Below are 47,487 nucleotides of genomic sequence, written 5' to 3' on the forward strand. Positions count from 1 at the left end.
ACATCGCCCGGCGCCTGCTGATGGTCATCCCGGTGATGCTCGGGGTGTCCATCGTCGTCTTCATCGTGCTGACCATGACCGGCGACCCCACTCTCGTCATCCTTGGCCAGCACGCCACGCCCGAGCAGCAGGCCGCCCTGCGGCAGTCGCTCGGGCTGAACGACCCCATCTACGTCCAGTACGGCCGTTTCCTTTGGCAAGCCGTCCACGGTGATCTGGGGCGCTCTTGGCTGACCGAGACCCCGGTCGTCGAAGAGGTCCTGGCCCGCTTCCCCCACACCGTCGAGCTGACCCTCCTGGCCATGGTCATCTCCACCATCGTCGGGGTCGTGGTCGGAATCATCTCCGCCGTCCGGCAGTACTCCTGGTTCGACCACCTGTCCATGATCGGGGCCCTGATCGGCGTCTCGACCCCCATCTTCTGGCTCGGCCTCATCTTCATCTCCATCTTCTCGATGAAGCTCGGCTGGCTCCCGGTGGCCGGCCGGATCGACCTGACCCTCGGGTTCGAACCGAAGTCAGGCTTCTATGTCTTCGAGGCGATCCGGTCGGGCCAATGGGCGATCCTCAAGGACCTCCTCAAGCACATCATCCTCCCGGCCGTGGCCCTGGCGGCCTACTCGATGGGTCTGGTCGCCCGGATGACCCGCTCGAGCCTGCTGGAGACGATCCGGCAGGATTACGTGCGAACGGCCCGGGCCAAGGGTCTGGCCGAACGGGTCGTGGTCCTGAAGCACGCCCTCAAGAATGCCCTCATCCCGGTGATCACCGTGGTCGGCCTGCAGTTCGGGTACCTTCTCAGCGGGGCCGTCCTGACCGAGACCATCTTCTCCTGGCCCGGCGTCGGCAGCCTGGCCGTCAACGCGGTCCAGAACGCCGATATGCCGCTGGTCGAGGGCTGTGTCCTCCTGGTCTCGCTGGTCTTCGTCCTGGTCAACCTGGTGGTCGACGTGACCTATGCCTTCGCCGACCCGCGGATCCGGTACAGTTGAGGGGAGCGGGTACCGATGACGAGACTTGGACGACTGCGGCAGAAGGTGGCCGAGAACTGGCGGCCCTTCTGGCGGCGGATCCGTAAGCATAAGCTGGCCGTAGCCGGCGGCGCCTTCTTCCTCTTCCTCATCTTCCTGGCTGTCTTCGCCCCCCTGGTCGCCCCGCACAGCCCCTACTCCGCCGACTTCGAGCACGCCTTCGAGGGGCCGACCCTGGCCCACCCGCTGGGGACCGACGAGATCGGTCGCGACGTCCTCTCCCGGATCATCTTCGGCACCCGGCTGTCCCTGGCTGTCGGGGTCATCTCGGTGGCCCTGGCCCTGGTCATCGGGGTCTTCTTGGGGGCCGTCGCCGGCTTCTTCGGGGGCTGGGTCGACAACGTGATCATGCGAGCGATGGACGTCCTCCTTGCCTTCCCGGCCATCCTGTTGGCCATCGCCATCATGGTCCTGCTCGGCCCGGGCCTGGAGAAAGCGATGGTCGCCATCGGCATCGTCAGCATCCCGGGGTACGCCCGGATCGTCCGCGGCTCGGTCATGTCGATCAAGGAGAACGAGTACATCGAGGCCTCCCGGGCCATCGGCCTGGCCAACTGGGGGATCATCTGGAAACACGTCCTGCCGAACATCCTCGCCCCGATCATCGTCCGATCGACCCTCGGGGTCTCCGAGGCCATCCTCGATGCCGCCGCCCTCGGCTTTCTGGGGCTGGGGGCGCAGGCCCCCAAGGCCGAGTGGGGGGCGATGCTCAGCCGCGGCAAGAACTACCTCTACACCTCACCCCACCTGGTCTACTTCCCGGGCGTGATGATCACCATCACCGTCCTGTCGCTCAACCTCTTCGGCGACGGCCTGCGCGACGCCCTCGACCCGCGGCTGAAGGTCTGAACTGAAGGAGGGACGACCGTGGGAAGCGGAGTCTACGAGGCCCTGGCCCAGGCCCTTGACCGGCTCCCGAACGGGTTTCCGAGGACCGGCAGCGGGGTCGAGATCGAGATCCTGAAGGAGATCTTCACGCCCGAGGAGGCGGACCTCGCCGCCCGCCTCTCGGAGCTGGCCGAAACGCCCCAGGAAGTGGCGGCAAGGCTGACCCTCGACCCCGAGGAGGTCGGGGGTAGGCTCAGGTCGATGGCCGAGCGCGGCCTGATCTGGGCCGGGCGGTTCGGCGGCCGGCGCGGGTTCCGCCTGGCCCCCTTCATCGTCGGCTTCTACGAGGCTCAGCGGGAGACGATGAGCCACCGCCTGGCCCACCTGGTCGAGGAATACGCCGACTCGCCGGAAGGGATGCGGACCCTGATGACGGTGACTCCGGCCCTCCACCGGGTGATGCCGGCCCACGGGGCGGTCAAGTCAGAGTGGGTCCTCCCCTACGATGACGTCAAGGGTCTGCTCCTGGAGGCGAAGAGCTTTCGCCTGATCGACTGCATCTGCCGGCACCAGCAGGACCTGCTCGGCCGGCGGAAGTGCGCTTTCCCGGTCAGGGCCTGCATGGTCTTTTACTTTACAGAGCGCCCGCCTGGCCCGGACAGTGTCTCCCGCGAGGAGGCCCTGGCAACGCTGGACATGACCGAGAAGGTCGGTCTGGTCCACACGGTCAGTAACGTCGTCAAAGGTCTGTATTACATCTGCAACTGCTGTGGGTGTTGCTGCGCCATCCTCCGCGGGGTGACCCAGCACGGGATCAAGCAATCCGTGGCCTGCGCGAACTACTTCGCCACCGTCGACCCCGGGCTCTGCTCCGGATGTGCCGATTGCCAGGGGCGCTGCCAGGTCGGGGCGATCGCCGTGGCCGGCGACTCGGCCGTGGTCGACCGCTCAAAATGCATCGGCTGCGGGCTCTGCGTCACCGGCTGCCCGACCGGAGCCGCCGAGCTGAAGCTGAAACCGGAAGACGAGATCATCACTCCTCCGGAAGACTTTGCGGCCTGGGAGATTCTGCGCCGGGCCAATCGCGGGCGCCAGAAGACCGGCCAGGTTTGAGGATGACGCGAGAAAGAAGACCGGCGGCCCTTGGGCCGGCGGTCTTTTCTTTCCCTTCGCGGCGCTAACAAAACCCCAGGTTACCTGGGCATACTAGCAACGGTGGCCGCTTTACGTCGGACGCGCCATCAAAGGGGTGAGTTGAATGGCTCAGGGACAGAGTGACAAGCAGGTCATGTCGGACCGTTTGAAGATGGAGTTGGCTAGAGAGCTGGGTGTGGCCGCCATCGTCGAGCGCGAAGGCTGGGGTGCCGTCCCGGCCAAGGACTGCGGTCGTCTGGTCAAGCTGGCCGTGGAACGGGCGGAACGGCTGCTGCAAGGGTCTGGCCGTTGACCATCCGCGGGCGCGGACGGGTGCCGGACACGGTCACCGGCCGCCGGCGGGCCCAGTGCCCGCCGGCGGTGGCTAATACCGGTCACGAAACACCCAACCCCCGGTCGTGACCGGGGGTTGTCGTCGCCGACGATGGAGCGTCTTACCCTGTCAACCAAGGTCTCGATGAGTCTCTTCATGGCGCCCTGAGGGGGCTTTCTCCGCATAGACATGACCCTCCATCGGGAGGTTAGTTCTGGAGGCGAGGTTCTTGTGAAAATGCTCGCAGAGATAGGCATGCACATCCTCAAGTCGGTCATCCTCTATGCGATCGTGCTGGCCGTCTTCCGCCTGATGGGGAAACGGTCGATGGGCCACATGGCCCCCTTCGACTGGGCCGTCCTGATCATGATCGGCGAGGCCGCCGCCCTGCCCATGGATCAGGAGGGATTCAAGATCGAACAGGGCGTCGTCCCGATACTGACCCTGACCGCCCTGCAATTGATCGTGGCCGAAGTCAACATGCACTGGCGGGGGTTCGAGCGGATCACCCAGGGCGTCGCCAAGCCCCTCATCAAGCAGGGCCGGCTGGTCAAGGACAACCTGTCCTTCGAGCGGATCACCGAGGCCGACCTGCAGATCGCGCTGAGGGAGAAAGGGATCACCAACCTCAACGAGGTCGAGGAGGCCAACCTCGAGCCGACCGGGAAGGTCAGCGTGATCAAGGTCAAGGACAAACGGGCCCTGACCCAGTCCGACATGGCTCAGGTGACCGCCGCCCGCCTCGACGCCATCCTCGAGGAGAACCTGCGGCGGCTGCAGGGCCGGGCCGAGCAGACGCTGGCTGAGATCAGCCGGCGCAAGAGCGGCGGCGGGTAGTCAAAGCGGCGCCCCCCTCGGGGGCGCCGCTTGGCATGACGCATTGCTCTTGGTTGGCCGGACGGAGCAGGTGGCTACTGCCGGAGTTCCTCAGGGACTCCGAAGATGGTGTAGTGGATGAACCGCCTCAGGCTTCCCTGAGCCGCTTCGTAGACCTCACGGGTCGACGTACCCAACCTCATCGCCATCAGGGCCAGCAGGGCCCAAGAGAGGGTGACCAGCTCCGGCGACTTCGACAAGTAGATGTTGAGGAACGGCAGGGCGACAAAGGCTAGCCCGAGCCCGAAGGAGACGTTGCGGGTGAGGGCATAGCAGGCGATGACCACGGCCAGGACGATGGTCAACTCCGGCGGCTGAGTGGCGGCGACCACGCCGAGGCTGGTGGCCGCGCCCTTCCCGCCCTTGAACCCTAGGAAGAACGGCCAGTTGTGGCCAACCACGGCCATGATCCCGGCCAGCATGATGGCGGCCTCTGACCAATTGCTCCAGCGGGCGAAGGCCACGGCCAAAACACCCTTGCCGGCGTCGACCAGGAAGGTGACGGCTCCCCAGAACGGTCCCAGGACTCTGAAGGCGTTCAGCGAGCCCATGTTCCTGGCGCCGACCCTGCGGATGTCGATCCCCTTAAGCCAGCGGCCGAGGAAGTACGCGGTCGGCATGGATCCGAAGAGGTAGCCGGAAAATGCGGCGCCAACCACACTTCTCCCCCCCTTGGGGCTCACGGCCCATCATCGCAGAGGACGACGGTCGTAATCGGCCACCCCAGACTGCTCGACCAGGGCAGGCTGGCGGTCACCCGATAGCGGCCGTCCTCGTCGGTGACGGTGCCTGGATTCGCCGGATGCATCGGTGGACCCAAGACTCTTTGATTCACCATCGGCGGCGGGTTCTCCTGCACGCCCTCGGCCGTCCCGGCCCCGTCGGGTCCCAGCCGGAAGACGCGGCAGAGGCCATTCCTCCCCCAGGCGGCGATGATCTGTTCGCCCGCCTGATCACCACCGGCGGCGACGGCGCCGATGAATCCGTCGTCGGGTTCCCATGTCCAGGTCAACCGCCCGGACCGATCGATGAGGTAGAGACCGCAGTTCTCCAGGTCATAGTCTCTCACCAAAACGAATCCGGTTCTCATCGCCAGGACCTGAGCGTGGCCGCCGAAAGTGGCCGACCAGAGCTTCTTCGGATATCGGGCGGACTCGGGCGCGGCCACCCGGATCAGGTTGGGCCCGGCGGCCCGCCAGACCGCCCGGAGGGTGATGTACTGGTAACGGAACAACTCGAAGCTGTAGCCCAGGTCGGCCAGGACGAGGACGGCCAGGAGGAGCCCGACCCGCTGGTGGCGGCGAAGGATGGCCGTCTGCGGACCGACGGCCGACGGTGATTCGACCCACCGGCCGCCGCCCGGGTGAACCTGTCCGGTCTCCCCGTAGAAGAGTCGCCTGACCCGGTTCTGCCAGGCGAAGTCGTAAACCACCCAGAAGGCCACGAGTCCGATGAGCACAAAAGCCGCCAAGGCCGCTTGAAACACGTGACCCACCCCCGCCAACGGGGACCCCGCCCCCCTCTCAAGATATGCCGCCGGAGATGGCTTGAAACCAAAGGCACGAGGCCCGGCAGCGCCGGCCTCGTGCCTCCCCATGATCCCACGCTTGCTAGCCGATGCTCCTGATGACCTTGCGAATGGCGTCAGATGAGCGCTGTAGACCAGTCTTCTCGTCTGGCTCGAGGCCGACATCGAGGATCCTTTCAACCCCGCCCCCGCCGATGACGCACGGGACGCTCATGAAGATGTCCCGCTGGCCGAATTCCCCGTCCAGGTAGGTCGATACGGAGAAGATCCGGTGCTGGTCGAGGATGACCGACTCGACCATCCTGGCGATCGAGGCGCCAGGGGCGTAGTAGGCGCTCCCCGACTTGAGCCGGCTGACGATCTCCTCGCCGCCCTTCCGCGTCCGTTCAGCTAGGCGGAGCAGGGTTTCGCGACCGAGGAGCCGCTCCGCCGGAACGCCTCCGACCGAGCACGAGTCGAGGAGGGGTACCATGTCGTCACCGTGGCCTCCGATGACCAGGGCGCTGACATCCTGGACGGCCACCTTCAACTCCATGGCGATGAAGGTCTGGAAGCGGCATGAATCAAGCAATCCCCCGAGGCCCATGATCCGGCTCTTCGGCAGTCCGGTGTGCTTGTATGTCAGGTAGCTCATGGTGTCGACGGGGTTGGTGACGATCAGGAGGAAGGCCTCAGGAGAAAGGGGAAGGGCGGCGTCGAGGACGTGCAGGAGGACTCTCGCGTTGTTCTGAGCCAACTGCTCCCGGGTCATCCCGGGCTTGCGGGCGCTCCCGGCGGTGATCACGATCATGTCGGAATTGGCGGTGTCGCCGTAATCATTGGTCCCGCTGATGGCGACGTCGAACCCGACGACGGGAGCCGCTTCCTGCATGTCCAGGGCCTTGCCCTGGGGGATTCCCTCGACCACGTCAAGGAGGACCGTATCGGCGACGTTCTTGGCCGCGCACAGCTGAGCGACGGTCGCACCGACGTTCCCGGCTCCGATGATGGTGACCTTCTTCCGGTTCATGACCCAATTCCCCTCCAGTGTCGTGGGTCGGCCGTCGCGAGACGGCCGCCCGCCAACAATAGCCGATGCTCCGATGGCGGGAACCTCTTCAGTGTTAGTCCTACGGACGGAATCAGGTCTAAGTTTGCCACGCCGACTCAAAAAACCTTCCTGCCAGCCACCAATGGAGTCGGGGGGCGACGGATCTCTGGGAATACACGAAGGAGGACCACCGGCCAGGATGACCGGCGGCCCCCTCCCCTGTTTCCCGCTGGCGCCTGAGACACCGCTGGGTCAGGCCGGCGCTAGGCCATTCCGATGAGCCACCAAACCAGGAAGAAGTTGACCAGGGTGACGGCGGCCTCGACGCCGCAGCCGACGATGAATGGTTTGATGCCGGCCTTCATGTCGGCGAACCGCATCGACAACCCGACCCCGGCAAAGGTCATCGAGAACAGCCACTTGGACAGACCGGTCAGGGCCTTGACCTGAGCTGGGGCGAAGAAGCCGAAGGTGGCCAGGGCGGACACGGCCAGGAAGCCGAGGACGAACTTGGGGAAGCGGTCCCACAGGAACTTGCCCTTGTTTTTGACCTGGGCGGTCATGCCGCGCTGCGCGTACCAGACGGCCATGGCCAGGATGACCAGGCCCATCAGGGTGTTCCGGGCAAGCTTGACGACGGTGGCCACCTTGCCGGCCGCTTCGGAGAAGGCCATCCCGGTGGCGACGGTCTCGGCCGTGTTGTCGACGCTGACGCCGGCCCAGAAACCGAAGAACTTATCGCTCAGCCCGAGGGTCTGGCCGAGGAGCGGCAGCAAGAAGACCATGACGGCGCCAAAGAGGAGGATGGTGGCGACGGCATAGCCCTGGTCGTCCTCATCGGCGTCGATGGCCCCGGAGGCGCCGATGATCGCCGACACGCCGCAGATGCCCACGCCGACCCCGATCAGGCTGCCCAGCTTCTCCTTGAGCTTGAACGCCTTGGCCAGGTAGTGGGCGACGACGATGGAGACGAGGATCTCGACGACGACCAGGATGACCCCCGGGCCGCCGATTTTGGCCACATTCTGCAGGGCCAGCCCGACGCCCATGAAGACGATGCCCGTCTTCAGCCAGAGCTCGTAGGTCTTGACCCCGGGGACGAAGATCTTGGGCAGGCCGGTCGTGTTGGAGATGAGCATCCCCAGGGCGATGGCGAAGAGAACGTATTCAGTATGCGGGACGTACCTGGCGATGACCTTCCCGGCATAACCGAGGGCGAGGAGCAGCGCCAAACCGGGCACATAGGCGAGCCCGCGGGTGACGATGCCGGACCCCCTGGCGGGGACCGCCGCATTCGGCGAGCTTGGAGTCACTGACACTTAGTTCCCCTCCATAGACTTGATGGTTTTGAGGTGGTCCGCGTCACCACGGGATCTTAGTAATGGCCCCGGCCTTCACCAGGCAGATGACGATCCCGGCGAGGATGACCGCCACCCAGTCGATGTGGATGTAGACGCCGAAGATCTTCATCCTCTCCCCTCCTTCCTGGGAAGACATGTCTTGAAGGTGTCCCCGCGCAGCCCCACCCGCAGGGACTCGAGGGCAATGACCTCATTGGTCTGGATGTTGCCCAGGTTGACGTCTGGGCCAAAGCGCAGGAGCAAGGCCTCTTGCTGGTTCTTCAGAGGGGCTTCCCAGAGGATGTCCCGGGGGTCGGGCAGGCCGGCCACGATCAGCTCCAGCTCGTCCTGCTTGACCGAGCCGTCGGCGGCGTAGATACCGATACCCTTGCCTGACTCGCGGGCCTCGATGATTACCTTGAACGAGCCGTCGGCCAGGTCTTGCCGGGCCATCCGGTGAGTCTCTTCCGGGACCAGCTTGTGGTGGGCATCCTTCTTCCCCACCTCACTGACGACGCGGAAGCCGGCCGCGACGGCCTTACGGATGCACTCCGACCGCAACGACCCGTCCAGCTCGATGGTCCCGTCGGAGACCTCCAGCCAATTGAAGCCGGCGTCGGCAGCCCACCTCAGGAAGCGGTCGACGATCCCCTGGAAGATGGCGACCTCCAGGAGGGTGCCGCCGGGACAGGCGTTGACGCCGCGGTCGCGGATCAGGGCCAGCTTCTTCTGGAGGACCTTCGGTGGATATAGGGCCGAACTTCCGAAGCTGATCTTCATCAGGTCGATGTACTCGCCCGCCAGGTCCAGGAGGTCCCCCGTCTCCCCGAGGCCAAGCCCCTTGTCGATGACCATGGTCAGGCCGTTGGCCCTTGGTTTGGGACTCCGTCCCTTGATCGGGTAGGCGGAAAACTCCGTCCACGCTTTCAACTCCTCGCTCGGGCTTTCCGCTCGAGCCATGGGTCATCCGCTCCTTTTGCCGGCTTGAATTGCGGGCTTTCGCCCCCTCCACACTATTCCGAGGGCCGGGCCGGTGTCACTTGGGACGTTCGCCCTAGAAGGGACGACGTCCCGGCCGGGGAGATGACAAAGAACCCGCCCCCGGCAAGGGGGGCGGGTTCTTTGGATGGCGTCCGGGGACCGGTCAGCCGACTTCTGTCGGCCGGCCCTGGGCCAGGTACTCGACGATCCGGGCGCCCAGGGTCTGGAGGGCGGCCTCGTTGACCCGGTAGTACCGGAGACGTTCGGTGTCATGAACGGTCACCAGCCCGGCCCGGACCATCAGGTCCAGGTGGTGAAGGATGGTCGGGTGGGTCAGCCCCAGGGCCTCGGCCAGTTCCTGCGTGTAGCGCTCGCGCTCGGCCAGGAGCCGCATCATCTTCAGCCGGGTCTCGTCGCCGAGGGCCTTGTAGACGGCAACCAGCGAGGCGGCCTCCCTAGCCCCGGCCCGCGGCCGACCGCGCTTGCGATCGGTCTTCGGGGGACGGCCTGGCCGCCCGCGACCAACCCTACTGGGCGACGCCGGCGGAATCGACGGAGCGGGCGGAATCGACGGAGCGGAAGCGATCGCGGCGGCCCCTTCCTCCGGCGGGAGTCGGGACCCCTGGGGCAACCGCAACTCGGGGCTGGAGGCGTGGCCCTCGTCCGTCGCCGGCGAAACCGGCGGGACTTCTTCCGCCCGGGTCTCAAGAGGATAGATGATGATCCGGTCTCCACCATAGTTGACCCCGAGGGTGAAGGGCCGAATGTAGAAGGACGGGGCCAGGACGACTCGCTGTAGCCGGTTGTCCTCGAGGATGGTCTCCCCGGTCAACTGCTCGATCAACTCAGCCGGCCCGGCGGTGGTCGCCGCCCGCCGCTTCCGCACCACGTCGGCCGAGAAGAGCGCGGCCAGCTTGTCCTCTTCCCCGCGGTACAGACGCTCGTAGAGATCGGTCAGGAGCTGCAGCACGCGGCGTTTGCTCTCGGCCGGGAAACGCAGGAAGACCTTGGCCTTCTCGCGTTCCTCGACCCTCAGGAACCACCGTAGGACGTACTGGAGCTTGGGGTCGTCATCCCGAACCCCCTCGTATCGCTCCAGGATGTCGTCGAGGAGCGGGTGAAAGCTTTCCGGCATCCGGGCGGCCAGGATGACCTTGGTCACCTCGGTCGGGGGCGTGCTCTCGAGATATTGGAGGAAGTCCCCGACCCGACCGTCCCGACCGGACCGGGGCACCAGGGCCAATAGGTCGATGGCCGTCGGGTTCTGCAAGAAGTAGTATCTGAGCTCGCGCAGGGCTTCCGGCCCGACGACCCGTCTGGTGGCCATCAGCCAGCCCTCAGGAAAGTCGAAGCTGTAGCCTTCACCGCTCCGCAGCACGGCGTAGACGGAGGCGAAGAAGTCGAAGGTCGGGGATGGACTGAACTCCAATTCCGGAAGCGACCTAAATGGCTGGCGCCCAGAGAAAACGCTCATGGAACAGGACCTCCGGTGGTTAACTACTGTAGACCTTTGTCTACGTAGTTATGAGCAATACGACGCCCCCAGGGAAAATCCTCCTTTGTGAGCGAAGATTGCCAAGAAGATTGCCCAAAAAGCGCGGGGGCCCGGCTCACCCGCCGGCCCCCCGCGTTCCGATGTCCGCCCCCAGCGACCGGAGCTTCTCGTCAATTCGTTCATAGCCGCGGTCGGTTCCAATCAGCAGGTAGCTGAAGCACCGTCGGCCGTGTACGCGGCGGCGGCAGCCCCGGCGGCGCCGCCTACAACGATGGCGTTCACGACAACGGCCGTTGGGCCGGGCAACCGTCCGCCTCCGGCCGGCCGCTCGAGCCGGGCGTGGTCGCCGACACCGGGTCGACCATCCAAGGCATCTACATCCTGCAGTGAACAGGAGAGGGCGCCTCGCGTGAGGCGCCCTCGTCTTCTGTCTTCTTGGTTTGTCTTCTCGATCCTTTCGTCGTTCGGCGGGCCCGACCGGTGGCTCACTGCCCGTGCAGGGCGACGATATGGACGTCGGACGACCTGGCCAGGTCGATTTTTCGTCCACCCTCGACCGGCAGGCCGTCGGCACCGGCCACGACGCGCACGACCGGGCTGGCCGGCCGGCGCTTCTGCACCTCGATTACCCTGGCCTTCTCGCCGGTGTTCAGAACGAGGACGGTGCCGATCGGATAGATCGCGACGTTGGAGATGAAAGCAGGGACGATATTCGGGTCAAAATGCGTTCGAATCCCGTCCCGAATGATCAGGATGGCTTGATGCGGCAGTTTTCGCGGCCGATACGGCCGGTCGGTGGTGATGGCGTCGTAGACGTCGGCCAGGGCGACGACCCGGGCGAACTCGTGGATCTCGGAACCCTTGATCCCCCGGGGATAACCCGTGCCATCGAGTTTCTCATGATGCTGGAAGGCGATGTGGGCCGAGACGATATTGAAGTCCCCCCGCTCGCGGAGTAGCTCGAAGCCGATGGCTGAGTGCCGCTTCATCTCTTCCCATTCCAAGGGCGACAGCGGGCCGGGCTTATAAAGGATCGAGTCGGGGATCTTGATCTTCCCGAGGTCGTGGAAGAGGGCGCCCATGCCGATCTTCTTCAGGTCGAACTGGTTGTAGCCGAGGCTGATGGCGGTCATCAAGGAGAGGACGGCGACCCCGACGCAGTGTCCAAAGGTGTAGTCGTTAATCGCCCGAATGTCGACCAGGTTCAGCATCAGGCTGGGGTCGGCCATCAGCTCGTCCATGAGGTCGTCCATGACCTTGCTGATATCCTGGACGCTGGCCTTGGCCCCGGCCCCGATGCGGGTCATGGCGTCGCGGGTCGTCTTCAAGGCCTCGACCCTCGTCCGTTCGCTGACCACGTCCTCCATGTTGACATCGTCCTGAAATCCATCATCGATGTAGACCGAGTAGACGCCGAGCTCCGACAGGCGGTTCAGGTAGACCTCCTTGACTTCCTTGCCGGCCGCCAGGAGCAGGGTCCCGTCTGAAGTGTAGATACTCCTCGCCGCCTTGAGGCCCAGGATCGATTCATTTACGGCCATCAATTTCATTCCGCAAGCTCCCCCAAGAGTGACTATGGAAGTCGGCGTGGCCATTGATTACGGTCGGTAGGGTCGGGGCAAGCTAGCTTCACCCACGACGGCCGAGCCAAGACGAGCGTCCGTCCGGCCAACGGTTCCTCGTCGCGCGACCGGCCGGGGTACCCCGGCCTGAGCTAAGGTCGACGGTGGCGCTGAATCCGGGCCCGGCCCCTCTGACCGCGATGAACTCTCACAGGGGCTCCCTCGCCCGCGGGGCTCGGCCGGCCCGAACGGTCGTCCCGGTCCCGTCAGGTGTCGCCGGCGGCCGAGCGCAGACCTCACACGGCGTCGCGGCTGTCCGATCCGGCCGAAAGGTCGTCCCGGGCGGTGATGATAACCGTGTGACGTCGAGCAACGACGGTCCTCTGGTCCTCCGGGTCGGATTCGCGGCCGCCAGGTCGCGCTTTCGGCCCCCGGGCCGGAGTCCTGTCAGCGCGGAAGGTCGTCGTGGGCGGCCACGAAAAACGTAAAAGCCCGGCATCCAGTCAATCGGACGCCGGGCCGTTTTTTGTGAGTCCCTTGGGCGCCGGGAGGCCCGAGTCTGTCCCCCTTTTCCCTCCCTCCTGAGCCCTGAGCCCCGCTAAGACCCGGTTTGAATGGCTTCGGCCGGGCTCGGCCCGGCCGCCTGAGCCGCCCGTCGGGACCCGCCGAAGCTCAGGAGGCGCAGGCCGTTCAAGGTCACCACGAGGGAGGCCCCGACGTCACTCATCACGGCCAGCCAGAGGGTCAGCCAGCCGGGGAAGATCAAGGCCAGGGCGGCGACCTTGACGAGGAGCGAGAAGATGATGTTCTCCCGGACCGTGGCCACAGTCCGGCGGCCGAGGCGGACGGCGTAGGCCACTCTGGTCAGGTCGTCGGCCATCAGGGCGATGTCCGCCGTCTCCAACGCCGCGTCGCTACCGACCACGCCCATCGCCACGCCGACGCTGGCCGCGGCCAGGGCCGGGGCGTCGTTGATCCCGTCACCGACCATGGCCACCTGCCCGTAGTCGGCCATGAGCCGACGGACGGCCGCCACCTTGTCCTCCGGCAGCAGGCCCGCCCGCACCTCATCGAGGCCGAGGCGGCGACCGATGAGCGCGGCGGCCCCCTCGGCATCGCCGGTGAGCATGACCACCGGGCGGACCCCGGCCCGCTTGAGATCGGCCACGGCGGCCGCGGCCTCCGGGCGCGGGGTGTCGGTGAAGGTGATCAGGCCGAGCAGGAAGCCCTTGGTCCCGACGACGACCGCCGTCCGGCCCTTCCCCCGGGCGGCTTCGAGAGCCTCCCGAAAACCCGAGAGGTCGAGGCCCAGTTGGTCGCGGGCGAACTCCGGCCGGCCGACGTAGACGTTGACCCCGTCGACCTTGGCCTTGGCCCCTCGACCCGGGAGGGCGACGAAGTTCTCGCCGGCCGGCGGGGCGATCCCCTGTCTCCCGGCCGCTTCCACGATCGCCCTGGCCAGGGCGTGCTCGGAACGGGCCTCGACGCCGGCCGCGGCCCTGAGGACTTCCTCCTCGCCGCGCCCGGAAGCCGGGACGACCCCGGCCACCTGGGGCCGGCCGAGGGTCAGGGTGCCCGTCTTGTCCAGAGCGATGCTCCGGATCTTCCCTATCGCCTCGAGATGGACGCCGCCCTTGATCATGATCCCGGACCTGGCCGCGTTGCCGATGGCCGAAACGATCGACACCGGGGTCGAGACGACCAGGGCGCACGGGCACGAGACGACCAGGAGCGCCAGCGAGCGGTAGAACCAGGGGGTGAAGGGCTGCCGCAAGACCAGGGACGGCAGGACGGCGACGGCCACGGCTAGGCCGATGACGATGGGCGTGTAGTAGCGGGCGAAAGTGTCGACGAACTGCTGGGTCGGAGCCCGCTGCCCCTGGGCTTCCTCGACCAGGTGGACGATACGGGCCAGGGTGCTGTCGGCGGCCTTGGCCGTCACCTGGACTTCGAGGTAGCCGTCTTCGTTGATGGTCCCGGCGTAGACGGCGGCCCCTTTCTCCTTGACCACGGACAGCGATTCGCCGGTGATCATGGCCTGATTGACCGGTGAGGCGCCGGCGACGACCACCCCGTCGGCGGCCAGGCGGTCGCCGGGTCTGACGATGAGGGTCTCCCCTTCCCCGACCTCCTCTACCGGCACGGTGACCTCACGGCCTTCGCGCCGGACGACGGCCGCCTGGGGGGCCGATTGCATCAGGTTGCGGATGGAACGGCGGGTCCGGTCCAGGCTGTAGGCCTCCAGGAGGTTTCCGAAGGAGAACAGGAAGACTACGGTGGCGGCCTCCTCCCAGCGATCGATGGCCGCCGCCCCGAGGGCGGCGATGGTCACCAGGACGTTCATGTCGAGGACCAGGTGGCGGAGGGAGAAGAGACCGGCCCGGGCCACCGTGTAGCCGCCCGTCGCCAGGGCCACGGCGAAGATGGCGGCCTGCCCCGATCGTCCCAGACCGGTTCGTCCGGCGATGATTCCGGCCAGGAGGGCCACTCCCGATAGGGCGGTCAGGACAAACTTGGGGTCGGCCGCCGAGAAGGGTGACCAGGCGACCGGGGTCGGGCCCGGGGCGGCCAGCTCGGCCCCATAGCCGGCGGCGCGGACGGCGGCGATGACCTCCTCGACCGGTCCGCTGTGCTCGATGACGAGCTTGGAGGCGGCGAAATTGAGGTCGGCCCGCTTGACCCCCGGCCTTGACCGGAGGCTCTTCTCGAGCTTGGCCGCGCAGTCGGGGCAGTCGAGGCCGGTCAGGCGGAGGACCGAGCCGCGGGCGGCCCGGGGCCCGGCCGGCTGGGCCACGCCGTAACCGAGCTGGCCCACCGCCCGCCCGATCTCGCCCCGCTTGAGAACGGCCGGATCATACTCGATGGACAGGGCGCTGGTGGCAAAGTTGACCGCCGCCAAGGTCACCCCGGGCAGGCGGGTCAAAGTCTTCTCGACCTTGGCCGCGCAATCCGCGCAGTGGAGGCCCTGGATGACCAAGCGCTCCTGGCGCAGGCCCCGGCCCCGGGTGGGTCGGCCCCCGCCGGGCGGGTCAGCGTGAGGGTTATCGTGGATGCGGTGTTGGGTGTGGTCGTGGCCGCAGCCGCAGGTCGCCTCGGCCTGTTCTGAACGGTCGTCTTGGTGGTGCATGGTGTCCTCCGATGTTTATCGCCTCGTGTGCTCGAGGTGGTCGAGGCTTTGATGGAGCAGGCCGACCACGTGAAGGTCATCGAGGGTGTAGAAAATCCGCTTCCCTTGGCGGTGGTGCCTCACCAGGTGCATCTGGCGGAGCAGTCTCAGGTGGTGGGAGACGGCCGAAACCGATGAGCCGAGCAGGGCGGCCAGGTCGTGGACGCAGAGTTCCTCCCGGGAGAGGGCGTAGACGATCCTCACCCGAGTATCGTCGGCCAGGGCCTTGAAGATATCGGCCAGCCCTTCTACGGACTGGAGTTCGGGCCGGAGCATCTCGACCTTCTTCCCGTCGAAGCACTCGTCGAAGCACTCTTCAAGGCGGTCATCATCATCGCTGGCCATCACTCGGCCTCCCCCCAGGACCCGACGGGCCCACTCTCTCCGAACAAACGCTTGAACATTTGTTCAAGCGTTTGTTCGACCTCATTATATCATTGGCGAGTCCTCCTGAGAACCCCTAAAGCTGGGGAAACCAGCCGTCTCAGGGTCAATGAGGCTTCGAAGTCAAGGACGGCGAAAGGGGAACGAATAGTGTGGACCATTCCGATACCCTCGATTCGGCCGACAGCTTCGACGGAGCCTACTAAGTGGGTTGATCATCAGCCGCGACTAACCGGCATGGCGGCGTCCTGAGGGCGACTGAGAGCATGCGCGGGAAGCCTTGCCATCGGCGGCCCGGCCTAAACCGGGTCGAATTCCGGTGCCGCACGGCAGAGGAAATACGTGGGAGCCCCTCCGGGCCTGAACCGGCGGGGCTCCCACGGCATCTTTGGGCTTCACCACCGCTGGCCCTGGCCCGGCGGGCCCGGTCCGACCGCGCCCTGCGCCTGACGGTCTGGACCGGAGCCTCCCCCGGTGGAGAGATCGACCAGGAGATGGCCGCCGCTGGGGCCCTCGCCCGGCGGTTGCCCTATCAGTCGCTGCCGGAGCTGCGCTCGAACATCAACGCCGGCCGCGTCGCCTATGACGACCCCCACCTCGGGGTCTTCCCGGAGCTGGTCCGGGCGGGACACCTCGGACCGCTGGACGTGGCGATCATCGAGGCCTGCGCGATCACTGACGACGGCGGGCTGGTCCTGACCTCATCGGTGGGCAACAGTCCCCTTTACGCGAAGGTGGCCCGGCGGGTCATTGTCGAATTGAACCGGTGGCACCCCCCGGAGATGCTCGGGATGCACGACGTCTGGAGCTACCAAGGGCCGCCCGGCCGGCAACCCCTGCCCTTGACCGACCCGCTCCAGCGCATCGGAAGCCCGGTGGTCCGCCTTGACCCCGAGCGCCTGGCGGCGGTGGTCCTGACCGACCGACCGGACCATCCCTACACCTTCAAGCCACCGGATGAGGTGTCCGTGCGGATCGGCGGGCATCTGACGGCCTTCCTCGAGGGCGAGGTGAAAGCCGGTCGCCTGCCGGCCGGCCTCCTCCCGCTGCAGGTGGGCATCGGCAGCGTCGGTGACGCCGTCCTCGGCTCCCTGGCCGACTGGGGCCGCACCGGTCTGACCTTCTTTTCCGAGGTCATCCAGGACGCGATGCTCGACCTGATCGAGGCCGGGGTGATCCGCGGGACCTCGGGGACCTCCCTGGCCCTGTCGGCGGCCGGGCAGCAGCGGCTCCACCGCGACCTGCCGCGATTCCGCCGCTACCTGGTCCTCCGCCCCCAGGAGGTGTCCAACGGCGGCGAGGCCATCCGGCGCCTGGGCGTGATCGCCATCAATACGGCCGTCGGGGTCGACCTCAACGGGCAGGTCAACTCGACCCACCTGGCCGGGACCTCGATGATCAACAGCATCGGCGGCTCCGGGGACTACTCCCGCAACGCCCATCTGCCCATCTTCGTCACCCCTTCGGTGGCCCGCGACGGCCGGGTGTCCTGCGTCGTCCCGATGGTCTCCCACGTCGACCACACCGAGCACGACGTGGCGGTGATCGGCACCGAGCAAGGGGTGGCCGACCTGCGCGGGCTGTCCCCGCGGGAACGGGCCGGGCGGATCGCCGCGGTCGCCCATCCCACCTACCGCCCGCTGCTCGAGGACTACTTCCGGCGGGCGTCGGCCCACGGCGGACACACCCCCCACTTACTGGCGAGGCCTTCTCCTGGCACCTGCGGGCCGCCGAGACCGGGTCGATGCTCCCCGACCACTGACGCTCGATCGGCCCTAGCGGCCGGACCCGGACACCAACCGACGTGGAAGGAAGTGCTCCATCATGAAGCTGCCGGACTATTATCGGGTCGACGATCTGCTCTCCCAGGACGAGCGGGCCGTCCGCGACCTGGTCCGCAAGTTCGTCGAGCGCGAGGTCAAGCCGATCATCGGCGAGTACTGGCTGAAGGGCGAATTCCCCCAGGAACTCATCCCGAAGATGGCCGAGTTGGGGCTGTTCGGCCCGACCCTGCCCGAGAAGTACGGCGGGGCGGCCCTATCCTACATCGCTTACGGCCTGATGATGCAGGAACTGGAGCGGGGCGATTCCGGACTGCGCAGCTTCGCCTCGGTCCAGTCGAGCCTGGCCATGTTCGCCATCCACAAATACGGCTCCGAGGAGCAGCGGATGCACTGGCTCCCGCCGATGTGCCGGGGCGAGGCCATCGGCTGCTTCGGCCTGACCGAGCCGGACGCCGGGTCCGACCCGGACATGATGCTGACCAAGGCCCGCCGGACCGACCACGGTTGGGTCATCTCCGGCTCCAAGCGGTGGATCACCAACGGCTCGGTGTCCAAGGTGGCCGTCGTCTGGGCCAAGGATGAGAGCGGGAAGGTCCAGGGCTTCCTGGTCGAGAAGGGCCAGCCCGGCTACACCACCCGGGACATGCATACGAAGGTCTCCATGCGGGCCTCGGTCACCTCGGAGCTGTATTTCGACGAGGTCGAGGTGGAGGAGTCGGCCCGCCTGCCGGGGGTCAGGGGGCTCGGCAGCGCCCTCAGCTGCCTGACCGAGGCGCGTTTCGGGATCGCCTTCGGGGCGGTCGGGGCGGCCATGGATTGCTTCGCCGAGGCCCTCGACTACTCGCTCACCCGTAGACTCTTCGGGGCTCCTCTGGCGGCCAAGCAGCTGACCCAGGAGCACCTGGCCGACATGCTCACCCGGGTCACCAGCGGACAGCTCCTGGCCCTCCGGCTCGGGCAGATCAAGGACGCCGGCCAGATCACCTACAGTCAGGTCTCCCTGGCCAAGCGGGAGAACGTCCGGCGGTCCATCGAGGTCGCCCGGATGGCCCGCGAGCTCTTGGGGGCCAACGGGATCACCACCGAATACTGCTCCATCCGGCACTCGGTCAACCTCGAGTCGGTCGACACCTACGAGGGCGCCTACGAAGTCCACTCGCTCATCGTCGGCCGCGACCTGACCGGGATGGCCGCCTTCTGAGGCCCGGTTTGAGGGCCTGATTTCAGCTGACAGAGCCAAGGGAGCCCTTCCGGACCTGGTCCGGAGGGGCTCCCTTGGTCTTGTTCTGAGGATTGGCCTGGGGGCCCGGGGGGCCTAGGCGCTCTTGGCCGCGTCGGCCGCCGCGCGCGAGGCCGCCCCCGCGGCGTAAGCCCTCGCCAACAGGTCGACAGGGTGATGCACCGGCAGCTCGTGGCCGGCCCGCCCGGTCGCGTCGATGAGCTGCATGCGGCAGCTCGGGCAGCCGGTGACGAGGGCCTCGGCCCCCGTCGCCAAGGCGTTCCTGGCCTTCCTGTCCCCCACCTTCATCGACAGGTCGTGGCGGGTCAGGGTGTACGAACCCGCGGCGCCACAGCATTTGTCGGGTGACAATCCAGTCGGCGCCCGCCTTGGCGAAGCTCTCCGTGTTGGCCCGGGCCATCTTCCTGGCCGGCTCGAGGTCGCCGTTGGCCGAGGCCGGAACGCCGCAGCAGTTCTGCCTGGGTAGGACGACCTCGTGCCCGTTGCGTCTGAGAACCTCGATGGTCGCCCGGCCCGTCGCCGGGAAGACCTCATTCGTGACGCAGCCGTAGAAGTAGGCCACCCGGGCCTTCGGCCGCCCCCCGCCGAGCGGGGGCAGGACCGCGCCGGTCGGATAAGTCGCCGTCAGCGGACGGATGGACAACCGCGGGGCATAGTCGACCAGCTTCTTACCTTCCTTGGAGAACAGCCCGGTCACCGCGGCGGCCAGGCGGTCCAGCCTGAAAGCCTGAGCCAGGGAGGCCATCCGGACGCCCAGGCCGATCAGCCCCGGCCGCGGGACAACGACGTTGAAGACGCCGCTCTTGATGGCCGACTCGCCGCGCCGGTCGACCAGGTTCTCCCGCAGGAGGAGGGTGAACTCCGGCCCGTCGACCTTGTTCGGACAGGCCTCCCGGCACGACCGGCAAAGGAGGCAGTTCTCGGCGATGCCCCGCAGGCCTTCGGATAGCTCAAGGGTCCGATCTTGGAGGATGGCCTGGGCCAACTGGATCTTGGCCCGCGGTGTGAATTGCTCATCCAGCGTCTCTTGATAGATGGGGCAGTCCTTGAGGCACGTCCCGCAACGGATGCACTTGATCAGCTTCTGTTCCAGGTCCTGGGGGGTCAAAGGCCGCTCCACCTCCTACTATGCCTGGCCCGGGCCGGCCCCGCCACCCGCCTGCCCCTTCCCCGCCTCAGACACCATCGGGTTGCGCGGGTCGGGGAACATCTTCAGTGGGTTGAGGAGGCCCTGCGGGTCGACCGCCTGCTTGGGGTCCTTCATCAGGCGGATGGCCCGTTCGCCGTATTCCAGGGGCAGGAAGGGGGCCTTCATATAGCCCACCCCGTGCTCGCCGGAGAGGGTGCCCCCCAGGGCCACCGTGTGCTTGAAGATCAGCTCGATCCCGCGGTGGGCGCGGGCCCACTTGTCCGGGTCACGCCGATCGGTGAGGACGGCCGGATGCAGGTTGCCGTCGCCGGCGTGGCCGAAGACGACAATCGGCAGGCCGATCTCCTTCTCCACTTCCTTGAGCCTGACGACGAGTTCGGGGACCTTCGAGCGGGGGACGGTGACGTCCTCGGAGATCCGGGTCGGGGCGATCTCGCGGTAGCCGTCCACCTCGATGACCAGGAGCGCGCCGGCCCCGGTCGGCAGCCCGAAATGGCCATACTCCTCGGCCGCCCTGATCGAGGTGTCGTCCATGATCTCGCAGGTCGTCGGGAGGATGCCGTGGTCGAAGATGTCGGCCACGGTCTGGCCGCCCTGGGCCCATTCCTTGAAGATGGCCAGGAGGACGACCTTCGCCTCGGGTTTGGGGATGAGCTTGAGGGTGGCCTGGGTGATCACCCCGAGCATCCCCGTGCGGGCCGGAGGCGTTCTCGGCGATGTTCCCGCCGATCGTGCAGAAGTCCGCGCTCTGCGGGTCGGGCGGGTAGTAGAGCCCCTCGGCCTCGACCGCCCGCTGCAGGTCCCCGGTGACCGCGCCCGGCTCCACCACCACCAGACAGTCGCCTTTCGAGAACTCCAAGGTGCGGTTCATCCCCTGAAGGGCCAGGGTGACACCGCCGGTCAGGGGGATGGCCCCGCCCGAGAAGCCGGCGCCGGCCCCCCGGCGGGGTGACCGGGATCCCCTGCCGGCCGCAGAGCTTCAGGACCCGGGAGACTTCCTCGGTCGTCTTCACCCTGACCACCGCATCCGGCGAAGCCTGGAAGAAGGCGGCGTCGAGGCCGTAGACGAATCGGGCTTCCGGCGTGGTCAGGACCCGGTCGCGGCCGACGATCCTGGCCAGGTCCTTGATGATCGCCTCGTTCATCGGATCGAACCTCCTCGAGACCGCCTCGAATCTGGGCGGAGGCGCGGGGGCCGGGCCCCTTTATTTCAAGAGGAGATCCAGGTCCAACAAGCGTCTGATGAGGACCCCAAGGTCATTGTCCTTGTGACGTTTCAGTCGCCCATCCGGCTCGTGGCTCAGTTCCTCGCTGTCAATGTCGAGTAGGGTGAGCTCATGCTCCCGGGCCCAGTCGGCGATGCGGTCACGGGCGGCACCCGACGCGTCTTCCCCGGCGCCGTGGTACTCGACGACCAGGTTTCGTCGGGGGAAGAAGCCGTCCACAGGCAACATGCGCCTGACCCCGAACATCCCCGGTTCGCCGCGCAGAGTCCCGAAAGTCTGCTGCCAAGAGCATTCTTCGCCGAGCAACTCCACGATGAGTTTGAGGACATAGACCTCGTCTGATACGGCTTTCTGCGGCCTCAAGATGGGCACCTCCTGGGTTACGTCGGTTAGCGAGAGACCGCCCCCACCGCCCTGACCCCGCCGGCCATCGCCACCAGCAGGTCGAGGATCTCCCGCAGGTAGGCCGGGTCGGTCACCAGTCCTGGCTCGCAAAACATCAGCCCCTGGGGACTCACGGTCACCCCGGTGACTCCCACCCGGTCGAGGGCAACCAGGCGCCGGCGAACGTCCTCAACCAGGACGGCCCTCATCTCGGCCTCGTCCCGGCAATGGACGGCGAACCTCCGGTCGAACTCGGGGTCGCCGGTCGGGGTCATCCGCAGCCACCGCAGGTGGCGCTTGGCCGGCGGAAGGTCGTCTCGCCGAAGGCCCGCATCAGGCCGCGCATCGCCGGCGGGAAGATCAGGCCGGCCACGACCAGCAGGGCGATCTGGTAGACGAACTGGTAGGTCCATGAGGTGGGGACGGTCGAGACCGCGGCGATCGAGAGGACCCGCATGTTCCAGAGGGGGTGGGTGACGGCCACGGCCAGCAGGGAGCCGGTCGACCGGATGATCGTCCCCATGATGAAGCCGAAGGTCCCCGAGAAGACCACGTACCAGAGGAGAGCCGTCGAGTTGAACGGGAAAAGGTCGTAGTTGACGTGAAAGAGCCCGAAGAGCAGGCTCTGCGCGGCGATGGCCGCCCCCCACAGCCACGGACCGCGACCGTCGGCCGCCCGGTCCAGCTTGTTCTGGACATAGCCGCGGAAGAAAAGCTCCTCGGCGAAGTTGCCGTACAGGAAAGCGATGATCGGCCAGAAGGGGGTCGGATTCCAGAGGACCGGCCGCAGGCCGGTCACGCGACCGCCGAGGAAGGCGTTGCCAGGACCGCGGCCACCACCTCGGCCACTCGGAAGAGGAGCAGGGCCAGCAGACCGAGGTTGACCTGGAGCCAGAGGCGGCGCCGACTCAGCCCGAGGGTCCCGAGGCCGGTCCCCTCATAGTGGAGGACCCATAGGACTACCAGCAGGACCATCGCGGCCTTGCCGAAGATGGCGTGGTCCTCGCGGTAGACGGCCAGCCGGACGGCCATGACCGCCAGGAACAGGCCGACGGTGATGAGCAGCGAACGGGCCAGGTTGCCGTGGCGCGGTGGCGGCAGGGTTGCGCCTGGTGAGCCTTGGCCGTGGTCTTGGCCTTGGCCTTGGGGCCTCGGCCCGTTCCGCGAGGCCCGCCAGGCCGACAGCCCGGCCAGGGCGATGATGAGGAGCTCGAAGAGACTCCTGTCTTCCAGTGACACGGGGAGGATCCCGACCCAGTACTCAGCGGCCACGGCCAAGGCATACAGGCCAAATACCCGCCGGAGGACCTGGGTGCGGGCCGGAAGCGAAGTCGCCGCCCCGGCGCCCGGTCCCTGCCCTTCCCGCATCGCCGGCAGGATCAGCCCGGCGCTCATGACCACCCCGGCGAGGACCCACCCCCAGGCGACGAATTGGGCCCGCCGTGTGGCGGTGACGACCCTGGGGCCGAGCCACCCGGGCTCCCCGCCGTCGACCCAACGGAGGAAGGACGGGCCCATCTCGTCCAGGTCCAAGCCAGCCTTCTTGGCCAGGGACGAAGCCTCGTTGAGGTCGACGGAGGGGGTTCGCCATTGCGATGGTACGTTGGCCAGGCTGATCAGCGTCGTCGCCCCATGGTCGAGGAGGGCCTGGGCGGCCAGAGCCCCGGCCTGTCCTCGATAGAAGCGCACGTCGGGAGTGATGGTGAAGAAGTCGGCCCAGCCGAGCAGCTTCAGCTCGCCCAGGCGCCGGAGCTCCGCGGCCAGGCTGCGCAGGTCCTCGCGGAAAGCGGCCTCATCCGGCGGACGGCCGTAGCCCGGCAGGCCGATATCGGCCCGCGGGTCGATCAGGACGGCCAGGCTCTGGTGGGAGAAGGTCCAGCCGCCGGGGTCGCCAAGTCCTCCGGAGGAACGACGCACCCTGAGGGTCGACCATGAGCCGCCGCCGGACCACAGTCCAGCCGCCCTCCCGGGGGGCTCGGGGGTGGCGGCCAGCCGCAGTGTCTCGGCGGTCGGCTTGGCCCCCCCTCCGGCAAACAACCGGTCGAGGTTCGCGACCATCGCCGACCCCTCGTCGAGGATGGCCCGGGCCGTTGCCTCGTCAATCCCTCGGTAGTCGACAGTCAGTCGCAGACCGAAGACCGTCCCGCGGGCGGGCTCCGGCGCGGCGGCCAAGCCGACGGCCGGAGGCAGGAGCAACAGGGCGGCCACGGCCACGATCAGTCCGAAGGCAGCCACGCGTCCGCGCATCGGTGACACCCCCGATTGAAGAAGCGCCCCTCCGGCGAGGCCGGCGGGGCCGCATCACCTCAAGCCAAGCAGTTCGGAGACCGTGACCAACTGGAACCCTCGTTCCCTAAGACCCTCGATGACCGCCGGCAATGCTTCCGCCGTGTGGACCCCCCGCCCGTTGATGTGGAAGATGATAATCGAGCCCGGGCGGGCCTGGGCCAGGACCTCGCGGATCATGGCTTTGGCCGAGACATTGGGGTCGGGGTCGCCGGAGACGACCTCCCACTGGATCGGGGTCAACCCGAGGGAGGCGACCAGCTCCACGTCCTTCTGGTGGTGGTCCCCGAAGGGGAAGCGGAAGACGTGACCGCGCTTCCCGGTCAGGCGGTACTGGATGTCCTGAGTCTTGCGGACTTCCTCGATGACCCGCTCGTCGCTGATCTTCGTGAAGTGCGGGTGGATGTAGGAGTGGTTGCCGAGTTCGATCAGGGGGTTCGCGGCCATCAGCTTGGTCGACTCGGGGTGCTCCTCCATCCACTTCCCGCCCATGAAGACGGTGGCCGGCGTCCGCGTCTCCTCGAGGATATCGTAGGTCTTAAGGTCGAAAGTCCGCGGGTACTCGTCCTGGCAGGCGTCAAAGGTGATGGCCACGGCCCGGCGCTCGCGCGGGCCGTGGAAAACGAGTCTGGCCGGGACCGGCGGAAGCGGCGGGGCGGGCGAACCAGGGGCCGGGAGTGAGGGCCGGGCCGCGGGAAACCCGGAGGGCGACCCGGACGCCGGCCCTTGTCCGGACCCGATGGCCGACCGCGAGGCATCGCGAAAGGCCACCAGTCTCCCGGCCGCCCACAGTGAGGCGAACAATACCGCGGCGATGGCCAGGACCACGGCGGTGAACGCCCGCCAGCGCCAAGAGAAGAGGCCCGCGCGCCGCGATCGTCGGGGAAGGCCCGGCCGGCCCACGGGGCTGCCGTGGCCGCCCTGGCCGCCGTCCAAAGGTGGCCTGGCTGCGGCTGCCCCGATGGTCTTTTCCCCGTATCCGTGCATGCCCTCTCGATCGCTCAACGAATCTCCGTCCCCAAGGTCAAGGCCTCCATCAGTGTCTCCGGCAGGCCGGCCTGACGCATGGCCGCCACCGTCTCCTCGACGGGATAGGCGATCCGGCGCGTCTCGGCCCGGACCTCCCGCCCGTTCACCGTCAATTCCAAGTAAGCGGCCTCAGGCCGCCTGTCCTTCGGCCAGCCCACGCTGCCGGCGTTGGCGAAGAGGACCTCGCCGAGCGGGCCACCAGCCTCGCCGACCCGGCGCCAAAAGGGCACGTGGGTGTGCCCGGCGACGATCACGTCGGCCCGGCTGACCTCGGCCAGCTCGGTGAAGAGACTCTCGTCATCGTCGACCCGCAGGTACTCGAAGGGCGACCGGCAGGTCCCGTGGACCACGAGGAGCTCGGTCTGCCCCACCCGGAGCCGGAGCCTCCTCGGCAGGCCGGCCAGAAAGGCGCGGTTCTCTTCGGAGATGGTCCGGTCGGTCCACCCGTACAGGCCGACCTCGACCTCTCGCCGCCGACCGACCGGCACCGCATAGCCTTCGCCAGGCTGCCGGACGGCCACCGCCCAATCGCGATTGCCCATTACGGTGACGATCTTGCAGGCCCGCACCAGGGCCACACATTCATTGGGAAACGGTCCGTAGACGACCAGGTCCCCGGCGCAGACGACGAAGTCGGGCCCTTGCCGGTGGACATCATCAAGGACGGCCCGGAGGGCCTGAAGGTTCCCGTGGATATCGGAAAGGACGGCGACTTTCGTCATCTCTTTCCCCCCGCTCAACAATCCGTCGGGCAGGGCTTCGTTTCCTCCCTATCGGTCAAAAAAACCTCCAGCCGCAATTGTGGGCTGAAGGAAACGACCGGAGGCCCATCGAAACCATCCGCCAATCGCGCCAATTGTCAGAAAGGTGTGATAGTGCATGGCCCGTTGGGAGGTCCCGGCCGATCGCCCGTGGTTCCGTCACTATCCGGCCGGAGTCCGTCACAGCCTCGATTTTCCCGAGGTTCCCGTGACCGAGTTCCTCTGGGACGCCGCGTCCGAGTTTCCGGACAACGTCGCCACCATCTTCTACGGGAACAAGCTGACCTACGCCGAACTCGCCCGCTACGCCAAGCGTTTCGCCGCGGCCCTGCGGGGCCTCGGGGTCAAGAAGGGTGACCGGGTGGCCCTGATGGCTCCCAACTGCCCGCAGTACGTCATCTCCTACTACGCCATCCTCCATGCCGGCGGGATCATCGCCCAGGTCAACCCGATGTACGTCGAGTCCGAGCTCGAGCACCTGCTGAAGGACTCCGGGGCGAAGGTCCTGGTTGTCTTCGAAGGCCTCCTGCCGCGGGCCTTGAACGTTCGCCCGAAGGTGAACCTGGAGCACATCGTGGTCGTCTCCTTCGGGCCGCCGCAGGTGGCCGTAGGCGAAGGCCTCCACCGCTTCAATGACCTGGTCGCGGCCTACCCACCAGACCCGGAGATGGGCCAAGACATCGCCTCCTCCGACATCGCCGTCCTTCAGTACACCGGGGGCACCACCGGCGTCTCCAGGGGGGCCATGCTGACCCACATGAACCTGGTCGCCGACTGCATAGTCGTCCGCGAGTGGTTCACCGAGGCCACCCAGGGCAAGGAGAGGTACCTCACCGTCCTGCCCCTGTTCCATTCCTACGGGATGACCTGCTGTATGAACATGGCCGTGATGATGGCCTCGACCCAGGCCCTGCTGCCCAAGTTCGAGCCGGACGACGTGATGAAGACCATCCGCGAGTTCCAGCCGACCATCTTCCCCGGCGTGCCGACAATGTACGTCGCCGTCAACCACTACCCGAACGCGCAGGACTACAACGTCAGGTCGATCAGGTCCTGCGTCAGCGGGGCGGCCGCCCTCCCCCTGGAGGTCCAGGCCAGGTTCGAGGAGTTGACCGGCGGGGCCCTGGTCGAGGGATACGGCCTGTCGGAAACGTCCCCCGTGACCCACGTCAACCCGATGACCGGCCTGAGGAAGGCCGGGTCCATCGGCGTGCCGCTGGCCAGCACCGACGCGAAGATCGTCGACCTCGAGACCGGCGAGCGCGACCTCGGCGTCGGGGAGATCGGCGAGCTTTGCATCCGCGGGCCTCAGGTGATGACGGGCTACTGGAACATGCCCGAGGAGACGGCCAACGTCCTGAGGAACGGCTGGCTGCACACCGGGGATATCGCCAAGATGGACGAGGACGGTTTCTTCTACATCGTCGACCGGAAGAAGGACATGATCATCGCCGGCGGGTTCAACATCTACCCGCGCGACGTCGAAGAGGTCCTCTATCAGCATCCGAAGGTTAAGGAGGCTACCGTCGCCGGCATCCCCGACGAGTACCTCGGCGAGACGGTCAAGGCCTACATCGTCCTCAAGGACGGCGAGTCGGCCACCTTCGAGGAGATCGTCGACTTCTGCAAGGAGCGGATGGCCCGCTACAAGGTCCCGCGACAGGTCGAGTTCCGGGCCGCCCTGCCGAAGACGACGGTGGGCAAGATCCTCAGGCGCCTCTTGATCGAGGAGGAGAAGCAGAGGAAGGGCGCGGGAGCGGTGTAGGGGCGAGGCGAGAGTACCGAACGGTCCCGCCTTCCCTAATGGAGGCGGGCTCACTTGTATCATGACCAATCCCCACGAAGGGGCCCAAATGGAAAGGAGCCCGCTGAGCAGGCCCCTCGCGATACTGGCCATGGGCTCTCGTGAATGAGGCGGGTGCGAGCCGCTTCTTTCAAGGCCGTGTGATAATCGTCGTGGTTGAGAACCAATGCGCTCGGAATCTACTCGGGCCCAAAGCCCGGCGAGACCACATGTCCCCAACCATCAGTCGGCGCGGATTCCGTAACCAAAGAGCGAACTCTGACGAGCAATTCTCGACTGTGGTTCCAGCCGATTTCCCTCCTGTGCTGGAGCTGGCCGACCACAATGCCGGGGTGAACACCCAGCTGTTCCCCTAGAGCTCTCATCCTTTGTTTGGAATAGAACGGACGCACTTCGGCAATGAAACACTCCATCTCGTCCTTCGGAACGAGGTAGTTGGCGGCAAAGCGATCGGCTTTGTCCTCTATTTGAGGGCGCTTCTCCCCAGTTTCCCCCAAGAGGTCATCCCACACGTCCCCGTCATGGTTGACAATGTGAGCCAACTCGTGCATCAAGGTGTGCCAAAACCAATCAATCCGGTCATAGCGAAGGGACAGCACAATCGCCGGGGACTCCTTATCCAGCCAGAAACACGCACCGTCGACCTTGGTTTGAGGCAACGGTTCAACCACTATAAACCTGATTCCACCCTCAGCAAGGACATGAGGGACGTTGACCAAATCCTCCGGATGGTGTCGCAAGCTCTTAAGTTTCTCCAAGGCGTTGGCTAGTGAGGTCTCGGAAAACGGTTCTCGAACCATGACCTCCGCCGCCAGGTGCTTCGCCCTGAACAACCAGGCCTGAAGAGCAGGTGATAGTTCCTTGACGTACGGTGTTGATTTTCGCGCAGCATGCCTCAATGGGCGGGGCTTTTCATCAAGTCGGTCAATCTCCAGAAAGCCCAAGACCTGTTGCTCGAGGACCTCGACACTGTCTGACCCTTCGATCCACCCGCGCTTGACCATGTGCGATACGGGAGCAATCTCATACAAGCGAGCCCGACGAGAAACGTCGTCAACACGACTCTGCCTGCTGAGTTGCCACAGATCGAACGACGTTTGCAGGTTCATCCAGACTTCAGCCGTGGTTCCGAAGGCAGCGGCGAGTTCAGTAGCGGTCTCAGGAGTGATGCCGCGCTTTCCGTTGATTATATCGCTAACAGTCTGAGCGGCACGCCCAAGAATCTCCGCCAGGTCAGTCTGCGTCCACCCCCGTTCCTCGAGTTCCATCTTGATGTACTCCCCCGGAAGGGGGACTTCTGCGGCAACCAGCTTCTCTTTCATCCAAATCCCCTCCCGACTCAGTGGTAGTCCTCGATTCTGACGACAGTGACGGTTCTTCTGGGTGCCTGGCCGACCAGTCTCAGAATCAATCGGTATTGGTCATTCAGTCTCATGGAGCGTTCGTCGCCACCTAGCCTCTCATAGTGCAAGGATTTCATGTTGTGGAAATCCCGTTCGTCCACGGCCTGTTGAATGTAGTGCACCAGCCGGCGAAAGGACTTGATGACGCCGTGGGGGAATCTCGCTCGTGCCTGGGCATCTATGAACAGCTGCACCAGTTTCTCATCGGCGAAGCGTACCTTCATGGTCTAATGGTATATGGCAAGTATGTCCTTGTCAATTATCTTAATCCGCGGATTCGTGAATTTCATGCTTTTGGTCCGAACGGTCCATGCCCAGTTGGTTCAAACACGAACCCCCGCCCGGAGCGGCGGGGGTGGCTGTTTACGAGTGCAATCTCGGTAGCCCTATAGGCAGAGCCGCTCGGCCGCGCGGGGGGTGACGTTGGCCGCCCCACGGCACGGAATGGACGCAGGTCTCGTAGTTAACCTGCGCATAGCGGTTAACCTTGACGAAGGCCACCCGGGCACAGTCAAACGGATGAGGCGGGAGTGGCGGTAGCGCTGCCTGTTCGGTGGTCCATCGGCAACCGACGGTTCCCTCCGTGCCGGAGACCGTATGCTCCTTCTCGCTCTCACACCACTGGCGGAGGCGGGCGTTCAGCTCATCGCGGGAGCGAACTTCCGGTACCGGGACGAGGGCGTTCAGCCGCACGTACTTAACCAGGCTTTCCACCTGGCCCTTCTCATTCCCGCGCTCCGGGTCACAGAAGTGGCTATCGAACAGGTAGTGGGCCCGCAGGCTCTGAAAAGCCGCCTGCTACTGCCGGTTGTGCCCCTCCAGGATCCGCTTTCCGGCCACTTTCAGGTTGTCGTAGGTCAGCCGGCGGGGGACCACCGAAGAACCTGAACGCCTCCCGGTGCCCTTCGAAAAAGGCCTCCTGGCGCTGGTGCGGGAAGGCCATCACAAAGGGCAATCGGCTATAGGCGAGCTTCATGCAGAACAGCTGGACCTCTTGTCGCACTCCGGCAATAACCACCTGGGCCTCGCCGAAGTCCACCTGCGCTTCCGTCCCCGGCTCATAGGCCAGAGGCACAAACGCCTCTGGTTGCTTATGGCGTAGCTCCGCCACGCATCGCCGGACGGAGGGCTCACTACCTTGATAACCATACTCATCCCTGAGCCGAGCAAAGATCCGGTGGGCCGTGTGCCTCTGCTTCCTGGGCTTTCCCTCGTCGCTGCGGAGCATCTCGGCGATTACTGGCTGCACCCTGCCCAGCACGGGGCGCGGTCGGGACCTGGTCAGCCGGTAACGTGGCGGTGCCGCGCTGCTCAGCGCCATGCGGACCGCGTGGCGCGAAACCCCCTCTTTCTTAGCGGCCTTCCGACGGCTCAGCCCTTCCACCCAACACCAGTCTTCTGATACGCTCAATCTGGTCCATCTTGATCATCCTTTCTCTCCCCCGGTCGACTGGTTGTTCTGCAACTCCAGTTTACCAGGGATGGAAGATCAAGGTGGCCAACTTTTCGATGATCACAAGGGCCCGTTTTCCGAATTTAGATTAGCACGGACAACTGTGAGACGTGACGGCATCCCTGAGCCAATGCAAGACGTTGGACGGGTCTTCGGGGGTTGGCCGATTTGGCCCCTGGCAGAGTTTAAGGGCAAGTATCGCATAGGTGCAGCTAGTAGTCCGGTAGCCGACACCAGTGAGCCTACTGCCCCACACCGACAATCGTGAAGGACGTTTGGAGAAGGTTGTCGAAAGAGAGTGCGAAGAGACCCGTAGATGAAGCGCCGCTACCCTTGCTAGAAGGGGCGGCGCTTTTTCACTGACGGGGCTTTTGAGGGATAACCCTTACGGAGGTGGAACTGGGACAATGAGAGACTTCCTCCTGGCCAACTAATAGGTGAAGTCAAGAAGAAGCACCCATGAACTGGTGCTTCTCTTGAGGGTCTGCCCCTCAAGTGGGCTGAGTCGGGTCTGCTTCCAGGAGGATGTGAACAGGAGGACGGCCGGGAACCGTTAAGGTGACACCAGTGCAGATTTGATCTTGGCCTTGAGGGACTCCGCCGGCAGAGTCTCGGCACGAACTTCATTCGTGGCCGCTCCTGAGGCATCTATGAGATACTTGCCTTGATCGGCATGAAGGTTTCCACCGGTCCAACTCTTAAAAGCCCCTGTTGGCTTGTAGAGAGGGACAAGCACCTGCTCTCCCTCCTTGAACTCGGCTTCGCCGGCGTAGATAATGGTATGGCCACCTGCTTTGCCGCCCAACTGGGCGAATGTCACAATCTCTCCGGGTTTGACATTCCCTTTGAAGACCTCCGTCACCTCGAGGAGGACGGGGGTGTAGATTCCCATATCCGCCTCGGCTTGGCCCAGAGTCGGTGGCGAGCTGATGACTGCAGGGCCCAACTTCTTGACCGTTCCGATTACCACTGTATCAGCAGATTGAAAAGCGCGGTCAAAGGGGCCAGGATCCTTGAGGGAACCGACTATAGTGGTCTTGCCGGTCTCACCCGGACCCTTCCCCGCTGCTGGCAAGCCCATGACGCCAAAGTACAACGCCCCGAGAGTCGCCAGCAGCACCGTGGAAAGGGCGATTTTCCACGTTCTTGACACCGAGATCCACCTCTGTAGTTCAGACCCCACGGCCTGGGCCCATAGATGTAGCGGATGCCGTTTATGTCGTCCTGATCAAGGCTACGCCTGACTTCTTCGCGACGATCAAGGCGGAGCTGATTGAGGGGTGGACCTGGCCGACGCGGGCCGAGGCGACGCAGGCAATCTTCGAATGGATCGAGGTCTTCTACAACCGTCGCCGGCTACACTCCGGCCTCGGTTACTTGTCCCCCACGGAATACGAAGAACGGGTTCGAGCAGAGAAGGTAGCGTAGGGAGAACCAAGCACAAACCTGTCTACGAAACCGGGTCAAGACCACACCCAGAGAGTCGCCCATTGGTCGGTCCCCCCCCGGAAGCTGAACCTTCATTCCGAAAGGGAGCCATTCCGCTTCGAAATGGTCTCCGTTCTCGTCGCTGACCTGCTTTAGCGTGGTATCTGGGACATTCTGGGCCAATACCCGGCTGAAGGTCATCCCGGAATCCGGAGGTTCATCAGTCCTAACGTCAGATCGACCTGGTCTGCTGTCTCCACGGGCTCAGGGGTGGCGGGGTCCGCAATCTCCGAAGCCGCGCCCACGGAGAATGTCGACAGGAGCACGATCCGGATGATCAGAATCCCAACCAATCGACTTCTTCTCATGCTTTCCTACCTCCCCTTTGAGTTGCCGTTGGGCAGGGTATTGCGGCCCTTCCTAGGGTGTTTAGCCAAGGATGGCCCGAGGGCATGCCATATTATCCTTTGTCTTCCATGATTTGACTAATAAATATATGTCACCTGCCGCGAGGGCCCCTGTCACTGCTCAAAAGTGTTAGACAATTGTCGACACCGTTCGTGCCCAACCCTTGAAGTCCCCTATGCGGTGGGCAAGCCACTCGCCTTCCCCCCACCCCCGCCGAATTCTTTCCCACGGAAAGGACTTTCGACCTTCAGGCCGAATTACAATTTTCAAACATCAAAAGAAGAACGCTTTGCGGCGTTCTTCTTTGCCCATCAAGGAGCTGTTGGCCGCCAGACTCCGCCAGCCGGACGGCAGCTGAGGTTGGGGAGGGACTAGCATGGACTGGCCGGTCGAGCCATATGTCATCCCCGGCGAACGGGCCGCCGCCCTCATGGGCTCACTGGCCCTGGCGTGGGACGGGCAGTGGTTCCTGAAGGCCATCGAGGAGTTCGGGCTGGAGGCGGCGATGCGGCTCAACTCCAGGGTCCGGGTAGCCTTCGGTCGAATCGAGATGAGGGAAACTCTCAAGGCGCTCGACAAGAAGCGCGCCGATGACCTCGCCGACGCCCTGCGCATAGTGATGACCTATGGGCGACTGATGATGAACGACCGCCTCGAGTCCACCGGCTCGCTGGCCGGTGATGAAGCGCAGATCGAGGTGACCCGCTGCTACGTCGCGGAGAACGCCAAGCGGGCCAACCTCGGCCGCTTCGACCAGGCCTGCCTGGCCTGCCCGGAGCTGTGGCAGGCGTGGCTGGGCACCCTCCTGCCGGGCCGCCAGGTCGACATCGAGACCCTCGCCCAGATCGGGCGGGGCGACGGCCGCTGCGCGATGACCGTCCGCATCGCTCCGGCCGGCCCCTAGCTGCGCGGCGTCGGGCGGAGGGCCCGGATATGCCGGCAATAGCAGTTGTCGCACAGGGTGAGCTGGAAGAAGCCCATGTCCCGGACGGCCTTCCTGTTCACCGGGCGCTTGCAGTAGTTGCAGTACAGAAGCTGGATGACCTTGCCCTTGTTCGCCTTGTCCGTCGTGTCCATCAGTAGTGGCTTCCCTTCCCCGACCTAGTTTGGCTGACAAGGAGGGGTTTTTATGTCCCGGGTGATGGTCATTGACGTCGACCCCGGCCGCCTGGAGGCCGACCTGCGGGCGGCCGTCGAGAAGATCTTCGACCGTTTCCAGGTCCGGCTGGCCGGCAAGAAGGTCCTCGTTAAACCGAACATCCTGGCCGGGCTGCCCCCGGAGATGGGGGTGACGACCAACCCGGCGGTGGTCGGGGCCATCGTCGACGCCTGCCTGGCCCAGGGGGCCGAGGTCAGCGTGGGCGACAACCCCGGCGGGGTCGATCGCAACTCCCAGAGCACGGCCCGGGCGTGCGGCATCTATCAGGCTTCGCGGGGCCACTTCAAGAGCCTCTCTGAGCGGGTGGTCGAGGTCCCGACCAAGTCGCGTTTCGTCCCCTCCTTCCCTATCAGCAAGGCCGTTCTGGACGCCGACTACCTGATCAACGTCCCCTGCTTCAAGACCCACACCCTGACGACCATCACCGGAGCGGTCAAGAACTGCTTCGGCTGGATCGCCGGCGGCTACAAGGCCAGGCTCCACCTGGCCGCGCCCAGCCGCAACCGATTCCAAGAGCTGTTGATGGATATCTACCAGATAAGGGTGCCGGACCTCAACATCGTGGACGGCCTGCTGGCCATGGAGGGCAACGGCCCGACCCACGGCCAGGTCAGGCCGCTTGGCAAGCTGCTGGCTTCCGACGACGCGGTGGCCCTCGACGCGACGATGTGCCGGATGATCGGGGTCGACCCGGCCGGACTGAAGCTCTTCCAGATCGCCGCCGACCGCGGCCTGGGTCGCTGGGCCGAGAGTGACGTCGAGGTCGAGGGGAGCTTCGCGGTCATCCCCGACTTCAAGAAGCCGACCGATTTCTCCGTCAGCCCGACCGAACAGGTCTCCCTGCTCCAGGACATCGGGACGACGGTCCCCGCGGTCAAGGAGGAGTCCTGCGCCCTGTGCGGGGACTGCGAGACCAACTGCCCGGCCAAGGCGATCACGATGAATCCGTATCCGGTCGTCGACCCGCGGAAGTGCATCGCCTGCTTCTGTTGCGCCGAGCTGTGCGTCGAGGGGGCCATGGAGGTGCCCTCCGGCCGGCTGCCGGAGAAGTTCGACCAGATGTTCCGCTAAAATAGACCGGGAGGGAGGTCACCGGACGTGGCCGCCATCGCTGAACAGGTTGCGGTGTTTCGCGGGGTCTGGGACGGTCGTCGGGCCTACCTGGCCGACACCGACCGCTTCAAGACGGCCGGCTATCGGGGGACGGTCGGCTACTTCTGCACCTACACCCCTGAGGAGCTGATCCTGGCCGCGGGCTTCCACCCGGTGCGGATCCTGGCCGAGCCGGGCCCGGCGGGACCAGTAGACGGTTATATACAGAGTTTCGCCTGCTCCTTCGCCCGGTCTTGCCTCGACCGGGCCCTCCGCGGCGAATACGAAGACCTTGAAGGGGTGGTCTTCACGGCCACCTGCGACTCCCTGCGCAACGTGGCCGAGGCCTGGCGGCGTTACGTGCCGCAGGGCTTCTTCCATTTCATGAACTTCCCGGCCCGCCTGGACGCCCCGGGGGTGGAGGCCTTCGCCGCCACGGAGCTGGCCGGGCTGGCCGCGGCCCTGGGAGGCGACCACGGGATCGAAGCCGCCAGGCTGCCCGAGTCGGCCGCCCTGATGGCCGAGATCCGTTCGCTGCTGGCCCAACTCTGGGAATACCGGGCGACCTGGCCACGACCGCCCCTGAGCGGGACCGACAGCCTGGCCGTCTTCCTGGCCGGGCTGGTCATGGAGCGGCGTGACTACCGCGACCACCTGGCCCGGCTGGTCCGGACCATCGAGGAGCCGGGCCGGGAGGGGGTCCCCGAGACCAAGCCCGCCCCAATCCGTCTGGCCGTGAGCGGCGGTGTCATCGAGGACCCACGGACTCTCGAGCTGATCGAAATGACCGGCGCGACGCTCGTGGCCGATGACCTCTGCACGGGCACCCGCGACTTCACCTTCGGCGACCGGCCCGGCGGAACCGCCTCAGGCAGCGGCGCCGTCGCCCAGCCGACCCCGACGACCATCCCGCAACTAGCCCACCACTACCTCTCGAAGATCCCCTGCCCGACCAAGCATCCCATCGACCGACGGGCGGCCCACCTCCTCGACGTGGTCCGCCGCAGCCGGGCGGCGGGGGTCGTCTTCCTGCTTCAAAAGTTCTGTGAGACCCACGCCTTCGATCAGCCCTATCTGGCCTCGCTCCTCAGCGCCCAGGGCCTGCCCGCCCTGGTCCTCGAGATTGAACAGGGCGGCCTGGTCGAGGGGCAAGCGGCCACCCGTCTGGGGGCTTTCCTGGAGATGATCGCCGGCCGGCGCGAGGTCGCCGCCGGCTCGGGGGGTGCCGAGGGATGACTAAGCTTGATGGCGCTGACGGCGTGGCGAAGGCGGCCGGCCGACTGAAGGCCGACGCCGAACTGAAGAAGCTGATGGCCCGCTACTACCAAGGGGTCTTCTGGGCCAAGCGGGTCCGCCGGCCGATCGCCTGGATCACCAGTGGCACCCCGGTCGAGCCGCTCTACGCGATGGGCATCGTCCCCGTCTACCCCGAGAACTACGGGGCCATCCTCGGCTCGCGCAAGGTCGCCGCAGAGTTCTGCGAGATCGCCGAAGGGGCCGGCTACTCCCACGACCTCTGCTCCTATGCCCGTGGCAGCATCGGCTCGATGATGGCCGACCGCGGGCCGCTGGGCGGCCGGGGCCTCCCCGCCCCGGACCTCCTCATCAGCACCAAGAACATCTGCAACGTCGTGGTCAAGTGGTGGGAGGTGATCGCCCGCCACTATGGCAAACCGCTATTCGTCCTGGACGTCCCCTACGTCGCCGAGGAGCCGGCCACTCCCCACCAGTTGGCCTACGTCCGCGGCCAGCTGGAGGAGATGATCGCCTTCCTCGAGCGGCACACTCACCGCCGGTTGTCGATGTCCCGTCTGGTCCCGGTGCTCAAACGGTCGACCGAGACGGTCGCCCTGTGGGAGCGGGTCCAGGCCTGTCGCCGGGCCAGCCCTAGCCCGGCCAGCGCCCTCGACATGTTCACCAACATGTTCCCCATCGTCACCCTCCGGGGTACCGAGGACGCCGTCCGCTACTATCGCATGTTGGCGGAGGAACTCGACGAGCGGGTCCGGCGGCACGAGGGCCCGGTCCCCGACGAGCGCTTCCGACTGGTCTGGGACAACATCGCCATCTGGCACAACTTCCGGCTGGTTAAGTACTTCCATGAGCGCGGCGCGGTCTTCGTCGGGGAGACCTACACCAACGCCTGGGGGGCCTACGAGTTCTCGCCCGAGGACTACCGCGACCCGCTGGCGGCAATGGCCCGCCAGTACTCGTCGGTCCTCCTCAACGTGGGGCCGGCGGTCCGCCTGGCCCGGCTGGTCAAGATGTGCCGCGACTACCGGGCCGACGGCGTCGTCTTCCACTCCAACCGGAGCTGCAAGACATACTCGCTGAGCCAGTACATCCTGGCCCGGGGGATTCAGGAGCAGCTTGGCCGGCCGACCCTGTTCATCGAGGCCGACATGACCGACCCGCGGGCTTACGCCGATGCGGCGGTCAAGACGCGCGTCGACGCCTACCTGGAGATCCTCGACGGGCGCCGGGCCGACGACGCCGGCGGGGTAGCGGGGACAGGCGCGGGCCGCGCGAGCGCCGCCGGGGGCACCGTCTGATGCTCGGCCTGGGGGTCGACATCGGGTCGATGACCACCAAGGCGGCCGCCGTCGACGGCGACCGCCTGTTGGCCTCGGTCATCCTGCCCACCGGGAGCCGTCCGGCCGAAGCCGCCAGGCAGGCCTACGAAGGGGTGATCGGCCGGCTGGGAGCGGAGCCCACCGCCCCCACCGCCGGGTCCCCCCCGCCGACGGTGGCCACCGGCTACGGTCGGGTGACGGCCCCCTTCCCCGCCCTGGCCGTCACTGAGATCACCTGCCACGCCGTGGGCGCCCATTGGTACTTCCCCGGCGTCGGGCTGGTCATCGACATCGGCGGTCAGGATTCGAAGACCATCCGGGTCGGCCCGGGCGGCGCCGTCCTCGACTTCGCCATGAATGACAAGTGCGCCGCCGGCACCGGGCGCTTCCTCGAGGTCATGGCCAGGGCCCTCGACGTCGAACTGGACCAGCTGGCCGACTACGCCGCCAGGGCCCGGACGCCGACCCAGATCTCCAACCTCTGCACGGTCTTCGCCGAGTCCGAAGTGATCTCGCACCTGTCCCGGGGCGTCCCCAAGGAGGAGATCATCGCCGGGCTGCACAAGGCCATCGCCAACCGGGTCTACGGGCTGGTCGTCAGGGTCGGGGCCAAGCCCGAGCATGTTTTCACCGGCGGCGTCGCCCGCAATCAGGGCGTCGCTCGCGAGTTGCAGGCTCTGCTCGGCGGCCCGCTGGCCATCCCGCCCGATCCGCAGATCGTCGGCGCCGTCGGCGCGGCGGTCATCGCCGCCAAGCGAGCGAAGGCTTGACGGTCGTCAAGGACTCCTCGGCGTTCGACCCTCCTTCGTCGCTCTTGCCACTTCCTCAAGTATCTGATATCTTTAACTGAAAGAGGGCGACCTGACCCAGTCAACAGGGCAAAACCCCGAGGTGAACCGGATGACCTTGACGCGATGGGTTGAAAGCGCCTTCAGCCGCCGGCCTCCGGCGGCTTATCGTCATCTTTCAGGTCCCGCTGAAAAAACGGGCTTGGCGCCTTCTGCGGTTTCGGCACCTTCGGCGGCTTCCGCGCCGCCGGCGCCGGCGGCCATCGGACGAGGCCTGCCGACCGGCAGCCGCGTCATCGTCGTCGGCGGCGGCATCGCCGGGAGCGGCTTCGCCCGGCAGCTGGCCCGGTTGTCCAAGGAGGCCGGGCGTCCCGTTCACGTCACCCTGCTCAGCAGCACCGCCTGCAACTACTGCGGCGGCCTCCTGACCCGCGTTTCCCGCGGGACCCTCGAGGGCCTTCTCGACTACCCCATCCACGACGAGCTAATCCTGGGCCAGGTCGATGAGGCCGTCTATGTGACCCCGGCCGGCGAGGTCCCGGTCCCCATCGGCTTCCCCATCTTCTCCATCCTCCGCACCGACAAGTTCGGCTACCCGGGCTTCGACGACACCTTCCGGGAGGAACTGGTCTCGGCTCGCGCCCACGGCCCCGCCGGGGCCACGGGCTGCTCGGCCTGTCCGTTGGTCCCCCCCGGCGATTCGCCCTCCACCTGCCCCGCGGCCTGCCCCTCCCATGGCTGCACGGGCTGCCCGATCGCCGACCCGACCGCGGCCACGACGGTGTCCGCCGACCCGCTCAGCCAGATCGAGCTGATCGAGCCGGCGGTCATCACCAAGGTCGAGCGACCCAGCGAGACGACCGGAGAGGAAGCCCCCTCGACGGCCGGCCCCACCCGCCCCTGGCGGGTCTTTTACCACAGCTACGAGCAGAGCCTCGGGTTCATCCCCCACCACGTCGACGGCGACGTCCTCGTCCTGGCCACCGGGCTGAGGAGCCTCAACAGCAAGCTCCTCAAGGAATTCTCCCGCGAGTACGGGTACGTCCCCCCGCCGCTGATGGACGCCAGCGTCACCGAGATCGACTCGACGGCGGCCACCTATGACCGCCTGGAAGGGCGGATGCTGATCCTCGACAACGTCATTCCCGGGCTCCTGGCGGCCATCATCCCCAAGCGCCCCGGCTGGCTGACCATGACCTCGCTGGGCCGCGTCCTCACTCGCGAGGACATCGACCACATCTTCGCCCATCCGTCGGTCCGGCGTTACCTCGAGCTGCCCGAACCCACCGAACATCTCCGGTGCCACGCCATCTGCCCGGCGATGGTCTACACCGGCCCGGCGGCAGACTTCTACGGTGACGGCTGGCTCTGCATCGGCGACCTGACCGGACACGGCCGGGTGCTCAAGGACGGCTATTTCGGGGCCCTCTACGGCGCCCACCTGGCCGCCGTGACCCTGGTCGAACGCGGAGCCGGCCGCGACGTCCTGGCCCGCTACTTTGACCGACCGCTGCGGCCTTTTGTGGCCGACAACCGGGTCGGGATGTTCCTCTTCCACCTCGATCAACGGCTGATGCGGACCGGCTGGTTCCCACGGCTGCTCACGACGGCGGCCGAAAAAGAAGGCCCGCCCGAGACCTACGGTGGTCCCGTGCGGGCGGCTATCAGGGGTCTGGCCACGGGCGAGATCTCCTACCGCTGGATGCTCGCCTTCTTCGCGGCCGGACTTATCCGCTTCCTCGTTATTTGGCCCTTCCGGGCCCTGGCCCGACTGTTCGCGGGCCGCGGGGCGGCTCGAGGCATAAGCCGCGGGGCGGATCGTGGGCTGGGCCGCGGCCGGTCGCCGACCCCGCCTTCGGCCTAGAAGAGAGGGTCCCGCGGGCCTAGAAGTAAAGGTCGCGCGTGCCTTCCTCGATCTGCTTGAGGCGCTCCTCGGTCCGCTGCCTGGTCAGCGGGTTCTTGATCTCGCCGAGGTGCCGCCGGATGGTCTCCTCGCCGACCCGGCGGGTCTCGGGCGAGGCGTAGTCGAGGAGGTATTCCTTGAAGGTCAGGATGGCGTTGGGCTGGCAGACGTTCTGGATCTGGCCGCTCTTGGCCAGGGGCATGAACCGGTCGCCGGTCCGACCCTTGCGGTAGCAGGCCGTGCAGTAGCTGGGCAGATATCCGCCGGCGCAGAGGTTCTGCAAGATCTCGTCCGGACTGCGGTGGTCCTCCACCGTGAACTGAGGCGAACCTTCCTCGGCCGCCCCTCCGGCGGTCTTTTCGTGTTCTTGCCTATAGGCCCCGACGCCGGTGCACGACCCGGCGCTGATCTGGGAGATCCCGAGGCCGATCGCCTCGTCACGGAAGCCCGGCTTCTCGCGGGTCGAAAGGATCATCCCGGTGTAAGGGACGGCCAGCCGGATGATGGCGACCACCTTGCGGAAATCGTCGTCGGAGACCAGGTGGGGGTAGTCCTCGAGGGACATCCCGGTGGCCGGGCGCAGGCGCGGCATGGAGATGGTGTGCGGGCCGACGCCGAAGGTCTGGTCGAGGTGGCGGGCGTGGAGGATGACCGCCATGACCTCGAACTTGTAGTCGTAGAGCCCGAAGAGTGGCCCGATGCCGACGTCGTCGATGCCCGCCGAGAGGGCCCGGTCCATCGCCCCGAGGTGGTACTCGTAACTGGCCTTGGGCCCGGCGGGATGCATGTACTCGTAGGTCGGCCGGTGGTAGGTCTCCTGGAAGAGGATATAGGTGCCGATCTTGGCCGCCTTCAGGCGACGGTAATCTTCGGGGGTGGTCGCCGCGACGTTCACGTTGACCCGGCGAATGCTGCCGCGCTCGAACCTGACTGAGTAGATCGTCTCGAGGACTTCGAGGACGTAGTCCAGCGGGCAGTTCTTCGGGTCCTCGCCGGTCTCGAGGGCCAATCGCTTGTGGCCCATGGACTCGAGGACGCGGACCTCCTCCCTGACCTCATCCATGGTCAGGCGGCGCCGGGGGATCTTGTTCTCCCGATGGTAGCCGCAGTATCGGCAGTTGTTGACGCAGAAGTTGCTCACGTAGAGCGGGGCGAAGAGGACGATCCGCTTGCCGTAGATCTTCTCCTTGATCTCCCTGGCCGCGGCGAAGATCTCCTGGAGCAGGTCCGGGTCCTCCACCTGCAGGAGCCGGGCGACCTCGGAAGGCTCGAGGCCTTCGGCCCGGCGGGCCTTGGCGACGATCTCCCTGACGGCCCCCCGGTCGACGCGGGAAGCCTTCTCCAGTTCCTCCTCGACGTACCGGTGGTCGATGAAGTCGGCCCGGGACTGCCCGGGGGCGATGATCGACGGACCTCCCGACTTCGACAGCGGCTCGCTCAACGAGACCATCTCCTCTGTGGTTGTTAGCGGGACGGTGTGACCGCCGACTTGACCATGACCCCGGCGACGTTGCCGAGCTTGCCGGACATCGCCCCAATCTCGTCCGTGGTCCCGTCGACGATCAAAGCGATGACCGAAAGCCCCTTCTCGCGGTAGGGGATGCCCATTCGACCGACGATGACCTCGGCGTGCTCACCCAGGATCTCGTTGACTCGGCGGGCGGCTTTCTCCCGGTCGGTGATGACGACGCCGACCACCCCGATGCGCCGATCCATCCCGTGACCCTCCTTCAAGGATTTCGGAAAAATCAAAGGCCTGTCGCGAACGCGCGACAGGCCCGGGCCGGCATGGCTGACGGAACAAACGGCGCCGGTCCCTTGCCCTCAGGCGTTCGCCCTCGACTCGGGTACGGTCCTCGATTTGGCCCCTCCGGGAAGGCGACGATGCCGCCCGCCCGTCAGGACCCTATTCTGCACCCGTGAAAGCCTTCTAGCCGCGGCGATTGTGCAGGCTTTCACGATTCCAAATACATTATAATCCGGCGGCTCACGAAAGTAAACCGCCGGAGTGGCCAAATCATCGATTGCCCTTCACCAGGCGTCCTCGAAGTGGAAGTCACCGAGGTCATAGTCATCATCATCGTCTTCCAGGACGGCCGCGCCGCCAGGACTGACCTTGCCGTTGCGCTGCGTCGAGGGGACCGGCTTGGCCAGGGCCGGCCGTTGCTTCGGCCGTCCGTCGGGCCCACTCTTCCGGCGGGCGCCGGCCGAGGTCTGCTCGCCACCACCGGCGGCCGACCCCTGCTCGCCCTGGCGCAGCCTCTTGGGGATCATCTTCTTCTGGTCGATCAACCAGATGGCCAGGATCAAGGCAACCACGGTGATTCCGGCGGCCGCCAGGTAGGTCTGGAGCTTGCCGACCTTGACCCCCATGGCGAAAGCCGGCGGTCCGATGGCCACGCCGAAGAAGCGGACCGTCCCGTAGAGGGCCGTGACGATCCCCCGCTTCTCGGGGGTGGTGCAGCTGGTGACCATGGTGTTGACGGGCGGCAGGACCAACCCGCCGCCGATGCCCAGCAAGGCCAGGACGGCGATGACCGGAACGGGCTTGGTCAGGAAGGCCACCAGGGCCATGGAGATGGCGGTGAGGATCAACCCGACGACGACCGAGATCTTGAGTAGCTTGGTTATCTGCTTTTGAAGCAGGGTGCCGCTGATGTAACTGGTGACCGCCAGGGCCAGGACGGGAATAGCGATGATCAGGCCCTTGACCACTCCCTTGAGGCCATAGCGGTCCTCGAAGACGTCCGAGAAGTGGCTGAGGACGCCGAAGAGGAGCAGGAGGACGAGGCTGCCGGCCAGGAAGCAGCCGGCCAGCGAGGCCCCTTTCTTGGCGAAGACCTGGCCGAGCCCGCGGAAGTAGGCCTTGGGCGAGATCTTCTGGGCCTTCTTGTTGCTCGGTTCGCGGACGAGGAAGAGGACCAGGAGGGCGGCCGGCACGGCCGCCACGGAGTACACGAAGAAGGGCATGTACCAGGCGATCAAGCCCACGGCGGCCCCGGCGATCGGGCTGATCACCTTGCCGAGGCCGTTGGAGGCCTCCAGGGCCCCGAGGGCCTTCGTCCGCTCCTTGCTGGTGAAGATGTCGCCGGTCAGGGCCATGGCCAATTGGTAGGTCCCGCCGGCGCCGATGCCCTGAATCACCCGCCCGGCCAGAATCAGGCCGTAAGCCTCCTTCTTGAGGAACAGGGCGGCCAGGCCGGCGATGAACCCGCCGGCCGCATAGGTGAAAAGGGCCGGGACGATGATGGTCTTCCGGCCCACGCGGTCGGACAGAAAGCCGGTGAAGGGGATGACGATCCCGGCCGGCAGGGAGAATAGCGTGATGAGCAGGCCGGCGTTGAGGGTGCTGGTCTTGAGGGCCGACTTTAGGGCCGGCAGGACCGGGATGAGCATTGAGTTGCCGAGGACCATGATGAAGGGGACGGTGCAAAGGGCGATCAACTGGGTCCGTGTCGCGGCCTTCAAAGATCGTTTACCCCCATCCCTGAATGAACCCCGGCCAGCTAAAAAGGCCGGAACGGACGAAGCTAGCTTGCCCTTCGGTTTTGCGGGCGATACCGCCGGCAGATCTGGCGCGGTCATCGGCGCACTCCCCACGGGGAGATCCAGTTGCAGCACCGGGGGACGCCGCAAAAATGAGACCCTGAGGGCAAGAGGCACCTCAGGGTCTCTCATTTTCGACCGTCGGCCGGCCGACTGACACCCCATCCGTCTCAGGTTCCCGGCCAGGAGCGGCGGACCTACCGCCTGGGTCAATCGAGCGGCGAAAAGGCTCCAGCGGAATCCCGCTGATTCAGCGGAAACTCCGGACACCCGCGGCACTGGCCCACGGAGGGCAGGATTTCGTCGGGCCCCCGTGCAGCCCCGAGCTCCGGGTCGGTCGCCGGCGGAATCCCATAGGCCTCGAGACCGCAGAACGAAACCCACCCGTAAATGGACTGGTACTCGCTACGATGCCGGCACAAGGATGGCATCCCCTTTCCCGATCCGCCCTTCAGTCCTCTTGCCCGCCAAACTGACTGCAGTAAGTATTATTCGGCACGAGCAGCGTCTGTTCCTCTAATCTTTAGAAAATTCAATCCCATGGGCGTCTGGGCGGCCGAGGGGCATCCGGCGGGGGCCGCCAATACAATGAAGAATGGCAGGACCCTCGAGTCCTGCCATCACGAACGGTCATCCCAGGGGGGAATCCGCCCATGACCACCGTCACCATCGGAACCCTGCTGGCCCTGGTGGGGGTGCTCCTGGCCGTCACCCTCAGACTGACGCGGGTCGGACCGACTCCGGCCCCCGAGCCGCCACCCCTGCCACCCGAACCGACCCCAGGACCGAGCCCGGGGCCCACCCCGGCGCCCCCGCTTCCGAGGACCTACACCATCGACAGCGACCTTCGGCCGCCGGGCGGCGTCACCGCGCCTGAGCTGGACGCGTTCTTCCGCGGCTACCCCTTGGAGGGCCTGGGCCGGTCGTTTGTCGCGGCGGAAGCGAAGTACGCCTTGAACGCCGTCTACCTGTCGGCTCACGCGGCCTGGGAGAGCGACTACGGGCGCAGCAAGATCGCCCGGGACAAAGATAACCTCTTCGGCTACGGCGCTTCCGGCCCGGACCCCTACGCCAACGCCAGGACATTCCCGAATTTCGAGGCCTGCATCGACTTCGTGGCCGGCTACGTCGCCCGGGCCTACCTGGACCCGGCCGGTCAGTTCTACGGCGGGGCGCCGTCCCTGCGGGGAATGAACGTCAACTACGCCACCGATCAGAACTGGAAGAACGGCATCGCGGCCCTGATGAACGAAATCGCCCGGCCCGCCCCGCGGGCTCAGGTCACCAAGAGCTCGGCTTCACCGGTCAGGATCTTCTCCCCTCGCTGATTGAAGCACTCGGTGCTGAGGGTCAGGCGGCGTTTCTCGGCATTGACCGCGGTCACCTCGGCGACTATGGTAACCGTGTCGCCCATGGTCACCGGGCGCAGGAACCTGGCATCCTGCCGCAGATAGACGCCACCGGGTCCGGGCAGCCTCATCCCCAGGGGGGCGGAGACCAGCGCCGCGGTCAACATCCCGTGGCCGATCCGCCCCCCGAAGCGGGTCTTGGCCGCGTAGTCCTGGCTCAGATGGATCGGGCTGTAGTCCCCGGTCAGGCGGGCGAAGGCTTCGATGTCCTCGGCCGTGATGCGGCGGTGATAGACCGTCTTCTGCCCGACGGCGAAGTCGGTCATCGGGCGAGGCTCGATGGGCGGCGCGGACCCCCGGCCGACTTCCTCGGCGAACTCGGTGACCAGCCGGACGACCTCGTCCGGCTTTTCGATTTGGGGGGAGTGCCCGCAGCCCTCGACGAAGGCCAGCCGGGACCGGGGGATGGCCTCGGCGGTCCGGACCATCGGGGCCCGCGGAATGAGCCGGTCCTCGGTCCCGACGATGACCAGGGTCGGCCGGCTCAGGGCATGCAGCCGGCCGAAGACGGCGAACCCCTCCATGGTCACCACGTTATCGGTGAAGACGTGCTGGTCGGCCGCGGCCGCGTCGGCCACCACCAGCCGGAAGAAGTCGTCCCGAGGCGCCGTGGGCATCGCCCTGGAGACGGCTTCGGCCAGCAACTCCGGGTCCTCCTTGAGATGGAAGAAGGCCTCCCGGCCGAGGCGTCCGAACCTCAGCCCGTCGGCCGGCACCGGGTCGACCAGGACCAGCGCCTGGACATCGTCGGGGTGCTCCAGGGCGTAGGTCATGGCCACGGCTCCGCCCAGCGAGTGACCGACCAAGATGAAGGAGCCGGGCCGGGTGGACTCCACCAGCCGCCCCAGGTCGGCCGCATATTGGTTGATGGCGTAACCCGCCGCCGGATGCGAGCTGCGGCCACAGCCCCGCAGGTCTGGGGCGATGACCCGCCACCCCGCGGGGAGTCTGGATAGGAACGGGCGCCACCAAGCCGACGAGGCCAGGTCGCCATGGATCAGGACGAGGGTGACGGCCGGGCGACCGGCCCCGGGGGCCGTGTCCGACACCGTCTTGGCGGCCGGTCCCACGGACGGGGTGGTCTCATCCAGGTAATGCAGCACGAAGTCGGAGAGCGTCAGGTCCGGCACCGGTCAGCACCTCCGGGAGTTGGCTTTCCCTTTCACCATTCGGCGTCTGGCGACCTTACCCTTTTGTCCGCTCGACCGGGCCTTCGCCCGGCCGGCTGGCTATGGGTTTCCGCATCGGCGGGCAGAATAGGACCGTATCTTCGGATTGCCTGCAGAAAGCAACCGCTGTCCGCGGAATGAGGAGGGCGAACCTTTGACCAATCGAGCTCTCAAGGCCGTCCTGGCCGTCCTCGGTCTCCTTTTCCTGGCCTGGCTGGTGGTGGGCTGGCCGGCCGGGATGTGGGGCCCGGGCGCCGCCGGCCGATTTGGAATGCACCCGATGGCCCGCTGGATGATGGGCTACGGCTGGGCCGGATGGCGCGGCGGGGCCTGGGCGCTGGCCTTCATGTTCCTCTGCTGGGCCCTCGTGATCGCCGGGGCCTACCTAGTCATCCGCTGGCTCTTGGCCCAGAGCCGGGTGGCCACCCGACCCGGACAGGCCGACCAAGCCCTGGCCATCCTCCGCGAGCGCTACGCGCGGGGCGAGGTTGGCGAGGAAGAGTATGACCGGGTCAGGCAAAACCTCGAGGGGGGTGGTCGACCGTGAGCGAGCCAAGGGCGGCTTCCCCCCGCCGCAACCGGTTCCCGACCCTCGCCCTGGCCCTCATCCTCGTCGGCCTGGCCGGTATCGGGCTGTTCCGCTTCTACACGACCCGCTACTATCGTCCCCTGGGCAGCGCCTCCGGCATCGGCCGGGACGGCTACTACGGGTGGCCGATGGGTCCCGGCGCCGGCGGGCGGGGCTGGGGGCTGGCCACCGGCAAGGACATCGGCACGGACGCCGCCCGTAAGGCGACCACCGACTTCCTGGCCACTCTGAACAACCCCGACCTGACGGCCACCGAGCTCTGGAAGTTCAAGGGCACACCGTACTATGCGGTGGTGACCGAAAAGAGCACCGGTCGGGGAGCCTTCGAAATCCTCGTCGACCGGGCCGGCGGCCGGGTCTATCCGGAGATGGGGCCGAACATAATGTGGAACCTCAAGTATGGCACCGCCTGGGACTATGGGATGCAGCGGATGATGGGCTCGGGGATGATGGGACCGGGTCAGGGCAACTACGGCTTGATCGGCCCCGGGGGCCCGTTGGGTTCGGGCGGGACGTTGCCGGGGACGGGGGCCGGCGGGACGGGCGCCGGCGCGGCGGCGGGCAACGACGGGGCGACGATGACCGTGTCCGAGGCCGATGCCAGGACCAGGGGCGACTCCTTCCTGAAAGCCAACGCCAGTGGCTTCACCCTTGGTCCGAAGGCCCTGGCCTTCTATGGCTATTACAACTTCACCGTCCTGAGCGGCGGAAAGCCTTACGGCATCCTGAGCGTCAACGGGTTCAGCGGCCAGGTCTGGTTCCACGCCTGGCACGGTCCGGCCGAGGGGGTCGTCCCGGTGACCTGAGCCCGGCGGACGAACGGGGAATGCAAGCGACCCGGACCAAGAGCGGTCCGGGTCGCGGCGTTATTGGAGGGTTTGACGGAGGCTCTGGCTCCGGCTCCGGCTCCGGCTCCGGCTCCGGCTCTGGTTCTGCCTCTGGCCCCGGGTCTCAGATCGCCAGAGCGAGGACGATGACCCCGATCAGGATGATCAGCCAGGCGCTGAGGGCCTCGCCATGCCGCTCGAGAAATTCCAACCGCACCGCTCCCAGGCCTAGCAGGGATAGCCAGACGGCCGTCAGCATTGCTCCAATGGTGACGACGGCCCAGGCGGCCACCGCCCCGAGGGAGGTGAAGACGCCCCAGGTGCTGGCGGCGATGAAGATGGGAATGGATTCGGCGCACGGCCGGGCCCCGAGGAGGGCTCCAAGGC

Annotated in this window: 43 protein-coding genes and 2 pseudogenes; 17 read left to right on the forward strand and 28 right to left on the reverse strand. The window is 66.3% G+C overall.

The window, feature by feature from the left end; genetic code table 11:
• Positions 1-2 precede the first annotated feature (2 nt).
• From VGL40_12265 to VGL40_12285, 5 genes are all read left to right on the forward strand, one after another.
• Positions 3-992 carry an ABC transporter permease gene (locus tag VGL40_12265; GenBank protein HEY3316036.1) on the forward strand — a complete coding sequence of 330 codons (990 nt, stop codon included), beginning with the start codon at positions 3-5 and terminating at the stop codon, positions 990-992.
• Positions 993-1,007: 15 nt separating this feature from the next.
• Positions 1,008-1,880: an ABC transporter permease gene (locus VGL40_12270; protein ID HEY3316037.1), complete on the forward strand. Its 873-nt coding sequence runs from the start codon at positions 1,008-1,010 to the stop codon at positions 1,878-1,880.
• A gap of 18 nt (positions 1,881-1,898) precedes the next feature.
• The gene (locus VGL40_12275; protein HEY3316038.1) at positions 1,899-2,972 is read left to right on the forward strand and encodes a 4Fe-4S binding protein; all 1,074 of its coding nucleotides are present in this window, start codon (positions 1,899-1,901) and stop codon (positions 2,970-2,972) included.
• A gap of 145 nt (positions 2,973-3,117) precedes the next feature.
• Positions 3,118-3,306 (forward strand): small, acid-soluble spore protein, alpha/beta type, encoded by a 189-nt coding sequence (locus VGL40_12280; GenBank protein ID HEY3316039.1) that lies wholly within the window; start codon positions 3,118-3,120, stop codon positions 3,304-3,306.
• A gap of 258 nt (positions 3,307-3,564) precedes the next feature.
• Complete coding sequence (locus tag VGL40_12285; protein ID HEY3316040.1) at positions 3,565-4,164, forward strand: YetF domain-containing protein; 600 nt, start codon at positions 3,565-3,567, stop codon at positions 4,162-4,164.
• A 74-nt stretch (positions 4,165-4,238) separates the two neighbouring features.
• Here the strand turns inward: VGL40_12285 and VGL40_12290 are convergent, their stop codons facing one another.
• From VGL40_12290 to VGL40_12335, 10 genes are all read right to left on the reverse strand, one after another.
• Positions 4,239-4,862 carry a glycerol-3-phosphate acyltransferase gene (locus VGL40_12290; GenBank protein ID HEY3316041.1) on the reverse strand — a complete coding sequence of 208 codons (624 nt, stop codon included), beginning with the start codon at positions 4,860-4,862 and terminating at the stop codon, positions 4,239-4,241.
• A gap of 20 nt (positions 4,863-4,882) precedes the next feature.
• Positions 4,883-5,689 (reverse strand): hypothetical protein, encoded by an 807-nt coding sequence (locus tag VGL40_12295; GenBank protein HEY3316042.1) that lies wholly within the window; start codon positions 5,687-5,689, stop codon positions 4,883-4,885.
• 124 nt (positions 5,690-5,813) lie between these two features.
• On the reverse strand, positions 5,814-6,740 hold the full coding sequence (gene mdh / locus VGL40_12300) for a malate dehydrogenase (GenBank protein ID HEY3316043.1): 927 nt from the start codon (positions 6,738-6,740) through the stop codon (positions 5,814-5,816).
• A 284-nt stretch (positions 6,741-7,024) separates the two neighbouring features.
• A complete protein-coding gene (locus VGL40_12305) occupies positions 7,025-8,080 on the reverse strand; it encodes a putative sulfate exporter family transporter (GenBank protein HEY3316044.1) in 1,056 nt (351 codons plus the stop codon).
• Positions 8,081-8,227: 147 nt separating this feature from the next.
• Positions 8,228-9,061, reverse strand: coding sequence for a phosphosulfolactate synthase (locus VGL40_12310; GenBank protein HEY3316045.1), 834 nt, complete (start codon positions 9,059-9,061; stop codon positions 8,228-8,230).
• 184 nt (positions 9,062-9,245) lie between these two features.
• Positions 9,246-10,556 carry a metalloregulator ArsR/SmtB family transcription factor gene (locus VGL40_12315; GenBank protein HEY3316046.1) on the reverse strand — a complete coding sequence of 437 codons (1,311 nt, stop codon included), beginning with the start codon at positions 10,554-10,556 and terminating at the stop codon, positions 9,246-9,248.
• Positions 10,557-11,062: 506 nt separating this feature from the next.
• Positions 11,063-12,127, reverse strand: coding sequence for an HD-GYP domain-containing protein (locus VGL40_12320; protein HEY3316047.1), 1,065 nt, complete (start codon positions 12,125-12,127; stop codon positions 11,063-11,065).
• 610 nt (positions 12,128-12,737) lie between these two features.
• Positions 12,738-15,266, reverse strand: coding sequence for a heavy metal translocating P-type ATPase (locus VGL40_12325; protein ID HEY3316048.1), 2,529 nt, complete (start codon positions 15,264-15,266; stop codon positions 12,738-12,740).
• Between the two features lie 15 nt (positions 15,267-15,281).
• A complete protein-coding gene (locus VGL40_12330; GenBank protein ID HEY3316049.1) occupies positions 15,282-15,650 on the reverse strand; it encodes a metalloregulator ArsR/SmtB family transcription factor in 369 nt (122 codons plus the stop codon).
• Positions 15,651-16,390: 740 nt separating this feature from the next.
• Positions 16,391-17,365 (reverse strand): hypothetical protein, encoded by a 975-nt coding sequence (locus VGL40_12335; GenBank protein HEY3316050.1) that lies wholly within the window; start codon positions 17,363-17,365, stop codon positions 16,391-16,393.
• A 148-nt stretch (positions 17,366-17,513) separates the two neighbouring features.
• Here VGL40_12335 and VGL40_12340 point away from each other — a divergent pair, with 148 nt between their 5' ends.
• Positions 17,514-18,674 (forward strand): acyl-CoA dehydrogenase family protein, encoded by a 1,161-nt coding sequence (locus VGL40_12340; GenBank protein HEY3316051.1) that lies wholly within the window; start codon positions 17,514-17,516, stop codon positions 18,672-18,674.
• Positions 18,675-18,696: 22 nt separating this feature from the next.
• Here VGL40_12340 and VGL40_12345 read toward each other — a convergent pair whose 3' ends face one another.
• The 9 genes and pseudogenes from VGL40_12345 to VGL40_12385 all read right to left on the reverse strand — a co-directional run bounded on the left by VGL40_12345 (position 18,697) and on the right by VGL40_12385 (position 25,510).
• The gene (locus VGL40_12345) at positions 18,697-19,821 is read right to left on the reverse strand and encodes a (Fe-S)-binding protein (protein ID HEY3316052.1); all 1,125 of its coding nucleotides are present in this window, start codon (positions 19,819-19,821) and stop codon (positions 18,697-18,699) included.
• 18 nt (positions 19,822-19,839) lie between these two features.
• Complete coding sequence (locus VGL40_12350; GenBank protein HEY3316053.1) at positions 19,840-20,550, reverse strand: FAD-linked oxidase C-terminal domain-containing protein; 711 nt, start codon at positions 20,548-20,550, stop codon at positions 19,840-19,842.
• Positions 20,551-20,593: 43 nt separating this feature from the next.
• Positions 20,594-20,773: pseudogene (locus VGL40_12355) on the reverse strand (FAD-binding protein).
• Between the two features lie 295 nt (positions 20,774-21,068).
• Positions 21,069-21,452 carry a hypothetical protein gene (locus VGL40_12360; GenBank protein HEY3316054.1) on the reverse strand — a complete coding sequence of 128 codons (384 nt, stop codon included), beginning with the start codon at positions 21,450-21,452 and terminating at the stop codon, positions 21,069-21,071.
• Between the two features lie 26 nt (positions 21,453-21,478).
• Complete coding sequence (locus VGL40_12365; GenBank protein HEY3316055.1) at positions 21,479-21,748, reverse strand: hypothetical protein; 270 nt, start codon at positions 21,746-21,748, stop codon at positions 21,479-21,481.
• Positions 21,745-22,272, reverse strand: coding sequence for a CPBP family intramembrane glutamic endopeptidase (locus VGL40_12370; protein HEY3316056.1), 528 nt, complete (start codon positions 22,270-22,272; stop codon positions 21,745-21,747). Before VGL40_12370 ends, VGL40_12365 begins: the two co-directional genes overlap by 4 nt.
• Complete coding sequence (locus VGL40_12375; GenBank protein ID HEY3316057.1) at positions 22,269-23,720, reverse strand: hypothetical protein; 1,452 nt, start codon at positions 23,718-23,720, stop codon at positions 22,269-22,271. The genes VGL40_12370 and VGL40_12375 overlap by 4 nt, the downstream gene beginning before the upstream one ends.
• A gap of 54 nt (positions 23,721-23,774) precedes the next feature.
• Positions 23,775-24,764: a polysaccharide deacetylase family protein gene (locus VGL40_12380; protein ID HEY3316058.1), complete on the reverse strand. Its 990-nt coding sequence runs from the start codon at positions 24,762-24,764 to the stop codon at positions 23,775-23,777.
• Positions 24,761-25,510: a metallophosphoesterase family protein gene (locus tag VGL40_12385; GenBank protein HEY3316059.1), complete on the reverse strand. Its 750-nt coding sequence runs from the start codon at positions 25,508-25,510 to the stop codon at positions 24,761-24,763. Before VGL40_12385 ends, VGL40_12380 begins: the two co-directional genes overlap by 4 nt.
• Before the next feature lie 157 nt (positions 25,511-25,667).
• Between VGL40_12385 and VGL40_12390 the strand changes: the two genes are divergently transcribed.
• On the forward strand, positions 25,668-27,314 hold the full coding sequence (locus VGL40_12390) for a long-chain fatty acid--CoA ligase (protein ID HEY3316060.1): 1,647 nt from the start codon (positions 25,668-25,670) through the stop codon (positions 27,312-27,314).
• A 218-nt stretch (positions 27,315-27,532) separates the two neighbouring features.
• Here the strand turns inward: VGL40_12390 and VGL40_12395 are convergent, their stop codons facing one another.
• The 3 genes from VGL40_12395 to VGL40_12405 all read right to left on the reverse strand — a co-directional run bounded on the left by VGL40_12395 (position 27,533) and on the right by VGL40_12405 (position 31,362).
• Positions 27,533-28,675 (reverse strand): HigA family addiction module antitoxin, encoded by a 1,143-nt coding sequence (locus tag VGL40_12395; protein ID HEY3316061.1) that lies wholly within the window; start codon positions 28,673-28,675, stop codon positions 27,533-27,535.
• Between the two features lie 17 nt (positions 28,676-28,692).
• On the reverse strand, positions 28,693-28,980 hold the full coding sequence (locus VGL40_12400) for a type II toxin-antitoxin system RelE/ParE family toxin (GenBank protein HEY3316062.1): 288 nt from the start codon (positions 28,978-28,980) through the stop codon (positions 28,693-28,695).
• Positions 28,981-30,762: 1,782 nt separating this feature from the next.
• Positions 30,763-31,362: a hypothetical protein gene (locus VGL40_12405; protein HEY3316063.1), complete on the reverse strand. Its 600-nt coding sequence runs from the start codon at positions 31,360-31,362 to the stop codon at positions 30,763-30,765.
• A 92-nt stretch (positions 31,363-31,454) separates the two neighbouring features.
• Here VGL40_12405 and VGL40_12410 point away from each other — a divergent pair.
• Positions 31,455-31,637, forward strand: a pseudogene (locus VGL40_12410) (IS3 family transposase).
• A gap of 784 nt (positions 31,638-32,421) precedes the next feature.
• Complete coding sequence (locus VGL40_12415) at positions 32,422-32,949, forward strand: hypothetical protein (protein ID HEY3316064.1); 528 nt, start codon at positions 32,422-32,424, stop codon at positions 32,947-32,949.
• Here VGL40_12415 and VGL40_12420 read toward each other — a convergent pair.
• Positions 32,946-33,122 (reverse strand): hypothetical protein, encoded by a 177-nt coding sequence (locus tag VGL40_12420; GenBank protein HEY3316065.1) that lies wholly within the window; start codon positions 33,120-33,122, stop codon positions 32,946-32,948. The genes VGL40_12415 and VGL40_12420 overlap by 4 nt on opposite strands.
• Positions 33,123-33,174: 52 nt before the next feature.
• On the opposite strand from VGL40_12420, the gene VGL40_12425 reads away from it, so the two are divergent.
• The 5 genes from VGL40_12425 (at position 33,175) to VGL40_12445 (ending at position 39,521) form a co-directional block, all read left to right on the forward strand.
• On the forward strand, positions 33,175-34,275 hold the full coding sequence (locus VGL40_12425; protein ID HEY3316066.1) for a DUF362 domain-containing protein: 1,101 nt from the start codon (positions 33,175-33,177) through the stop codon (positions 34,273-34,275).
• 27 nt (positions 34,276-34,302) lie between these two features.
• Entirely contained in the window at positions 34,303-35,532 is a 1,230-nt protein-coding gene (locus VGL40_12430) for a 2-hydroxyacyl-CoA dehydratase family protein (GenBank protein HEY3316067.1), read from the forward strand.
• Positions 35,529-36,848 (forward strand): 2-hydroxyacyl-CoA dehydratase family protein, encoded by a 1,320-nt coding sequence (locus VGL40_12435; protein ID HEY3316068.1) that lies wholly within the window; start codon positions 35,529-35,531, stop codon positions 36,846-36,848. The genes VGL40_12430 and VGL40_12435 overlap by 4 nt, the downstream gene beginning before the upstream one ends.
• Positions 36,848-37,639 (forward strand): acyl-CoA dehydratase activase, encoded by a 792-nt coding sequence (locus VGL40_12440; GenBank protein ID HEY3316069.1) that lies wholly within the window; start codon positions 36,848-36,850, stop codon positions 37,637-37,639. Before VGL40_12435 ends, VGL40_12440 begins: the two co-directional genes overlap by 1 nt.
• 220 nt (positions 37,640-37,859) lie before the next feature.
• Positions 37,860-39,521, forward strand: coding sequence for a hypothetical protein (locus VGL40_12445; GenBank protein ID HEY3316070.1), 1,662 nt, complete (start codon positions 37,860-37,862; stop codon positions 39,519-39,521).
• Positions 39,522-39,540: 19 nt separating this feature from the next.
• Here VGL40_12445 and hydG read toward each other — a convergent pair whose 3' ends face one another.
• The 3 genes from hydG to VGL40_12460 form a co-directional block, all read right to left on the reverse strand.
• Positions 39,541-40,932, reverse strand: a complete 1,392-nt coding sequence (hydG, locus tag VGL40_12450; GenBank protein ID HEY3316071.1) for a [FeFe] hydrogenase H-cluster radical SAM maturase HydG — start codon at positions 40,930-40,932, stop codon at positions 39,541-39,543.
• A gap of 92 nt (positions 40,933-41,024) precedes the next feature.
• Positions 41,025-41,276 (reverse strand): TM1266 family iron-only hydrogenase system putative regulator, encoded by a 252-nt coding sequence (locus VGL40_12455; protein HEY3316072.1) that lies wholly within the window; start codon positions 41,274-41,276, stop codon positions 41,025-41,027.
• 315 nt (positions 41,277-41,591) lie between these two features.
• Positions 41,592-43,028 (reverse strand): MFS transporter, encoded by a 1,437-nt coding sequence (locus VGL40_12460; protein HEY3316073.1) that lies wholly within the window; start codon positions 43,026-43,028, stop codon positions 41,592-41,594.
• Positions 43,029-43,759: 731 nt separating this feature from the next.
• Between VGL40_12460 and VGL40_12465 the strand changes: the two genes are divergently transcribed.
• Positions 43,760-44,434, forward strand: coding sequence for a glucosaminidase domain-containing protein (locus tag VGL40_12465; protein ID HEY3316074.1), 675 nt, complete (start codon positions 43,760-43,762; stop codon positions 44,432-44,434).
• On the opposite strand, the gene VGL40_12470 is transcribed toward VGL40_12465, so the two are convergent.
• Complete coding sequence (locus VGL40_12470; protein HEY3316075.1) at positions 44,383-45,645, reverse strand: alpha/beta fold hydrolase; 1,263 nt, start codon at positions 45,643-45,645, stop codon at positions 44,383-44,385. The genes VGL40_12465 and VGL40_12470 overlap by 52 nt on opposite strands.
• Positions 45,646-45,838: 193 nt before the next feature.
• Between VGL40_12470 and VGL40_12475 the strand changes: the two genes are divergently transcribed.
• Entirely contained in the window at positions 45,839-46,231 is a 393-nt protein-coding gene (locus VGL40_12475; GenBank protein ID HEY3316076.1) for an SHOCT domain-containing protein, read from the forward strand.
• Positions 46,228-47,079 (forward strand): hypothetical protein, encoded by an 852-nt coding sequence (locus VGL40_12480; GenBank protein HEY3316077.1) that lies wholly within the window; start codon positions 46,228-46,230, stop codon positions 47,077-47,079. Before VGL40_12475 ends, VGL40_12480 begins: the two co-directional genes overlap by 4 nt.
• Before the next feature lie 145 nt (positions 47,080-47,224).
• On the opposite strand, the gene VGL40_12485 is transcribed toward VGL40_12480, so the two are convergent.
• A partial coding sequence (locus tag VGL40_12485) for a hypothetical protein (GenBank protein HEY3316078.1) occupies positions 47,225-47,487 on the reverse strand: 263 nt, incomplete at its 5' end.

This window comes from Bacillota bacterium (genome assembly GCA_036504675.1).
Taxonomy (GTDB): domain Bacteria; phylum Bacillota; class Sulfobacillia; order JAJYWN01; family JAJZPE01; genus DASXUT01.

What these genes read in the sequence shown, in the direction of transcription:
- VGL40_12365 (HEY3316055.1), bottom strand. Translation starts at nt 21,748, where the DNA reads ATGACCCCGACCGGCGACCCCGAGTTCGACCGGAGGTTCGCCGTCCAT.
- mdh (HEY3316043.1), bottom strand. Translation starts at nt 6,740, where the DNA reads ATGAACCGGAAGAAGGTCACCATCATCGGAGCCGGGAACGTCGGTGCG.
- VGL40_12425 (HEY3316066.1), top strand. Translation starts at nt 33,175, where the DNA reads ATGTCCCGGGTGATGGTCATTGACGTCGACCCCGGCCGCCTGGAGGCC.
- VGL40_12350 (HEY3316053.1), bottom strand. Translation starts at nt 20,550, where the DNA reads ATGCTCGGGGTGATCACCCAGGCCACCCTCAAGCTCATCCCCAAACCC.
- VGL40_12400 (HEY3316062.1), bottom strand. Translation starts at nt 28,980, where the DNA reads ATGAAGGTACGCTTCGCCGATGAGAAACTGGTGCAGCTGTTCATAGAT.
- VGL40_12340 (HEY3316051.1), top strand. Translation starts at nt 17,514, where the DNA reads ATGAAGCTGCCGGACTATTATCGGGTCGACGATCTGCTCTCCCAGGAC.
- VGL40_12375 (HEY3316057.1), bottom strand. Translation starts at nt 23,720, where the DNA reads ATGCGCGGACGCGTGGCTGCCTTCGGACTGATCGTGGCCGTGGCCGCC.
- VGL40_12280 (HEY3316039.1), top strand. Translation starts at nt 3,118, where the DNA reads ATGGCTCAGGGACAGAGTGACAAGCAGGTCATGTCGGACCGTTTGAAG.
- VGL40_12320 (HEY3316047.1), bottom strand. Translation starts at nt 12,127, where the DNA reads ATGAAATTGATGGCCGTAAATGAATCGATCCTGGGCCTCAAGGCGGCG.
- VGL40_12330 (HEY3316049.1), bottom strand. Translation starts at nt 15,650, where the DNA reads ATGGCCAGCGATGATGATGACCGCCTTGAAGAGTGCTTCGACGAGTGC.
- VGL40_12285 (HEY3316040.1), top strand. Translation starts at nt 3,565, where the DNA reads ATGCTCGCAGAGATAGGCATGCACATCCTCAAGTCGGTCATCCTCTAT.
- VGL40_12325 (HEY3316048.1), bottom strand. Translation starts at nt 15,266, where the DNA reads ATGCACCACCAAGACGACCGTTCAGAACAGGCCGAGGCGACCTGCGGC.
- VGL40_12390 (HEY3316060.1), top strand. Translation starts at nt 25,668, where the DNA reads ATGGCCCGTTGGGAGGTCCCGGCCGATCGCCCGTGGTTCCGTCACTAT.
- VGL40_12385 (HEY3316059.1), bottom strand. Translation starts at nt 25,510, where the DNA reads ATGACGAAAGTCGCCGTCCTTTCCGATATCCACGGGAACCTTCAGGCC.
- VGL40_12415 (HEY3316064.1), top strand. Translation starts at nt 32,422, where the DNA reads ATGGACTGGCCGGTCGAGCCATATGTCATCCCCGGCGAACGGGCCGCC.
- VGL40_12420 (HEY3316065.1), bottom strand. Translation starts at nt 33,122, where the DNA reads ATGGACACGACGGACAAGGCGAACAAGGGCAAGGTCATCCAGCTTCTG.
- VGL40_12455 (HEY3316072.1), bottom strand. Translation starts at nt 41,276, where the DNA reads ATGGATCGGCGCATCGGGGTGGTCGGCGTCGTCATCACCGACCGGGAG.
- VGL40_12435 (HEY3316068.1), top strand. Translation starts at nt 35,529, where the DNA reads ATGACTAAGCTTGATGGCGCTGACGGCGTGGCGAAGGCGGCCGGCCGA.
- VGL40_12310 (HEY3316045.1), bottom strand. Translation starts at nt 9,061, where the DNA reads ATGGCTCGAGCGGAAAGCCCGAGCGAGGAGTTGAAAGCGTGGACGGAG.
- VGL40_12440 (HEY3316069.1), top strand. Translation starts at nt 36,848, where the DNA reads ATGCTCGGCCTGGGGGTCGACATCGGGTCGATGACCACCAAGGCGGCC.
- VGL40_12395 (HEY3316061.1), bottom strand. Translation starts at nt 28,675, where the DNA reads ATGAAAGAGAAGCTGGTTGCCGCAGAAGTCCCCCTTCCGGGGGAGTAC.
- VGL40_12465 (HEY3316074.1), top strand. Translation starts at nt 43,760, where the DNA reads ATGACCACCGTCACCATCGGAACCCTGCTGGCCCTGGTGGGGGTGCTC.
- VGL40_12270 (HEY3316037.1), top strand. Translation starts at nt 1,008, where the DNA reads ATGACGAGACTTGGACGACTGCGGCAGAAGGTGGCCGAGAACTGGCGG.
- VGL40_12315 (HEY3316046.1), bottom strand. Translation starts at nt 10,556, where the DNA reads ATGAGCGTTTTCTCTGGGCGCCAGCCATTTAGGTCGCTTCCGGAATTG.